This is a genomic window from Methylobacterium sp. DB0501 (assembly GCF_011043735.1).
Classification (GTDB): Bacteria; Pseudomonadota; Alphaproteobacteria; order Rhizobiales; family Beijerinckiaceae; genus Methylobacterium; species Methylobacterium alsaeris.
Window position 1 is genome coordinate 1 of record NZ_JAAKGV010000025.1, and the last position, 55,932, is coordinate 55,932.

Consider the following 55,932-nt stretch of genomic DNA (forward strand, 5'->3'; position numbering starts at 1 on the left):
CCGTGAAGCTGGCAGCCAAGCGATTGGCCAGCGGCGAATGGTTGATCGTCATGACCAACACCGCCAAACCCAAACGTGCGCTCCAGCTCTATCGGCGACGCTGGGGGATCGAATGCTTGTTTGGCGATGCCAAGGCCCGCGGCCTCAACCTGGAAGATACCCACCTGACCGATCCGGCCAAGATCGAATTGCTGGTAGTCATCCTGACGCTGGCGATGACCTGGGTCTACAAAACCGCGACCGCCACGATGGGGTTGCGCTCCATCCCCCGAAAGGCCCATGCCCCCGAAAGGCCCATGCCCCCGAAAGGCCCATGGCCGGCGCCCGAAATCCTGGTTCCGCACCGGCCTCGACGCCCTGCGCAACGCCTTCATCTATGCCCCACACGACGCCGCGACATGGTGGGCCCAGAGCTGTCCAAAACGCCGATGCGCCACCTGAGTCGTGTACCGTGGCGTTACACTCGGGCGGTGCTCTAGGTCTTCGATTTTGCCGCATTTTCTGCGACGAACCGGTCTCCACTCCGTGGAGAAACGCTCTAGTGATCCCATGTCCGGACGTCATCCTCCGGACATGGGATCGAAGGCCGGGGACGCCGCGTTGGAACGGAATCAGGGCGGCCCGCCCGGGTCGGGCTGGAGCACGGCCAGCTCGTCCATCAGGGTCGCCCGCGCGCAAGCGCTGAAGGCCGCCACGAGGCGGCCCTGCGACCGCAGCGGTGAAAAGACCAGGGCGAAGACCACCGGCAGGGCGGGAGCGAAGCGGCGGATCTCGATAGGCGAGACCATCGCCTCCTCGTAGGCCGCCAGGGGGTTCATCAGGCCGACGCCGAGGCCCGCCGCCACCAGGGCGCAGGCCGCCGAGCCGAGCCCGGCCTCCACTGCGACGGAGCGCCGGATCCCGGCCGCCTCGAACACCGCATCGATCTGCATCCGCAGCGGATTGCCGACCGGCGCGTCGATGAAGGGCTCGCCGGCGAGATCGGCCGGGCCGAGGACGGACTTGCGCGCCAGCCGATGGCCCCGGGGCAGCACCACCACACAATCCCGGCTCAAGACCGGATCGGCCTGCACGCTCGCCTGCGTGCCGTACAGCATGGTCAGCCCGGCATCGCAGAAGCCTTCGGCGATCCACTTGTACACCGTGCCCTCGTCGCCGGCATGGAGCGAGACCATCACCCCCGGATGCTCGCGCTTGAACCGGACGACGGAGCGGGCGAGCAGCCCGCCGGCCAGGCGCGGCATGGCCGCGACGCTCAGGCGACCGGCCCCGAAGAGACGGATGTCGGCCGCCGCGGCTTCGAGGCTGGCCAGCCCGACGCAGGCCCGCTCGACCTCGTGGTGGAAGCGCCCCGCCTCGACGGTGGGGGAGAGCCGGCTGCCGTTGCGATCGAACAGCGTCAGCCCGGTGATCGCCTCAAGCTGGGCGATCAGCCGGCTGACCTGCGGCTGCGACGTGTGCAGCCGGCGCGCCGCCTCGGTCATAGATCCCGCCAGCATCACCGTGCGGAACGCCTCCACGTGACGGAAGCTCATGCGTCGCGGCGCCATATCAGATCCGTATCGGCCAGTGTCGAATCGGAATTAGCAGCCGGCATAGCTTTCGGCCATGTTTCCTGACGCAGCGTCTCGGTCAGCGTATTCTCCAAGTACGCCATCCCGCACGCATGATCGATCGGGCCAAGAAGGGGACATGGGGTGACGATCAAGCCGATGCTCGCATGGTTCTGTGCCCTCGTCGTCTCGGCGGGCGCAACGGCCGTCCACGCCGACGACGGGGGTCGCCTGGACAGAATCAGGAAGACCGGGACGATCAAGATCGGATTCCCGGACGCCTCGCCGCCTTTCGCCTTCCTGGACAATGACGGCAAGCCGATCGGCTACAGCCTCGAGATCTGCGAGCACGTCGCTCAGACGATCAAGGCGGCGCTCGGGCTCGCCACGATCCAGGTCCGCCACGTCCCGGTCCAGTCGGCCACCCGGATCCCGCTGATCAGCAACGGCACGATCGACCTCGAATGCGGCACGGCGACGAACCTGCCGGAGCGGCACAAGCTGGTGTCGTTCGCACCCACCACCTTCGTGGCGCAGATCGTCCTCGTCGCCCGCAAGGGCACGGACGTGGACGTCAACGACCTGTCGTCGTTCCGCGGCAAGGCGATCTCGGCCCAGGCCGGCGGGCAGACCCAGCGCTACGTCGTGCAGGCCAGCGCCCGGGACAACCTCGACATCCGGGTGATGGCCGCCAAGGACACGGCCGAGGCCTTCCTGCTCCTGTCGAGCGGCCGCGCCCAGGGCACCGCCAACGACGACGCCATGGCCTACACGACGGTCGCCAACGCCCCGGACGGCGACAGCTACAAGATCGGCACCAAGGGACTGGAATTCGCGCCCTACGGCATCCTCGAGCCCAAGGACGATCCGGCCTTCAAGAAGGTCGTGGACGACGCCGTCATCGGGCTGATGAAGGATGGGACCGTCGCCCGGCTCTACACCAAGTACTTCGAGAGCCCGATCCCGCCGCGGCAGATCAACCTGAAACTGCCGATGAGCGACGTGCTGAAGCGCACCCTCGCGCGGCCGACCGATTCCGGCGACCCGGCCGACTATCAATGAGCACGGGGGAGATGGCGACGATGCAGGGCGACCGGGGCCGCACCGGCGGCCCGCATCCGGACCGGCCGGGCGCCGGGCCGGCGGAGACCTGGATCGATCTGCGCAGCGACACCCTGACCCGGCCGACGCCGGCCATGTATGCGCGGATCGCTGCGGCTCCCCTCGGCGATGACGGTCTCGGCCACGACCCGACGGCCGAGGCCCTGGAGGAGGCCGGCGCCGCGCTCCTCGGCAAGGAGGCGGCCCTCTACCTGCCGAGCTGCACCATGGCGAACCTGGTCGCGACCCTGTGCCAGGCCGGGCGCCAGGAGCAGGTCGTCCTGGAAGCGCAGTCGCACATGTACACGGCGGAGCGCGGCGCCGCGACCTTCACCGGCACCTTCCCGCTCGGCATCGCCGGCACGGACGGGGCGATGGATCTCCAGCGCCTCGCCGACGCCCTGTGGCCCGGTGGGTCGAGCCTCAGGACCGGGCTGATCGGCCTGGAGACGACCCACAACAATGCCGGGGGCACGGTGCCGCCGCTCGATCACATGCGGGCAGTGCGGACGATGGCCCTGGCGGCCGGGATCCCGGTTCATCTCGACGGTGCCCGGCTGCTCAACGCCGCCGTTCACCTCGGCGTCCCTGCCGCCGCGCTTGCCGCGGAGGTCGACACGGTGTCCCTTTGCCTGTCGAAGGGCCTGAGCGCCCCGATGGGCGCCCTGCTCGCCGGGCCGGCCGTGCTGGTCGCCGAGGCCCGGCGCCTGCGCAGGATGCTGGGCGGCACCCAGCGGCAGGTCGGCATCGCCGCCGCCGCCGGCCTGGAAGCCCTGGCGACGATGGGGGATCGTCTCCACGAGGACCACGCCCGGGCCAGCCGGCTCAGCGCCGGGCTGAACGGGCTGGGAGAGATGCTGAGCGCCTCGATCCCGCAGACCAACATCGTGCAGGTCGATCTGTCGCGAAGCAGGATCGACAGCGCGGCATGGCTCGGAATGTTGGCGGCGCGGGGGGTCCTGGCCAGACCCCTCGGGCCGTGGAAGCTCCGCCTCGTCACCCATCGCCACATCGACGACGGTGCCGTGGAAGCCGCGATCCGGGCCTTCGGATCCTGCCTGGAGCCGGGGTGAGGCGAGGGCGGGACGCAAATGCCCCTCAACGCAGCAGAGCCTCGACCCCTTCCCAGATCCCCCCGACCACATCCCCCGCCGGCACGGCCCGCGCCAGCCCCGCCGATTGCCCGGCCCAGGCCTGCATGCGGGCGAGATCGCCGTCCTTCGCCGCCGCCTCGCGCAGGCCCTGCGTCAGGCCGCGCTGGACCGGGTAAGGGGCGGGGGACGGGGCATCGGGGCTTGCCGCCGCCGCGACGTACTCGGTCGCGAGGCTGCGGCCGGCGCGGCCGCTGAAGGCGCGGGTGAGGCGGGTCCCCTCGGGGCGGGCGCGGCCGAGGGCGTCGCCCCAAGCCAGCGGGATGCCGGCCTCGGGACAGCGCAGGAAGCCGGTGCCGACCTGCACGGCGCTGGCGCCGAGCAGCAGCGCGGCGGCGGCCCCGCGGGCGTCGGCGATGCCGCCGGTGGCGACGACCGGGATCCGCACCGCATCGACGACCGCCGGCAGCAGCGCCATCAGCCCGACCGCCTCGGCCTCCGCTCGGTCGGCCCGGAAGCAGCCGCAATGGCCGCCGGCCTCGGCGCCCTGCGCCACCACCGCGTCGGCCCCGGCGGCCTCGGCGGCCAGCGCCTCCACTACCGTCGTGACGGTGGCCCACCAGGCGATGCCGCGGTCTTTGAGCCGCGCGACGATCTCCGGCGGGTAGAGCCCCATGATCGAGGACGCGATCCGGGGCCGCGCCTCGATCAGCGCCGCGACCTGGGCGGCGAAGTCGGGCGGTGTCGCGTCGCCGGCCTCGCTCGGCACCGCCGGGCCGAACCGGCCGAGGAAGGCGCGCAAGCGCGCCTCGTGGCCGGGCTCGCGGGCGGGGGCGGGATCGGGGATCCACAGGTTGATCTGGAAGGGGCCCGCCGCCCGCACCGAATCGGCCCAGGCCAGGATCGCCGCCGGCGGCATGAGCAGCGCCCCGCAGGCCCCGAGCCCGCCTTCCCGCATCACCGCGACCGAGAGCGCCGGCGGGCAGGCCCCGGCCATCGGCGCGAGCAGCAGCGGCCGGCCCAGGCCGTATGCTGCGGCGAAGGCCCCGGCGCGGGCGAGGGCGGGGTGGCGGGCGGACATCGCGGAGTCTCTTCGTCATGCGGGCGGTCGAGCCGACATGAATCACCCTCCCTCCCGTCCGCGCAAGCGCCCGCGGCACAGGCAAGCGCCCGCGGCACAGGCAAGCGCCCGCGGCACAGGCAAGCGCCCGCGGCACAGGCAAGCGCCCGCGGCACAGGCAAGCGCCCGCGGCACAGGCAAGCGCCCGCGGCACAGGCAAGCGCCCGCGGCACAGGCAAGCGCCCGCGGCACAGGCAAGCGCCCGCGGCACAGGCAAGCGCCCGCGGCACAGGCAAGCGCCCGCGGCACAGGCAAGCGCCCGCGGCACAGGCAAGCGCCCGCGGCACGGCACGGCCGCATGCGTCGCAGGGCGGCTCGATTGACTTCGCACCCGCACAACGCCATATGGCGGATTGCAGCGTCAGCGGCCGATCACGGTCCGCTCGAGAGGGCTGCGTGACGGATTTCGCCGCGGCACCTGCGCGGCAGGCCCGGCCCTCTCTTAATCGCTCGTCCCTTGGATCGCTCCATCACGCGGGCGGTCTCCTGACATCGGATCGCGATGAAGGCCGTGCGTGGCGCGTGCCTTGCGGCGATCCCGCTGCCAAAATTCAAGAAGATTCCCTTGACTCAGTTCACCGATTTCGGCCTCGCGGCGCCGATCCTGAAGGCGCTCGCCCAGGCCGGCTACGTCACGCCGACCCCGATCCAGGCGCAGGCGATCCCGCCGGCCATGCAGGGCAAGGACCTGTGCGGCATCGCCCAGACCGGCACCGGCAAGACCGCCTCCTTCGCGCTGCCGATCCTCCACCGCCTCGCCACCGACGCGGCCAAGCCGGCGCCGCGCCGCAGCTGCCGCGTGCTGGTGCTCGCGCCGACCCGCGAGCTCGCCAGCCAGATCGCCGACAGCTTCAAGGATTACGGCCAGTTCCTGAAGCTCACCACCACGGTGGTGTTCGGCGGCGTCACCATCGGCCGCCAGGAGCGGGCGCTGGCCAACGGCGTCGACGTGCTGGTCGCCACCCCGGGCCGCCTCCTCGACCTGATCGACCGCCGCTCGCTCACCCTCGACGGCGTCGAGTACCTCGTCCTCGACGAGGCCGACCAGATGCTCGACCTCGGCTTCATCCACGCCCTCAAGCGCATCGTGAAGCTGCTGCCGGCCCAGCGCCAGAGCCTGTTCTTCTCGGCCACCATGCCGAAGAACATCGCCGGCCTCGCCGACCAGTACCTGAAGAACCCGGTCCAGGTCGCGGTGACCCCGGTCGCCACCACCGCCGAGCGGGTCGACCAGAAGGTCGTCTTCGTGCCGACCGGCTCGAAGCAGTCGCTGCTCGCCACGATCCTGCGCGACGAGACGATCGACCGGGTGCTGGTCTTCACCCGCACCAAGCACGGCGCCGACCGGGTCGTGCGCGGCCTTGAGCGCGACGGCATCGGCTCGGCGGCGATCCACGGCAACAAGTCGCAACCGCAGCGCGAGCGGGCGCTCGCCGCCTTCCGCGCCGGCACCTGCCGGGTGCTGGTGGCGACCGACATCGCCGCCCGCGGCATCGACGTCGACGGCGTGTCGCACGTGGTCAATTTCGACCTGCCGAACGTGCCGGAGGCCTATGTCCACCGCATCGGCCGCACCGCGCGCGCCGGCAAGGACGGGCTGGCGATCTCGTTCTGCAACGACGAGGAGAAGGCCTATCTGCGCGACATCGAGCGCCTGACCCGCCAGAAGGTGCCTCTGATGGCGATCCCGGAGGGCTTCGTGCCCCCGAGCCGCGAGGAGGCCGCCCAAGCCGTGGCCGAGGCAGAGCGCGACCGGCGCCAGCCCGGTTCGGGTCCGCGCGGCCAGCGTCCCGGCGGCGGCCGTCCGGGCCAGCAGCCCGGCGGGCGCCAGGGCCAGCCGCGCCACGGCGCCGGTCGGCCGCAGGAGCACCGTGAGCCCCGCGCCCACGAACCTCGCGCCCATGACGGACGCGGCGGGCATGAGGGCCGCCAGGGCCGCCCGCAGGGCCAGGGTCAAGCCCGCCCGCAGGGCCAGGGTCCGGGCCGGCCGCAGGGCCAAGGCCAGGGCCGTCCCCAGGGCGGCCAGCGCGCCGACGGCAACCGTCAGCAGCGCCCGGCGGGTGGCGGCGGCAACCGCGACGGCCGCGCGATCGGCTGGCTCGACCGCGCCCCGCGCTGATCGGCCCGATCCGCGCTGACGATTGAGACGCCCGCGCTCCGGACAGGAGCGCGGGCGTCTCGCGTTTCGGATCCGCCCATCATGACCGGACGGATTGTCACGAGAGAAGGCTCTCCCAGTCCTGACGGCCGTGCAGCACGCGCACGATCAGGATATCGTCCCGCTCGACGGCATAGACGATGAGATGCGCACCATAAGGGTGGAGACGAACCGGCGGACGTAGTTCTCGCCTCTCACCAGCCATCCGCGGATGGACGGCAAGAAGAGCGAAGGTGCCGGAACGGCCCGGCGTCGTAGGCTTCCGCCCGAGCCTGGCCGAAATTTAGGACACCGTAAACGAAGAGGTCGGAGATGTCGTCATCGGCCCGCCGGGTCTTCCTGTAGGTCATGGCCTCTTGTCATCATGGGGTCTTGGTCGCAGCCGCGAGCTTCGCCCGACCGAGATGGCGAATTTCGTCGGGCGTACGGCCGCTGACGCCGCTGCGGAATCCCTCGTCGATCAAGCCCTGCAACTCACCGAGCTTGCCCGCGCGCTCCTGATCGCGCCGAATCAGGTCGCGCACATAGTCACTGGCATTGCTGTACCGGCCCGTACGAGCCTGCGCCTCCACCCAATCCTTCATCGGATCAGGAGGCGAGATGTTCATCGCCGCCATCGCGGCCTCCTCGCCCGGCGCTCGATGGCAGAGACTGCCAATCGTCGCAGGGGACGTCGAGTCCCGGTCAGGCACGCACGATATCGCGGAGAACGGCGTTGCCGCCCTCTCGCGTCACACCATCTCTTGCTTGGGTTTTTCACGCAGGAGACCGCGATGCGCTTCGAACTCTATCGCGACGGCAAGGGCGAATGGCGCTGGCGCCTGCGGGCCGAGAACGGCGAGGTGGTGGCCGATTCGGGCGAGGGCTACGTCCGCCGCGAGGATTGCGAGCACGGCATCGCCCTCGTGAAGGGCGCGACCAACGCTCGCGTCGTCGACATGACGCTCAAGATGGCCTGACGGCGCCGCGCGACCTTACGCCGCCTCGGACCCGAGCGTCCGGACATCGGCACTTTTACATCCGGCTCGATCTGATCGAGCCGACGAACCGTCCGTTCGCTCCGCTCGGGATCCGAACTCCGTTCCGCCATCACGGTTTGGGCGTGGTGCGTATCCGTGAACCGCCTCCGTCGATCGTCTGTCATAGGGACGGGAACGGATCGACGATAGCAACGTGTCGTTAATCATCGACCAGCGTTTGGGGCGCCGGTCCGGCGCGAGCCGCCTACGAGGCGCGCAACGGTTTCCCGCTCCCGTGCGTTTCAGCCGTCCATGCCTCCGTCCGGCGGCATGCCCGCACGAACGAGGGACCGACGACGTGCTGAAGACCGTGATGCTGGCCGCTGGCCTGATCCTGGGGGGCGTTGCCGCCATACCGCAGGGTGCCACCGCCGCTCCCATGACCGAGACTGCCGCCGCACCCGACGTGTCCGCGGTTCCGACCGCCTGGGCCCAGTACGGCTATTACGGCCGCCACCGCCACTGGGGACCGCGCCACGGCTATTACGGCCATCGTCGCCATTTCGGGCCGCGCTACGGCTTCGGCGGCCCGCGCCACTGGGGTGGGCGGCACTGGGGCCACCACCGCGGCTGGGGCCACGGCCCGCGCGGCTATTACCGCGGCTTCTGACGCCGATCAGGACCGGCCGCCCCGGATGGGGCGGCCGTGCCATAGTCTCGCCTCATCTATGACCTTGGCTGTACAAGCTTGGCCGTTCCGGCGGCCGGGCTTGGCTCATGGTGGGTCCGCACGATCGGCGGGTCCGCCCCACAACCAAGGGGAACCGGAATGCTGCACACTCTCGCGGAGCGCCGCCGGCGCATCGAAGCCCAGCTCCAGGAACACGAGCGGGTCCTGGCCGAGATCCGCTCCTCGGCGGGCCTGGGCGCCAACAGCCGCGCCCTCCAGCTCCAGCATGCCCGCCTGATCTCGCAGGCGCGCACCGAACTCGCGTCGCTCGACGCCGAGGAGGCCAGCCTCTAGCGGCCGGCGAAACTCCGGTCCCGCGGCGTCACGCGGGACCCTCGAGGGCAGCGAGCGCCGCGTCGTAGAAGGCGACGACGTCCTCCGGATAAATCCGCGCCGACGGCGCCGCCAGCTCGGCCCGCGACCACCATCGATGCTCCGCGACGACCTCGACCTCGTCGGGCGTCCAGCCGTCGCGGGAGAGGGGATCGGTCCCGGCCCGCACCGCGAAGAAGCGCTCCCGCGCGCCGACCCACTCGCCGTCCATCAACTGCATGCTGAACAGACGCTCGCCGATCTCGGGGGCGGCCGCGGGGCAGGTGAGGCCGGTCTCCTCCCGCAACTCCCGGATCGCCGCCTCCAAAAAGCTCTCGCCCGGCTCGACGGCCCCGCCCGGCATCGCCCAATGCTCGCTGCCGGCGAGGGCTCCGGAGCGGAAGACGAAGCGGAACAGCAGCAGCAGGCCCTCGCCGTCGAGGACGATGAGCCGGGAAGCGGGGCGCTCGCGCATGCGTCCGCTAATGGTAGGGATCAGCCGCGTCGCGCAGGCCGTCGCCGAGGAAGTTGAAGGCCAGCACCACGATCACGACCGGCAGGATCGGCGCCAGCAGCCATGGATGGAGTTGCACCGCCGCGAGGTTCTGCGCCTCGTTCAGGAGCACGCCCCAGCTCGTCACCGGCGGGCGCAGGCCGAGGCCTAAGAACGACAGGGCGGTCTCGCCGAGGATCATCGAGGGGATCGACAGGGTCGCCGAGGCGATCAGGTGGCTCATGAAGTTCGGGATCAGGTGACGGGCGATGATCCGGCTCTTCGAGGCCCCCATCAGCTCGGCGGCGCGGACGTAATCCTCCTCCCGGAGCGCCAGGAGCTTCGAGCGCACCGCCCGGGCGAGGCCCGGCCAGTCGAGGAGGCCGAGGATCAGCGTGATGCCGAAGAAGACCAGGATCGGGCTCCAGTTCGGCGGCAGGGCCGCCGAGAGCGCGAGCCAGAGCGGCAATTCGGGCAGCGAGCGCAGGATCTCGATCACGCGCTGGATCACGTTGTCGACCCAGCCGCCGAGATAGCCGGCGAGCCCGCCGAAGAACAACCCGAGGGCGAAGGAGACCGCGATGCCGACGAGGCCGACGGTGAGCGAGATCCGCGTGCCCGAGACGATCCGCGAGAGGAGATCGCGCCCGAGCCGGTCGGTGCCGAGCAGGAACATCGTCCCGTTCTCCGGCGGGCAGACCAGGTGCCAGTCGGTGTCGACGAGGCCCCAGAAGGCGTAACCTTCGCCGCGGCAGAAGAAGCGCAGGGGCTGCACCTTCGAGCGGTCGACCGTGTAGTCGCGGTGGAAGGTCTCGATGTTGAAGGTGAAGTGGTAGGGATGAGTGTAGGGCCCGACGAAGCGGCCCTCGTGGAACAGGTGGATCGATTGCGGCGGCGCGTACAGGTAGTCGCCGTGGCGCTTGGCCGGATTGTAGGGCGCGATCACCTCGACGAACGGGATCAGCGCGTAGAAGGCGATCAGAATCAGCCCCGCCGCCACCGCGACCCGGTGCTTGCGGAACTTCCACCAGGTGAGGCGCCAGGACGAGGCGCGGTCGACGGCGCTGCCCTCCGCCCCGACCGGCTCGGTGCGGCCGGGATCGAACGGCGCGGCGTCGACGAAGTGGTGCGGCCGGTCGCGCAACTCCAGGCTCATCGGCCACTTCCCCCGAGACGGATGCGCGGATCGAGCCAGGCGAGCAGCAGATCGGAGATCAGCATGCCGATCACCGTTAGCATCGCCACGAACATCAGGATAAAGCCGGCCAGGAACTGGTCCTGGCTCTTGAGGGCGGCGAGCAGGATCGGCCCGACGGTCGGCAGGCTGAGCACCAGCGACACCAGCACCGAGCCCGAGATGAGGTGGGGCAGGAGGTTGCCGATATCGGCGATGAACGGGTTCAGGGACATCCGGAACGGGTATTTCAGCAAGGCCCGGGTCGGCGGCAGGCCCTTGGCGCGGGCGGTAACGACGTATTGCTTGCCCAGTTCGTCGAGGAGGTTGGCGCGCATCCGCCGGATCATCGCGGCGGTGCCGCCCAGCCCGATCACCAGGGTCGGGACGACGAGGTGGGCGAGCAGCGAGCGCACCTTCTCCCAGGTCCAGGGCAGACCCGAATAGGCACTGTCGTAGAGCCCGCCGATCGACACCCCGAACCAGCGGTTGGCGTAGAACAGCATCACCAGCGCCAGCAGGAAGGACGGGGTGGCAAGGCCGATATAGCCGATGAAGGTCGCGATGTAGTCGCCGATCGAGTATTGGCGCGTCGCCGAGTAGATGGCGATCGGGATCGACAGCAGATGGACGAAGATCACCACCGCGAGGTTGACGACCAGGGTCAGCCACAGCGCGTCGCCGACCACCTCGCGCACCGGGCGGTCGTACTCGAACGACCAGCCCCAATTGCCCTGGATCAGGCCGTTGAAGGCGCCTTCGGGATTGGGCCATAACCCGATCCACCGCAGGTACTGCTCCCAGACCGGACGGTCGAGGCCGTATTGCTGCATCAGGAATTGCGCCTTGGCGACCGAGGCCGCCTCGCCCTGCGAGCGCAATTCCGCGATCTGGTTGGTGAGGAAGTCACCCGGCGGCAGCTTGATGATGACGAAGACCAGGGCGGAGATGATGAGCAGCGTGACCGCCATGGTGAGGACGCGGCGGGCGAGGTAGCGGATCACCGCGACGCCTCCTTCGGGTTCGGGCCCCAGAAGAACTGGTCCATGCGGTAGATCCCGATCAAGGCCGTCGGCTTCCAGCTGTAGATCTGCTTGTCCGGCACATTGAGAAGGCGGGTCTTGGCCACGACAGGCTGGAGCGCGCCCGAGACGGTGCCGATCACCCACTGGTTCTCGGCGCGGTTCTGCAGCATCTCGCCCCAGATCTTCGCCTGCACGGCATTGTCGGCGGTGGCCATCCAGCGGGCGTTGAGGTCGATCAGCACCTTCGCTTCGGGCATGTCGCAGGGCTCGCCCTCCTTGCCCCGCGTCTCGACGTACTGTCCCCATTTCGGCCAGGCATAGGTGTCCTGGTGGACCGGAGCGAGCTCGTCGGGCGACATCTCGGCCGTCGGCATCGCGAGGTCGAGGCCTTGGGCGGCCACCATCACGGCGGCCCCCGAATAGGCGCGGTTGCGCAGGACCGTGCGGTCCTGCGGCTTGACGAACAGCTTGACGCCGACCTCGCGCCAGAACTCGGAGACGAGGGTGAGGCCGTCGGTGAGCATGCTGCTCTCGCCGTCGGTCTCGACCACGATCTCGAGCTCGCGCCCATCGGGCAGGAGGCGGATGCCGGCGCCGTTGCGTTGCGTCAGCCCGATCTCGTCGAGGAGGCGGGAGGCCTCGGCCGGATCGTAGCCGGCATAGAGCGTGCGGTATTCCGGCTTGTAGAGCGGGCTCTTCTCGACGACCGTGTCGTTGCCCTCGGTGCCCAGCCCGAACAGCAGGGCGTTGTTGAGGGTGCGCCGGTCGATGGCGAGCGACAGGGCGCGGCGGTAGCGCAGGTCGCGGTTGAGCTTGCGCCAGACCGGGTCGGTCACCGTGAGGTTCGGGTAGAGCGCCAGTTCCGAGCCGCGGGCGGTGGGCCAGAGATGGGTGCGGTAGCCCTTGGCGCGCTCGCCCTCGCGCAGGATCGGGATGTCCTCCATGTTGAGGCCGCGGAACAGCAGGTCGGCCTCGCCGGCATTGGCCTTGGCGGCGAGGAGCCCGCCCGCCGCCACGTCCATCAGGACCTTGTCGATGTAGGGCAGCTGCTGCCCGTTGGCGTCGACCCGATGGTAATAGGGGTTGCGCGCGAAGACGAAGCGGGCCGCCGGTGCGGTGTTCGTCACGCGCCAGGGCTGGAGCGTCGGCAGGTCCGGGTTGGTCTGCTCGAACATCGCGTCGAGCCGGTTGTGGAGCGCCGCCCAGCCCTTGACCTTGGCCTGCTTCACCAGCGGCTCGATCTCGGCCTTCGGGGTGTAGCGCGGATTGAACTTCTTCAGGTAATGGGCCGGCCGGTAGATGAACGGATCGCGCGGGGAGGCGAGTTCTGGCAGGAAACGGGGATTCGGCTTGTCCCAGGTGAAGCGGACGTGGAGCGGGTCCAGCACCTCGAAGCGGGGCGGCTGCCCGTCGACCATCATGAATTCCGGCGGGCCGGACGGGCTCAGGTCCTTGTTGAGGGCGACGTCCTCCCACCAGTAGCGGATATCCTCCGCCGTGAAGGGCTGGCCGTCGGACCAGCGATGGCCCTCGCGCAAGGTGAAAGTGTAGATGCGGTCGCCGTCCGCCTCGAACTTTTCGAGAATATCGGCTTTGAGCGCCAAGCTCTCGTCGTAGCCGACGAGGCGGGTGTAGCTGTAGGTCGAGATGTAGCGGATGTCGCGCGCCTTCGCGACCAGCGTGACGATGTCGCCGCCGGGCTTGCCGATCTGGCGGCCGTGGGCGGTGGACTCGACGACCAGGGGTTGCTTGGGCAGGCGGTCGGAGGGGGATTCGGCGAGGGCAGGGGAGACGAGCAGCGGAAGCAGAATGGACAGAACGGCGCCGCGCCACCAACCCTCCCCCGACGGAACTCGGGCTTGCCCGAGTTCCGCATCCACGAACCCGAGTCGGGAAAGCCCGACTTGGGACGGGAGAGGGGCCGCCGCGTCCGGATAGGACCGGAACGTTCTGAAGACCGCTCTCCGGATCGGCGTCGCGCTGCCCCTCTCCCGCCCCGCATCCGCGGGGCACCCCGCCCCGCAGAGCGGGGAGGGTGCAACAGCCGTCGCGGGTGTGAAACGGCTTCCGAGCCAGGTCATGTCCCGTCCCTCCCGTGCAGGCGCACCCAGGTGAGGCGGGTGGGCGAGTAGCCGGTCGCGGCGTGCAGGTCGTCGAAGGCGTGGGTGGCGGCGATGACCGCGCGGGCGGCCGACGCCTCCGGGTCGTCGGGCCGATAGACGAATTCTCGGCCGTTGCGGCGCCAGCGCACCGGCTCGCCGGAGCGGGGCGCGGTCAGCATCGCGATGGTCGGGAAGGCGGGACCGCCATGGGCGTGGAGGCGGTGGGCCGCCGCGTCGTCGTCGAAGACCAGCCGCGTCAGGCCGCGCTCGCGGGCCTCCAGCACCCGGCGGGCCTGGCTGATATGGTCGTCGAAGAAGCCCACCGCCCGGTCCGGGTCGAGCGGCGGCAGCCGCGCCGCCGACCAATCGCCGGCGTGGTAATGGGCGCGCGGGTCGCGGTAGCGCAGGCCGGACAGGTCGGGATCGAAGCAGAAGATCTCGGCCTGCGGGCAGGCCTGGCGCATCACCCAGGTCGTCAGGCCGCGGAACACCCCCGATTCGACGATGACCGCCGGGTTGAGTGCCCGCATCAGCACGTAGAGCTGGAGCGCGCCGTTGAAGCCGTTGCCGCCGCGCTTCTGCGCCACGGGGGCCGAGGCGATCAGGTCCCAGAAGGTCGCGACCGTGGGCGCGGCGCCACCGGGCAGCGACAGGCCGGAGGCGGCGAGGTCGCGGTCGAGGCGTTCCGCCGCCGCCGCCATCAGCGCCTCGGTCTCGGGGCCGGAGAGGGGCCGGTGAGTCCAGTCCGACACCGCCGGGACGAGATCGTAGCCGAGCCGGTCGAACAGGCGGCCGAGGAAGCGGCGGCGCAGCCGCTCGAGGAGGGGGTGGGGACGGAGGGCGGCGCCGTGGGACATCGTCAACTCATGGGAAGGTCAGGCGGCCCGGCCCATGGCCGGGCGCGAGACCCGGACGCGATGGCCGGGCTCGATCTCGGTCATGGCGCCTGCCGCGCCGGGGTCAAGACGGAACGGTTCGGGCCAGCTCGCCGGGTCGGAGAAGCGGTCGCTCATCAGGAGCTTCAGGTCGAGGGGGTGGTCGAGGTCGGGCTCGGGCACGGCGGCGAGCAGCGCCCGCGTGTAGGGATGGGCCGGGTTGCGGAACAGGGCCTCCTTCGGCGCCTCCTCGACGATGTAGCCCCGGCACATCACCGCGATCGTGTCGGCGATGTAGTCGACCACCGCGAGGTTGTGGGACACGAACAGGTAGGAGACGCCGAGGCTCGCCTGCAGGTCCTTCAGCAGGTTGAGCACCTGGGCCTGGACCGACACGTCGAGCGCCGAGACCGGCTCGTCGCAGAGCAGGACGCGAGGCTTGAGGGCGAGCGCCCGGGCGATGCCGAGGCGCTGGCGCTGGCCGCCCGAGAAAGCATGGGGATAGCGCCGCAGGGACGACTGATCGAGCCCGACCATGTCGAGGAGTTCCTTGGCGCGCTCGTAGCGCTCGTCGGCAGTGCCGACGCCGTGGATGCGCAGGGGCTCGGTCAAGAGCTCGTAGACCGTCATCCGCGGGTTGAGCGACGAGAACGGGTCCTGGAACACGAACTGCACCGCGCGGCGGAAATCCTTCAGTTCCCGGTCCTTGAGGGCGAAGACGTCGCGGGGCCCGCGTCCCGAGCCGTCGTCGAAGGTCACGGTGCCGGCATCGGGCCGCAGCGCCCGCATCACGACCTTCGAGAGCGTGGTCTTGCCGCAGCCCGATTCGCCGACGAGGCCGAGCGTCCGGCCCGGATGCAGGCTGAGCGACACGCCGTTGACGGCGTTGATGGTCCGGGTCTTCCCCTTGAACCAGCCCGAGCGCAGCGTGAAGGACTTGCGCACCCCCTCGATGGCCAGGAGCGGCCCGGCTGGATCGGGCCGGTGCGGCTCGCTGGCCTTGCGGGCCAGCACCGCGCTCCTCACCTCGCGGATCGGGGTCAGGCGCTCGCCGGGCTCCATGTGGAAGCGCGGCACCGCCCGCATCAACGCCTTGAGGTAGGGGTGGCCGGGCCGGCGGAAGATGTCCTCGCGCGAGCCCGCCTCCATCACCCGGCCGCGATACATCACCACCACGTCGTCGGCCATGTTGGCCACCACGCCGAGATCGTGGGTGATGAGCAGCATCGCCATGCCGGTCTCGGCCTGGAGGTCGCGCATCAGCTCCAGGATCTGGGCCTGGGTGGTGACGTCGAGCGCCGTCGTGGGCTCGTCGGCGATGAGGAGGGCGGGCTTGGTGATCAGCGCCATCGCGATCATCGCGCGCTGGCGCAGGCCCCCCGACAATTCGAACGGGTAGGTGACCAGCGCCCGCTTCGGATCCGGGAAGCCGACGCGCTCGAACACCTCGATCGCCCGGGCCTTCGCGGCGTCGGCCGAGACGTCGGCGTGGAGGCGCAGCGCCTCGGTGACCTGATCGCCCACGGTGTGGAGCGGCGACAGCGAGGTCATCGGCTCCTGGAAGATCATCGCGATCCGGCCGCCGCGCAGGGACTGCATCCGGGCGGAATCGGCCTTCAGCGCCGCGATGTCGGTGACGCCGCGGGGATTGGCGGGATCCGCGAGGCGGATATGGCCGCCGGTGATCCGCGCGACCTTGGGCAGGATCTGGAGGATCGCCTGCGCGGTGACCGACTTGCCCGAGCCCGACTCGCCGACGAGGGCGACGGTGCGGCCCGCCGGCACGTCGAGGGACAGGCCGTCGACCGCGCGGAACGAGCCGGCATCGGTCGAGAAATCGACCGTCAGGTCGCGGATCGACAGGAGCGGTGCCGTCATCCTGATGCCGTGCTGTCCTCTCGGGGCGGAGGCGTCCCCGGATCACCGCGGAAGATAGGGCTCGGTTGTGACATGGGCGACGCCGCGGGCGCAAACAAAGCGGCAGCGCGGGATATTCGCACAGGCCGGCCTGTCGTCGCATGATCGCCGAGAGCGTCGAGGAGGCGGGCGCAGAACGACCAGGTCGCCTCGTCCTGGACGAGGTGATGGGTGAGGAGCCCGACAGGCCCACCCGCCGCGACCGCCCGGGCCGCCCTGGCGACGATCCCGTCCGGCTCGGCGAGCCCGCCGCCGGCGCGCCAGGCGATCGGATCGACCGCGGCGTGGGCCTGGATCAGGCCAGATACAGGCGCGACCGGCGCGGCCGCCGAGAGGCCGCGAAACCCGAGAGCCGGCAGGCTCTCCGGCAGGCCGGGGGCGAGGCGGTTCCAGGGCGGCACCAGGACCGGCAGCAGGCGCGGGCCGAGGCGGGCGCGAGCGAGCGCCAGGGCCTCCGCCGCGTCGGTGCGGAGCGCGGCGAGGGCGCGATGCGGGCCGAACTCGGCCTTCCTGGCGTCCGGCGGGGCGTGGTTGGCGTGGGCGAGCCCGTGGACCAGGAGGTCGACGTCCCCCTCGTCGGCGAGGCGCGCCGCCAGCGACGGCTCGGCCCGGGCCGGCACGGCGGCCACGGCGACCGGCCAGCCGGAGCGGTTCGACAGGGCGAGCAGGCGGTCGAGGGCGGGGGTATGGGCGGCGGCGTCGTCGTCGCGCCACCAGAGTTCGATGGCGCGGCCCGCCTCGGCGGCGCGGGCGAGGGCGTCGGTGAGGGGGGCGAGGTCGAGGGACGGGTGGAGGTTAGGCACCTTCCCCTCCCTGCGACTTGCAACGATGTCGGGCAAGCCCGAGATCGCCTGGGGAGGGGAGGCGACTCTTCTCGAGCGGTAATAAATCCCTCCCGGGCCCCGCCAGCATCGCCTCGACGATCGCCACGCTGCGCCGCGCCCCGTCGCGGGCGATGGCGTGGGCGGCGCCCGGCGCCGGAGCGGCGAGGACCGCCGCAGCCAGGCTCTCCGCCGTCAGCGCGCCCTCCGGCAGCACCCGGGCGAGGCCGTGGGCGGCCAGGGTGTCGGCGCGCAGGCGCTGCTCGGTCTCGTGGCCGGCCTCGAAGGGGACCAGCACGGCCGGGCAGCCGCTCTGGAGGAGGTCGAGCACCGTGTTGTAGCCGGCCTGGCTCACCGACAGGGCGGCGCCGGCGAGAAGCGCGCGGAAATCCGGCCGGGCCCGCTCGACGAGGGCGTTGCCGGGGGCCGTCCCGGCCAGGCGTGCGAAGGCGGCCTCCGGTACGGCGCGGCCGACGAGGATGCGCCAGGACAGGCCGGGGGTCAGCGCCGCCGCCGCGACCGCCGCCTCCTGCAAGGGCAGCCCGGCGGCGCTGGAGCCGCCCGAGACCACGATGCCGGCGCGGGAGTCCTTCGGCGGGGGCGCCGCCCCGGCCTCGTCGACGTAGCCGGTATAGCGCAGGCGCGCCGCCACCCCGGCCCCGACCGGCCAGGACGCGTCGAGGGGCAGGAAGGCGGGATCGCCGTGGACCAGCACCGCGTCGTAATCCGCAAGGCGCGCCTCGGTGGCTGAGACCCGCTCCGGGCGGCTCGGTGTCGCCAGGATGTCGCGGATCGAGGCCAGCAGCGGCGGGCGGGGCGAGGCGGCCCGGACCGCCCCGGCCAGGGCCTCGAATTCCGGCGTCAGGACCCGGCGGCCGAAGGGCCAGAGCTCGGTGATCACCGCATCCGGCGCGGCCCCGGCGACGGCGGCGAGCAGGGCGTCTCGGCGGGCCGCCAGGCGCGCCTCCGTCACCGGCGTGCCCTCCGGATCGAGGAGCGCCGTGAAGGCGGTGCCGGTGATGCGGACCGGCGGCAGCTGCACCAGGCGGATGCCGTCGAGGCGCGCGAGCGCCGCCGGCATGCCGCCCGAGACCAGGGTGACCGCATGGCCCGCCGCCGCGAAGGCGCGCGCCAGGGCCGCCGCCCGGGTGAGGTGCCCGGCCCCGAGGAGATGCGTCACGGCGATCAGGATCCGGCTCATCCGCGGCCCCCGGCGAGGAGGGGGCCGAGCGCCGCCCGCAGGACCGCGGTGGCGCCGTCGAGGCCGCGCTCGGTGCGGGCGAAGGCGAGCGCCCGGCCCCGCATCGCCGCGATGGTTTCGGGCGCAGCCGCGAGGCCGCGGATCGCGGCTTCCATCGCGGCAGCGTCGCCGGGCGGCGTGACCCGGCCGGTCGACCCGTCCCGCACCACGTCCGGCACGCCGCCATAGCCGCCGGCGACCACCGGGCAGCCATGGGCCTGCGCTTCCAGCAGCGCCATGCCGTAGGCTTCGTTCACCGCGGGCCAGACCAGGAGGTCGGCGGCGCCGTAGAGCGCCGAGAGTGCGGCGGACGAAACGGCGCCGTGGCGGCGCACCCGCGGGCCGAACAGCGCCAGCATCCCATCGACCTCGGCCGCCGCCGGGCCGTCGCCCGCGATGTCGAGGCGCCAGGACAGGTCGCCGAGACGCGTCAGCACGTCGGCCAGGAGACGGTAGGAGGCGAGCTTGTCGCCCTCGCGCATCATCGCCACGGTGAGGAGGCGCAGCGGGCCGGGCGCGCGCCCGCCCTCGACCACAGGCCAATCCTCGGGATCGAGGAAGGGCGGCAGGTCGGCGAGCACCTGGCCCGCCGGCCGCGCCGCCTCCAGGGCCGGCCGGTCGCGGCGGTTCATCACCAGGACCAGGGCGGCGGCATCGAGCGCCGCCTCGGCGCCGGCGTGACCCAGCGCGTGGGGCCCGAGGGCGCGCCGGGCCGACCGCGAGCCCTCCGCCACGACGTAGGGAATGCCCAGGGCGGCCGCGACCGCCGGGCCGATCCAGTCCGGCGCCTTGTAGTAGACGTGGTAGGTGAACCAGAGCGCCGGCGGATCGGCGCGGTACGTCGCGATCAGCCGCCCGGCCTCGTCCCGCGACGCCGCCCGCAGGGCCGGATGCCCCGCCCCGTCGGGGTCGCGGGTGCGCAAGCGACAGGCGACCTCCGGGACGAAGCCCGCCGCCGCGAGCGCCCGCAGGAGCAGCCGCGCCATCGTGCGCTCGCCGGAGGGGACCGGATGGTCCGGGCTTTTCAGCGGAGCGTAGAAGGCGACGCGGCTCATCGCGGTGCAGGCTCCGGCCGGGCCGCCTCCGTCAGCAGGCGCGCCACCGTGTCGAACCCGGCCTCGGCGCCGAACTCCGCCCGCAGGCGGGCCAGGGCCGCCGCGCCGAGACAGGCGCGCTCGGCGGGATCGCGGGCGAGCAGGTTGAGGGCGTTCGAGAGCGCGGCCCAATCCCCCGGCGGCACCAGCCAGCCCTCCCGGCGGTCGCGCAGGAATTCCGGGATGCCGGCGAAGTCGGTGGCCACCACCGCGAGCCCTTGCGAGGCCGCCTCCATGATGACGTTGGGTAGCCCGTCGCGGTCGCCGGACGGGGCGCGCTTCGAGGGCAGCACGAACAGGTCGGCCTCGCGCAGGAGTGCCACCACCTCGGGCTGGGGCTTCGCGCCGAGGAAGACCACCCGCTGCGACAGGCCGAGCGCCGCAGCCTTGGCCCGCAGCGCCGCCAGCTCCTCGCCGCCGCCGACATGCGCGAGGCGCCAGTGCAGGTCCGGCGGCAGCGCCGCGAGGGCGTCGAGGAGGTCGTCGAAGCCCTTCTTCGCCACCGCCCGGCCGACCGTGACGATCCGCAGCGGATCGGCCGGGTCCGCCCCGTCGCGGGCCGGGCGGGCCTCCGGGGGTGGGGGAAACCGCGACAGGTCGAGGCCGTGATAGACGAGCGACACCCGCCCCGGATCCTCCGAGACCTCGCGCAGGCGCGCCGCGCCGGCGGCGGTGCAGGTCACCGCGAAGGCCAGGCGCGCATCGTCGAGCTTCTCGGCCAGTTCCCAGTCCGGCGTGGTCCAGATGTCCTTGGCGTGGGCCGAGGCGCTCCAGCTCCGCCCGGTGAGCAAGGCGGCGTAGCGTGCCACCGAGGCCGGGGTGTGCAGGTAGTGGACGTGGATATGGTCCGTGTCGGCGGGCAATTCGCGGGCGAGCACCAGGGCCTGGCCGAGGCGCCGGCCGCGATTGGGGGTGAGGTCGCGGGCAAGGTCGCGGCGGGCGAGCTTGAGCAGGGACCACAGCCCCGGCCGGCGCAGGGACGAGAGCGCCCCGCGCAAGACCCGCCAGGGCGCCTGATGGAGGTATTCGGGCAGGTAGGCGATCGGCGCACGGATCTGCCGATGCATCGGGTGCACGGCCCCGTCATGCGGCCGGCGCAGCGACCAGATCGCGAGGCTCAGGCCGCGGGCCTCGAGGCCGAGCAGTTCCTGCGCGATAAAGGTCTCGGACAGGCGCGGATAGCCCTTGACGAGGACGGCGATGCGGAGCGGGGGCATACGGGAGGGTGCTTACTCGGCGGCCACGCAGGCGGCGGCATCGGGGGCGGCCAGTCGCCGGATCGCCGGCAGGCCGTCGAGGAGCCCGGGGATCGGCCGGGCCGAGGGCGGCGGCCGGTGCGGCAGCGCGGCGAGGGCCGCGGCCATGCGGGCGGTCTCGTCGGTATCCGCGCCGTCCTCCGCCCCGGGTTCGATCACCCCGACGAGGCCGAGCCGGGCGGCGGCCCGGGCGCGGATCAGCTGCTCGCGCCGGGGCCGCACCCGCGGCAGGATCAGGGCCGGGCGGTCGAAGGACAGGATCTCGCAGAAGGTGTTGTAGCCCCCCATCGCCACCACGCCGGCGGCGCGGCGCATCAGCCGCTCCAGCCGCGCGTCGAAATCGAGGGAGGCGAGGCGCGGATGGGCGGCGATGCGGGCGCTCAGGTCGGCCTGCTCGGCCGCCGGGAAGAACGGCCCGAACACCACCAGCGCCCGGTGCTCCAGGGTCTGTGCCTCGTAGGCGCGCACCACCGCCTCGACGAGATCGACCCCGTCGCCCCCGCCACCCGGCGTGACGAGAAGGAACGGCTCCTCCGCCGCGTCGTCCTCGGCCGGAGCGGAGGGCGCCTCGCGCCGCAGGTAGCCGGTATAGGTCAGGCGCTCGGCGACGCCGGCCGGCAGCGCCAGCCCGGCGAGGGGCGCGTAGATCGCTTCCAGGCCGTAGACCCAGAGCGAATCGTAGAGCGGCAGCACCGCGAGCGCGCCCTTGCGCTCCCATTCGGGCGCCAGCAGCGCCGGATCGTCGAGGACGTCGCGCAGGCCGAGCACCAGCCGGCAGCCGCGGGCCTTGAGCCGGTGGAGCGTCGGCAACACCTCGCCGTGGAAGCCGGCCGGCTCCTTGTCGACCAGGAACAGGTCGGGGTCGAAGCGCTCGGCGACGTGGCGGATCAGGGCGGTGCGGGTCGCCACCACCTCGTCGAGGTGATGGCCGGCACCGAGGCTCCGATACTCGCCGCTGGCGAGCTTGGTCACGCCCGGCAGGCGCCGGCAGGTCACCCCGGGGGCGAAGCGGAAGGCGTGGCTCACCGGCGAGCCGGACAGGATCACCACCCGCCGCTCCGGCACCTCCGCCACCAGGGCGTGGGCGATCGCCCGTGCCCGGCGCAGGTGGCCGAGCCCGAACGTGTCGTGCGAGTAGATCAGCACCCGCTGCGGAGGAGCGCCGGGCCCGGGGGCGAGGACCCTCATCCTGCGGACCCGGTGGCCCGGGCGGACCGGACGGCTTGCGGACGGAAGGCCCGTGCGGACACGGCGGGCCGGAAACGGCTCAACGGTATCGGCATCGGGCGACGGACCTCCCGGGCGCGGGAGCCCAGACTAGCGCATCCGCCCCCCGCCCGGCTACCCGGCCGCTTGCAGTTATGGCCAAGCTTGTGGCGCCGGCGCCTCATTCGCAGGGCCTGCGGCGCTTGCGGGCGAGGCCTGCGGCGCTTGCGGGCGAGGCCTGCGGCGCTTGCGGGAGAAGCCTGCGGCGCGTGCGGGAGAAGCCTGCGGCGCGTGCGGGAGAAGCCTGCGGCGCTTGCGGGCCGGGGTGGCGGCGCTTTTGCTAGGAGCGGCGCTCCGCCCGGCCGGCGATCCGGCCGGGCGACCAGAACCGTCGAAGAGACCCCGATGCCCGAATGCCTCGTCTTCCGCGTGCCGACCCGGCACCCCGCCGATGTCTTGGGGCTCGATGCCCTGATCGAGTCCGGAACGGTCGCGCCGGACGAGATCGTCGCGGTGTTCGGCAAGACCGAGGGCAATGGCTGCGTCAACGACTTCACTCGGCCGCTGGCCGTGATGGCGCTGGAGAACGCCCTCGCGGCCCGGCTCGGACTTTCCCCGGCGGAGGTCGGCGCGCGGGTCGCCCTGGTGATGTCCGGGGGCACCGAGGGCGGGCTGTCGCCCCACCTGCTGATCCTCGCCCGGCGCGAGGGCCCGGCGGCCGAGGGGCGGGCGCTGGCGGTCGGCACCGCCTTCACGGACGATTTCCTCCCCGAGGAGATCGGCCGCATGGCGCAGGTGCGGGCCACGGAGGCGGCGGTCGCCCGCGCCATGGCGGCGGCCGGGCTGACCGACGTCGCCGACGTGCACTTCGTCCAGGTGAAGTGCCCGCTCCTCACCAGCGCCCGCATCCAGGAGGCCGCCGCCCGGGGGGCGCGCGTCGCCACCCACGACACCTACGCGTCGATGGGCCTCTCGCGCGGCGCCTCGGCGCTCGGCATCGGGCTGGCGCTGGCCGAGATCGACGGATCCGCCCTCGACGACACGGTGATCGGTGCCCGCACCGATCTCTATTCCGGCCGCGCCAGCGCCTCGGCGGGGATCGAGCTGATGCGCAACGAGGTCATCGTGCTCGGCAACGCCCCGGGCTGGAGCGGCCCCTTGCGCATCGCCCACCGGGTGATGCGCGACGGCATCGACTTTTCGGCGATCCAGGGGGCGCTCGCCGATCTCGGATTCCCCGTCGCCGGCCAGCTCCCGCCGGAGGCCGCCGCGCGCGTCGTCGCCCTGCTCGCCAAGGCCGAGCCCTCGGGCAACGGCCTGATCCGCGGCCGGCGCCACATCATGAACGACGACAGCGACATCAACGCCACCCGCCACGCCCGCGCCTTGGTCGGCGGCGTCGCCGCGGCGGCGATCGGGCGGACGGACCTGTTCGTCTCGGGCGGGGCGGAGCACCAGGGACCGGATGGGGGCGGGCCGGTGGCGGTGATCGCGGCGATGGAGGGATGAGCCCGTCTGATTGGGAAGACCGGCCTCAATCCCTCCCTCGTCGTCCCGGGGCCGCGCGGCGGACCCGGGATCCATGACCGCTGAAGGTACCGGACGAAGCGGAACGCTGTTCGCCCCTTCCCGAAGCCTCTGCGATTATGGATCCCGGGATCTCGGCTGCGCCGAGCCCGAGCGTGCTGCGGTGAGTTGTCTACGTTGCTATCAAGAAAATCCGATAATCCAATTAGATATTTTTCGAAATTGTGGTGATAATAATAAAAATTTTCATTTGCAGAAATTGATTCAACCCGGCGGGATCACATCGATCTGGATCCCACTATAATAAGCTGCCAGATTCGCAATGTCGGCATCCGACAGATCCTGCGCCGCCACCGACATCACCTCGTTCTTGCGCGTTCCGTTCCGGAACTCGGTCAGCGCCTTGATGAGGTAGGGCTCGACCTGACCGGCGAGGTTCGGCGCGTCCGGCAGCTTCGAGAGGCCGTCGAGGCCGTGGCAGGCCTGGCAGCCGACCGCCTTGGCCCGGCCGGCCCTGGCGTCCCCGGCGGCAGCCGGCATCGTGGCGGCCGGCATTGTTGCGGCGAGGAGCAGCAGGAGGGCGAGGGAGCGGGTCATGGGCGTCTCCTGGAGGGGAGGGGGCGGCCACAGGCCGCCCCGCACCGAAGAAACCTACTTCTCGTAGGAGATGCGGTAGATCGCGCCGGCCGTGTCGTCGGAGACGAGCAGCGAGCCGTCGGGCAGGGTCGCGACGTCGACCGGGCGGCCGAGATACTCGCCGCCCTCGGTCAGCCAGCCCTCGGCGAAGGGCTCGGGCTTGCCGGCGGTACCGTCCTTGTTGAGCGGAACGAACATCACCCGGGCGCCGATCGGCGTGGTGCGGTTCCACGAGCCGTGCTCGGCGGTGAAGATGCCGCCGCGATACTTCTCGGGGAAGGACTTGCCCTTGTAGACGATCATGCCGAGATCGGCGGCGTGGGGCGGCAGCTCGGCCTTGGGCGGCACGACGTCGGCCGGGATCTTGTCGTCCTTGTACTCGACCGTGCGGACGCCGCCGCCGCCATACCACGGGAAGCCGAAATTCTGGCCCGGCTTGGTGATCTGGTTCAGCTCGCCCGGCGGCTGGTCGTCGCCCATGCCGTCGACCTGGTTGTCGGTGAACCACAGCGTCTTGTCGTTCGCGAAGTCCATGCCGACCGAGTTGCGGATGCCGGTGGCGTAGACCTCGCGGTTCTTGCCGTCGGCATCCATGCGGATGATGCCGCCGATGCCGGTCTTGGCGTAGAGGTCGGCCTTGTCCTTCGGCGGCACGTTGTAGGGCTGGCCGAGCGAGACGTAGAGCTTGCCGTCCGGCCCGACGCGGCACATCCGGGCGGTGTGGTTGTAGCTCTCCTCCGCCGGGGGAATCAGCTCGCCCTGCTTGACCACGACGACCGCCGGGCCGTCCGTGCCCTCGTAGAAGAACTCGGCCGCCGGGAAGGCGAGGATCCGGTTCTGCTCCACCACCGTCAGCACGCCGTCGCGGGAGAAGCAGACGCCGTTCGGGATCTTGAAGTCGACGCCGGGGGCATAGACCTTAACCTCGTCGGCGACGCGGTCCTTGTCGCGATCGGTGACCGTGTACATCTTGGACTTGCGGGTGCCAACGAAGACGACGCCGGCATTGGGGCCGACCGCCATGGCGCGGGCATCCGGCACCACGGCGTAGAGCTCGATCTTGAAGCCGTCCGGCACCTTGATCTTCTGCAGGGTCCGGTTGATCGCATCGGCACGGCGGCCGGTCTGCGGGATCGGGGCCGGCTCGGCGACGCCGGTCTGCTTGAAGCTGCCGAGCTTCTCGAGGTTGTCGACCTTGGCCTTGGTGTCGCCGGCGGTCGTGTCCTGCGCGAAGGCGTCGCTCGCCAGGGAAAGGCCCGCGAAGGACACGCCGGCGGCGAGGGCCGCCATCAGGAAGGGCTTCATCAGGGTCTCCTCCGGGTGTCGGCCGCTTCGGGCGTGGCCGACCTTCTTGCCCGCCATGTATGCCGCCAGGCTCTGTCAGCGGCAAGCGGCGCAAGGGCCTATCCCATTCGAGGGGTGGGGACGATTCGCGCCGGGCGCGCCGTCAGGCGCGAAGGACCGGTGGGAGCGTCCGATCGAAGCCCGTGACGGCCTCGTACGCTGCGGCGAGGCCGAGCAGGCCGGCCTCGTCCTGGTTCGGCGCGATCAACTGGAGGCCCATCGGCAGGCCGCCCGCGTTGAGGCCGGCCGGCAGGCTGATCACCGGGCAGCCGGAGAGCGTGCCGGGCACCACCACCTCCATCCAGCGGTGATAGCTGTCCATCGGACGACCGTCGATGCGGCGCGGCCATGTCTCGCGAGCGTCGAACGGGAAGACCTGCGCGGCCGGCAGGGCCAGCACGTCGAAGCGCTCGAACAGCCCGCGCACGCAATGATACCAAGCGGTGCGGGTGACGCTGGCGGCATGCAGGTCGAAGGCCGAGAGCGTCATGCCCTGTTCGACCTCCCAGACCGCTTCCGGCTTCATCTGCGCGCGCTTCCCGGGATCGCGCCAGTGGGCCGCGAGGCCGGCGCCGGTGATTCCCTGGCGCAACGTCACCCAGGCGCGCCAGATCGCCTCCGGATCGAAGGCGGGCCGCACCGGCTCGACCGCGGCGCCGTGGTCGGAGAAGACCCTGAGGCCGGCCTCGCACAGATCGAGCACGCCGGGCTCGAAGGCGAGGTGCCCGCCGAAATCGCCGATCCAGCCGATCCGCAGGCCCTTCAGCGCCCGCGGCCGGATCGCCGCGAAGGCGGCGGGATCCTGGCGGATCGCGTTCGGGGTGCGCGCGTCGTAGCCGGCCTGGACCGAGAGGAGGAGGCCGAGATCGGCGGTGCAGCGCGCCATCGGCCCGACGACGCCGAGCTGGGGCAGGAAGACCTCGTCGGTGTTGCCCGGCACCCGGCCGGCGGCGGGGCGCAGGCCCAGGACGTTGTTCCAGGCGGCGGGGTTGCGCAGGGAGCCGCCATGGTCGCTGCCGTCGGCGAGCGGCACCATGCGCAGGGCCAGAGCCACCCCGGCGCCTCCGCTCGAGCCGCCGCCGGATTTCGCCGGGTCGTAGGCGTTGCGCGTCACGCCGAAGACCGGGTTGGTGCTGTGCGAGCCGAGGCCGAATTCCGGCACGTTGGTCTTGCCGATCACGATCGCGCCCGCTCGCTTGAGGCGCGCGACGTGGATCGCGTCGGTCTCCGGCACGGTGTCGCGGAAGAGCGGAGACCCCTGCGTGTTCGGGATGCCGGCGGCGGCCGAGAGGTCCTTCACCGCATGGGGCAGACCGTGGAGCGGCCCGCGCGGGCCGGTCGCCGCCAGTTCCCGGTCGGCGGCCTCGGCCTCGGCGAGCAGGGCGTCGGGGTCGCGCAGCGAGACGATCGCGGTCACCGCCGGGTTGTGGCGGGCGATCTGGTCGAGATGGGCCTGCATCACCTCCCGGGCCGAGACGGCCCGGTCGCGGATCGCCCGCGCGAGGTCGGTCGCGCGCATCATGACGAGATCGGAAGCGGGCATGGCTCGGTCCTGAATCGGTCGGTCCTGGGGGATGGGTCTCGCGGCAGCGGAGCACGCGGGCGGGCGGCGGGGCAAGCGCGTGGGGCGCAAGGGTCGCGGTCGTCGACCTCCGACTGTCGATCCTCCGTCGCCAGTGCCCATCCGGCGAGCAGATCGCCGGCGGCGACGTATCTTTGAGCGCCACCGCGTGATCGGTTTCCGTCCTTTCTGCTGCGATGCGAGGCGCCGTGCTGTAGGGTAAGGCAGGGATGCCCGCGCCAGACGGGCACCCGGAGGATGCGGACCCAAGAAGGAGACAGCCATGGACGACGTCGCACGGGCGCAGGGTACGCCGCTGCCGCGGGCCGAGAGCACCGCCTGGTGGGCCGCGATGCCCCTCGATCTCTGGGGCGTGGTGCTGGCGGTGATCGCCGCGGGCGGGCTGAAGCTCGTCGGGATCCTGCCGTAAGCCGTCCACGCCGCCGTCGCATTCTCGCCAAAGCCACGGATCAGCCTGCCCGGCAAGACTTTCGCAACGAACCGGCGGCACGATCCCTGCCTGGCTCCATTGCGGAGCGGTCGCGCGCAGGAGGACGGTTCCATGCTGATGGCTTTCGTCGGACGCCTCACCCAGCGTTGGCGGGACCTCGTCGCCGAGATCATGGATCCCTACCGCCCCGAACTCCATTACATGCGCGGCCCCGGCCCGCGCTGGCGCGAGCGGCATCCGGAACGCTGACGGTCTACCGGCGGCGGCTCGTTCGTCGCCGCCCGCTCCCCGAGCGGGACGAGACCGGCATGGATCGCCGGCGATCGGCGTCTCCCGGTCGAGGCGATGTCGGCGACGCAGCCCGACCCACCGCGCCGTTCGGGTCCGGGCCCCGCTCTCGCGGCCCCGGCATGACGCGAAGGGCAGGCATCGGCGGAATACGGCGACGCTCGAGGCGGGCGACCGTCAACCTCGCGACGGGACACCCTCGCCCGGCGCAGCCTGGGCCGGACCGCCCGTCCGGCGGTCCGGCGATCGCCCTCAGCCCGAGACCGGCACCGCCTCCGCCAGGGTCGTCGGCCGGTCGGAGAGCCGGCTCGCCACCCCGAGCCCGATCAGCGCCGAGGCCGCGATGATGACGCCGGGGGCCGCCGCCCAGCCGGTGGCGCCGATCAGCGCATTGGCGGCGAGGGGGCCGAGGCCGCTCAGGAGCGTGAAGCCGACGTTGAGCGACAGCGCGACGCCGCTGAACCGCACCCGGGTCGGGAAGAGACCGGCGAGCAGGAAGGCGAAGCTGCCGTTGGCCCCGGCCACCGCCATGGTGAGGAGCGGCAGCACCAGGAACAGGTCGGCATCGCCCCGCGCCAGCACCTGGTAGGCCGGGATCACGCCGAGCAGGATGACGAGGGCCGAGACCTGCATCAGGCGCCGCGGCGGCACGCGGTCGGCGAAGAACGAAGCGAGAAGCAGCGAGGCCGACATCGCGAACAGGGCGACGTTCATCGCCATCGCCACGGTCTTGGGCGGGTACTTGAGCACCTGGATTAGGTAGGCCGGCATGTGGGCGAACAGGATGCCGTTGAAGCCCGCCGTGAGCGCCACGATGCCGATGCCGAGGAGCACCTGGCGACGGTGATGGCGGAGTACCTCACCGATCGGGCTGCGGGCGGCGCGGTGCTGCAGGCGCAGGAATTCCGGCGTCTCCTCGAGCGAACGCCGCAGCACGAAGCTGACGAGCCCGACGACCCCACCGAACAGGAAGGCGATGCGCCAGCCGTACTCGGCCATGGCGGAGGGCGGCAGCCACGATTGCAGGCCGAGATTGACGAGGGCCGCGAGCAGCACGCCGCCGTTGACGAGGCAGAAGACGATGCCGCAGGCCAGCCCCGGACGGCGCGATGCCGTCTCGACCACGAAGGTGATGGCGCCGGGCAGCTCGCCGCCGATGCACAGCCCCTGCACGAAGCGCAACAGCACGAGGAGCAGGGTCGCCCACACGCCCCAGGAGGCGTAAGCCGGCACCAGTCCCATGCCGAGGGTGCAGGCCGACATGGTGAAGACGGTGACGACGAACACGGTCTTGCGGCCGTAGCGGTCGCCGAAATGGCTCAGCACCAGCCCACCGAGAGGCCGGGCGAGGTAACCGACCGCGAACACCGCCAGCGACAGGGTCAGGGCCGCGACCGGGTCGCTCGCCGGGAAGAAGGCGGCGGCGATGTCCTTGGCGAAGATCCCGTAGACGATGAAGTCGTAGTACTCGAGCCCGCCGCCCAGGCTCGCGAGCAGCGTCATCTTCCATTGGCGGCGGGTGAGATCGCTCCCGCTGCTCACATCCGGTGTCATCGTGGTGTCCTCCGGGGCGTTCTTGTCCTTGTGCCCCGGAGCGCCCCTTACTGCGGTTCCGCCCGCCCCGCCATATCGCGCCGGCTACATCACCGCACCGATCTGCCAGGGCACGAACTCGGCGTCGCCGTAGCCGAAGCCCTCCGACTTGGTGCGCTCGCCCGACGCCACGCGCAGGATGGTCTCGAAGATCTGGCGGCCCTTCTCCTCGATCGAGACGCCGTCGAGCACGTCGCCGCAATCGATGTCCATGTCGTCCTGCATCCGCCGGTACATCTCGCTGTTGGTGGCGAGCTTGATCGACGGGGTCGGCTTGCAGCCATAGGCCGAGCCGCGGCCGGTGGTGAAGCAGAGCACGTTGGCGCCACCCGCGACCTGCCCGGTGGCCGCCACCGGATCGAAGCCGGGGGTGTCCATGTAGACGAAGCCCTTCGCCGTCACCGGCTCGGCGTAGCGGTAGACGCCTTGAAGCGTCGTGGTGCCGCCCTTGGCGGTGGCGCCGAGCGACTTCTCCAAGATGGTGGTGAGGCCGCCGGCCTTGTTGCCGGGGGAGGGGTTGTTGTTCATCTCGCCGCCGTTGCGGGCGGTGTAGGCCTCCCACCAGTGGATCATCTCGACGAGCTTGTGGCCGATCTCCGGGGTGGCGGCCCGCGCCGTCAGCAGGTGCTCGGCGCCGTAGATCTCCGGCGTCTCGGACAGGATCGCGGTGCCGCCCTCGGCGACCAGCCGGTCGACCGCGGCGCCGAGCGCCGGGTTCGCCGTGATGCCCGAATAGCCGTCCGAGCCGCCGCATTGCAGGGCCAGCATCAGCTCGGAGGCCGGCACGGTCTCGCGCTTCGCCTTCGCCACGGCGGGCAGCATCTCGCGGAGCGCCGCGACACCGGCCTCGATGGTGCGGCGCGTGCCGCCGCTGTCCTGGATGGTGAAGCTGCGGAAGGTCTCGCTCTCCTCGATGCCGTAGGCGCGCTTCCAGCGGTCGATCTGCAGGCCCTCGCAGCCGAGGCCCACCATGATGACGCCGCCCATGTTCGGGTTGGCGGCGTAGCCCCAGAGCGTGCGCTTGAGGATGTCGGCGCCCTCGCCCTGGATGTCGTAGCCGCAGCCGGTGCCGTGGGTGAGCGGGATGACGCCGTCGATGCCCGGGAACTCGTCGAGGAGACCGGAGCGGCGCGCTTCCTCGGCGATGAAGCGGGCGACCGTGGCCGAGCAGTTCACCGAGGTCAGCACGCCGACATAGTTGCGGGTGCCGACCTTGCCGTCGGCCCGCCGGTAGCCTTCGAAGGTGGCGCGCTCAGGCTCGGGCACCATGGCGACGGGCTTCGCTTCCTCGCAGAAGCGGTAGTCGCGGGCGAAGTCGCCCTTGGCGTCCCCTAAGCCCACATTGTGCTCGTGCACCCACTCGCCCGGCGCGATGGCGCGGCTGGCAAAGCCGATGATCTGGCCGAACTTGCGGATCGGCGCGCCCTCGGGAATCGCCACGACCGCGAATTTGTGGCCCCGCGGCACGCGGGCCGTGGCGGTCACGCCCTCGACGGCGGCGCCGGGCACGATCGGATCCACCGCCACCACGACGTTGTCCTCGTGGCTGAGGCGCACGATGCGGGGGTTGGTGGGGTGGAGCGGGGTGGGGGCGGACATGGGTCGGACCTTTGGAGGAATTTCAAAGAACCATACGGCCGGACGGGTCGGTAAGGCTATCGTCCGGCTTCCAGAGCAGCGACCGCTTGCGACGTCACGGTACACGACACATCAGGTTGCACAGTGCAGGCGCGGTGGCCGTCGTTCCCGCATCCGCGCAGCCTCCTGTGTGTCGCGCACCGTATTGCGAGGTGATCGGGCGCCGCTCTAATGCGCCAAGGCCTCCGCCTTGGCCCGCCCGCCGAGATATGCGGCGCGGATGTCGTCGTTGGCCCACAAATCCTGCGGCGCGCCGCTGAGCACGAGCTGGCCGGTCTCCAGCACGTAGCCGCGATCGGCGACCGAGAGGCCCATCCGGGCGTTCTGCTCGACGAGGAGCACGGTGGTGCCGCGCCGGCGCACCTCGGCGATGATCGCGAACACCGCCTGCACGATCACCGGGGCGAGGCCGAGCGACGGCTCGTCGAGGAGCAGGATGCGGGGCTTGGCCATCAGCCCGCGGGCGAGCGCCACCATCTGGAGCTGGCCGCCCGACAGCGTCCAGCCGAGCGCGTCGCCGAAGCGGCGGATGTCCGGGAAGAGCTCGAACATCCCCTCCGCCTCGTCGCGGATCTGGCGCGTGGACAAGCCCTTCCGATTCGAGGCGCCGAGCATGATGTTCTCGCGGACCGTGAGGCCGGGGAAGACCCGGCGCCCCTCCGGCACATGCGCCACGCCGCGGCGCACGATCTCCTCGGGGTTGAGACCCAGAAGGGACTGCCCCTCGAACAGAACCTCGCCGCCGGCGGGCTTCACGAGCCCCGAGACGGTCTTGAGCGTCGTCGACTTGCCGGCGCCGTTGGAGCCGAGCAGGGTCACGACCTCGCCGGCCTCGACCGAGAACGAGATGCCGCGCACGGCCTCGATCTCGCCGTAGCGGACGGTCAGGTCGCGGATTTCCAGGAGTGCCATCGTGTGTCTCTCCTGTCAGGCGGTGGCGAGGTCGGTCTTGAGGCCGACATTCGACCCCTCGGTGCTCTCCTGGCCGAGATAGGCCTCGATCACCGCCGGCTCGCGCAGCACCGTGGCCGTCACCCCGTCGGCGATGCGCCGGCCGAAATTCAGCACCGTGATGTGGCTCGCCACGTCGCTCACCAGCGTCATGTCGTGGTCGATGATCAGGATGGTCAGGCCCTTGGCGGCCATCCGGCGCAGGAGCACGGTGAGCGCGTTCTTCTCGGTCGAGTTGAGGCCCGCCGCCGGCTCGTCGAGGAGGAGCAGGACCGGGTTGCCGGCGAGCGCCCGGGCGATCTCGACGAGGCGCTGGTGCCCGTAGGAGAAGGACGAGATCGGCTCGTCGGCCCGCGCCTCCAGCCCGACGAAGGCGAGCGCCGCCCGCGCCCGCGCCTCCAGCGAGGCACGGTCATGGGCGACGATCGCGTTGCCCGGCCGCTCGGCGCCGATCACCACGTTCTCGAGCGCGCTCATCGAGCGAAAGAGGCGAATGTTCTGGAACGTCCGCCCGAGGCCCGCCGCCGCGCGCTGGTGCGGCGGAAAGCGGGTGATGTCCTGCCCGTTGAGCCGCACCCGGCCGCCGGTCGGGGTGTAGAGGCCCGACAGCACGTTGAGGGTCGTGGTCTTGCCGGAGCCGTTCGGCCCGATCAGGGCATGGATGCCGCCGCGGGTCACCGTGAAGCTGACCTCGTCGACGGCCTTCAGGCCGCCGAAATGCTTCGACAGCCCCTCGACCTCGAGTACCGGCGCGGCCGAGGCCGCGGCTTGCGTGAGCGTCAGGTCCTGCGCCCGGGGAGCGGCGGCCCTGCGCGGCCGCAGGCGCTTCACCTGATCGCCGAGGAAGCCCCAGATGCCCTCCGGCATGAACACCACGATCAGGATCACGGCGAGGCCGTAGATCGCGAGGTAGAGGCCCGGGATCTCCTTCAGGAAACGCAGCCATTCGGGGATCAGGATCAGCAGCCCGGTGCCGATCACCGCGCCGACCGGCGACCCGACGCCGCCGAGGAGCGCCATGGTAAGGAACACCACCGACTCGGCGAAGGAGAACTGGTCCGGGCTGATATAGGTGAAGCTGCCGGCAAACAGCCCGCCGCCGAGGCCCGCGAGCAGGGCGCCGATGGCGAAGGCCATGACCTTGGTGCGATAGATGTCGATGCCGGTGACGCCCGCCGCCAGCTCGTTGTCGCGCACCGCCCGCATGGCGCGGCCGAGCCGGGTCTTGGGCATCCGCCAGACCGCGTAGGCCACCGCCGCCAGCACGAAGACGCAGAGCGCGAGGTAGCTCTGGCCGTCGGTGAACAGGCCGGGGCGCTTGATGTTCGGCACGCCGTCCGGCCCGTGGGTGACCGGAATCCAGTTGATCATGATCAGCGTCAGGATCTGCTGGAACGAGATCGTCACCATGGCGAGGTAGTGGCCGCCCAGGCGGAGCGTCGAGGCGCCCAGGACCGCGCCGAGGATGAGGGCGAGCACGAGGCCGATCGGCAGGCAGAGCCAGAAGCTGATCCCGAGATCGACGGTGCCGAGGCCGACCGCGTAGGCGCCGATGCCGAAGAAGGCAGCCTGCGCGAGGTTGATCTGCCCGCACAGGCCCAGCACGACGGTCAGCCCGATGACCGCGATGGCGTAGGTCGCGGCCTGCATCAGGATGTTGAGCACGTAGCCGCTGAACGGCGTCGTGGCGGCGAGGAACACCGCGACCGCCACGAGGGCCGCGTAGGCGAGGGTGCCGACGGGAAAGCGGCGGGCGGGGGAGACGGACACCGGGTCCGCCGCGACGGGGCGAGGGGAGCCGGTCATGCTTTCTCCGCGATGCGTTCGCCGAAGATGCCCTGCGGGCGGAAGGCCAGGAAGGCGACGAGGACGATGAAGGCGAAGGCGTCCTTGTAGGGCACCGAGATGTAGGCGGCGCCGAAGGTCTCGATGATGCCGAGCGCCAGGCCGCCGATGATCGCGCCGGTCACGTCGCCGAAGCCGCCGATGATGGTGGCGGCGAAGGCCTTGAGCGCGATCGTGGCGCCCATCTGGATCGACACGAACAGGACCGGCGCGACCAGGATGCCGGCGATGCCCCCCAGCACGGCGCTGTAGACGAAGGTCAGCATGATCATCCCGGCGACGGGAATGCCGAGGAGCGCCGCCATCTCCTTGTCCTGGGAGGTGGCCTGGAGCTTCTTGCCGAGCAGGGTGTGCTCGAAGAACCAGTACTGGAACGCCACCAGCACCGCGGTGACGGCGATGATCAGCAGGTACTGGGTGTCGAGGTAGACCGGCCCGATCAGGAACCCTTGCGTCTCGAAGACCGGCGGCAGCACCTGCGGCTGCGGCCCGTAGAGGGCGAGCGTGGTGTTGGCCAGGAAGATCGAGGCGCCGATGGTCGAGATGATCACCGGCAGGTAGGTGCGGTGGCGCAAGGGATAATAGACGCCGAGATTGAACAGCGCGCCCAAAGCCGCCATGCCGCCGATGGCGAGCAGGAAGGACAGCCAGTACGGCCATTGCAGGTCGACGGCGAAGACCACCATCAGGAAGGCGGCGACCATCGAGAACTCGCCTTGCGCGAAGTTCACCACGTTGGTGGCGCGGAAGATCAGCACGAAGCCGAGCGCCACGAGCGCGTAGACGGCGCCGATGCCGATTCCCGTGAACAGAAGCTGGAGGATGAGGTCCATGCGGGCCCGCCCCGATCGGATGAAAAGGGTCGTGCCGCCGCGACATGCACGGCGGCCGAGACGGCGTCGGGACGGCTCGGGCCGTCCCGGTCGGGTCTTTCCGAAGGTCAGCCCTTGTAGAAGTCGATGCGCTTGTCGAAGACGATGTTGCCCTTGTCGTTGCGCACCACGTTGTAGCCGTGCAGGCCGTCGCCGTTCTGGTCGAAGTTGTAGGTGCCCTCGGCGCCCTCGTGGCCGCGGATGGCGAGCAGGGCCTCGCGGATCGCCTTCGGGTCGGTCTTGCCGGCGGCATTGATCGCCTTCGCCAGCACCGTCACGGCATCGAAGGTCCAGGAGGACTGGTTGTCGGGAGCGAGCTTCATCACCGCCCGGTAGGCCTTGCCGAAGTTGCGCGCCGCGTCGCTCGATTCCTCAGCGTAATCCGCCACGCCGTAGGTGTTGTAGAGCGAGGGGCCGGCGAGCTTGAGCGCCGTGACGTTGACGATCGAGGCCGAGCCGACCCACGGCGCCTGCACGCCGAGCTGGCGCAGCTGGCGGGCGAAGATGCCGAGGTCGTTCTCGAAGGTGAAGTAGGAGCCGATCACGTCGGCGCCGGACTGGCGGATCGCCAGCACCACCGGCGTGAAATCCTGGCTCTGGTTGGTGTAGCCCTGGTCGAGCGCCACCGTGGCGCCGGCCTTGCCCAACGCGTCCGTCAGCGCCTTGGCGCCGCTGGTGCCGAAGGCGTCGGTCGAGTGGATGATCGCCCACTTCTTCTTGGCCAGCGTGCTCACGCCGTACTCGGCGATGACGCGGGCCGAGAAGCTGTCGTTCGGGCGGAAGCGGAACAGCCAGGGGTTCCCGAGCTGGGTCAGCACCGGATCGGTGCCGCCGAAGGCCACGGGCTTTCCGGTCTTCAGGATGTCCGGTGCCATGGCGTGGTTCTGGGTCGAGCGGATCGAGCCGAGGAACGCCACGAGGTCGGGCTGCGACGCGAGCTTCGAGAAGGCCAGAACGGCGCCCGGATTGGTGGTCTGGTCGTCCTCGGTGACGATCTCCATCGGCTTGCCCAGCACGCCGCCGGCCTTGTTGACGGCCTCCAGCGCGATCTTGGCGCCGTTGAGGGCGAAGCGGCCGGCATCGGCGCCGGGCCCCGTCACCGGCAGAACCATGCCGATGCGCATCGTGCCGCCCTGGGCGCTCGCGGGGCGGATGATCGACGGCGCGACGACGCCGGCAGCCGCGACCGTGGCCGCACTCTTCAGGAAAACGCGGCGCGTCGTCCTCATCGTCATGTTCCTCCCAGGGGAAATGACCGGTGCTTCGAGGCCCGGCCTTGGGCAGGATGAGACACCGGCAGCGCTGCCATGTCCATCCCCCCGTCCATTCCCCGAGGATTAAAAATGCCCAGGCAGATCTGCACCGGACGGCCTCGACCGCGGGCGTCGGCGCGGCCATTCTCCGCCGCGCCAGAATGCGGCCGCACGACCGGCGGCCCGAACCAAGAAGCCGGGAGGATTTTCATGCAGATCTCAGCCAGCGGCCTGACCGCCTACGTGCGGGACATCTTCTCGCGCGCGGGCTGCTCGGAGGCCGAGGCCGAGCGGATCGGCCGCTACCTCGTCGCCGCCAACCTGACCGGGCACGACAGCCACGGCGTCATCCGTGTGCCGCGCTACGTCGCCTGGCTGCAGGAGGGCGAGGTCGAGGCCGACAAGACCCCGGAGATCGTGACCGACGGCCCGGCCTTCGCACTGGTCGACGCCCATTACGGCTTCGGCCAGACCGCCGGCCCCTTCGCGACCGAACTCGGGATCCGCAAGGCCCGGGAGAACGGCGTCGCCATCGTGGCCCTGCGGCATGCCGGCCATCTCGGCCGTATCGGCGAGTGGGCCGAGCAGGCGGCGGCGGCCGGCCTCGTCTCGGTGCATTTCGTCAACGTGGCGGGGAGCCTGCTCGTCGCGCCGTTCGGCTCGGTGGACCGGCGGTTCTCGACCGCGCCCTTCGCGGCCGGCTTCCCCGTCCAGGGTGCCGAGCCGGTGATCCTCGACTTCGCCACCTCGGCGGTGGCCGAGGGCAAGGTGCTGGTCGCCTCCCAAGGCGGCAAGACGCTGCCCGAGGGCGTGCTGATCGAGCCCGATGGGCGCCTGTCGAGCGATCCTTCGACGCTGTACGGCCCCCTCGACGGCCCGGAGCGCGACAACCTCAAGGGTGCAGGCGCCATCCGGGCCTTTGGCGAGCACAAGGGCTCGGGGCTGGCCCTGATGTGCGAGCTGCTCGCCGGCGCGCTCACCGGGTCCGGCACCGCCGGGCCGGGGTCGCGGCGGTTCTGCAACGGGATGCTGTCGCTCTACATGACGCCGGAGGCCTTCGGCTCCGAGGATGCGATGGTGCGCGAGACCCGCGCCTATCTCGACTTCTTCAAGGGCGCGCGGCCGGTGCCGGGCGGCGAGGTGCTGCTCCCGGGCGAGCCAGAGCGGCGGACCCGGGCCCAGCGCCTGGCGGAGGGCGTGCCGCTGCCCGATCCGGTCTGGGAGACCCTGCTGGCGGCGGGACGGCCGTTCGGCTTGGATGGGGAGGCGTATCGGGCGTAATTGAACGGATCGGACGGCCCTCACTCGGCCGTCCGATCCTCGATCGCGAGGCCGGGCACGCGGCTGACCCCTCCGACGTTCCCGGTCACGAGCGTGAGGTTGGCCGCGAGGACGTTCGCGGCGATCCAGACATCATCGTTGCCGATCAGCTGACGTTGTCGTCCGAGCGCGGCCCGGAGTTCACCGTAGCGGCGGCCGGTTTCCTCGGGCTCGGCGATCGCGATCGGAACGACGGCGACCAGTCGGGACGAGGACTGCGAATGCATTGTCTCGATCCGCGCTCTTCTCCGCGCCAAAGCACAGCTCTCCGTACGTCACCGGCGACATGACGGCTTGGCCGATGCGGAGCGCATTCAATCGAGCGACGACCGAGCGCGGCCGCCTGCGCCGGAGCGCGATGATGGCGTCGGTATCGATCAGGTAGCGAGGCGTCACAGGCCCTCGCGCTCCTGCGGCCGGCCATCCTGCAGATCGGCCGGCATATCGGCGGGCATGCTGCCGATGATGTCGAGGAGCACGGAGAGATTGGCCGAACGCTTGCGCAGGACGACTTCGTCGCCACGGCAAAAAATCTCGACCTCGCCGCCGTCGAAGCGGAATTCCTGCGGCAGCCCGACGGTTTGGCTCCCGCCGGACATGAAGAGCTTCGCGACGGTCATGATGAGTCCGTATGTACACATACATCAATGGCCCGATCGCCCCAGCGGCGGTCGGCCCGTAGAAAACCACGAGACACAGGCCCCCACTCCCGTACAATCCCCCCGTCCGGCGCGAAGACCGGACGGGAGGAGACGAGTGATGAACCGACGTGACGTCCTCGCGGGCGCCGCCGCCCTCACGGCGACCACGGTCGCGGCGCGGGCCGACCGGCTGCCCCTCGGCGACCTGCCGGGCACCCGCTATCCCGACCCGCGGGTCGAGGCGCTGGACAAGCGCTTCCGCTACAAGGTCGGCAACGCCGCCATCGAACGCATCGCCACCGGCTTCCGCTGGGCCGAAGGCCCGGTCTACTTCCGGGACGGCGGCTACCTGTTGTGGAGCGACATCCCGAACAACCGGATCATGCGCTGGCTCGAGAACGGCCATGTCAGCGTCTACCGGGCCAATTCCAATTACTCGAACGGCAACACCCGCGACCGCCAGGGCCGGCTCCTCACCTGCGAGCACGACACCCGCCGGGTCACCCGCACCGAGCCGGACGGCAAGATCACGGTGCTGATCGACAAGTTCGACGGCAAGCCGCTCAACGCCCCCAACGACGTCGTGGTGGCCTCCGACAACGCGGTCTGGTTCACCGATCCGGGCTACGGCATCGACGGGTTCTACGAGGGCCACAAGGACAAGGCCGAGCTGCCGACCCGGGTCTACCGCCTCGATCCGTCGAGCGGCCAGGCAAAGGTGGTGGCGGAAGGCATCGATCGGCCGAACGGGCTCGCTTTCTCGCCCGACGAGAAGATCCTCTACGTCGTCGATAGCGGCCTGACCCATGGCGGGCGCTCGAACATCCGCGCCTTCAACGTCGAGGGCGACCGCCTCACCGGCGACCGGGTCTTCGCGGAGGGCTTCGCGCCGGGCTTCACCGACGGGGTGCGCACCGACGTCGACGGCAACGTCTGGTGCTCGATGGGCTGGGCCGACCCGAAGGAGGACGGGGTACGCTGCTACACGCCGTCCGGCGACCTCATCGGCAAGATCCACCTGCCGGAGACCTGCGCCAACCTGTGCTTCGGCGGGCCGAAGAAGAACCGTCTGTTCATGGCGGCGAGCACGTCGATCTACGCGGTGTATGTGGAGACGCAGGGGGCGATGGTGCCGTAGCGTCGAGAGGGCTCATCGGCCGCCGCGCCTGAACCCTCCCCCTGTGCGGGGGAGGGTGGCGAGCGGAGCGAGCCGCGAGAGGGGAGCTACGCGTCCGGAGAGATCGCGGCCGTCCTGACGGGCGGCCTATCCGGCATCGTCGCGCTGCCCCTCTCCCGCCCGGCCTCCGCCGCCCGACCCTCCCCCCGCAGAGGGGGGAGGGTCGGGCGCGCGGCGCCCGACGGTCTAATCCCGATCGACCAGCTAGAAATTCACCCGATCCCCGCCCTTCAGCGCCAGGATCTCGCGCGCTTCGTCCGGGCTGGCGATCTCCAGCCCCAGCCCCTCGATGATCTGGCGGGCCTTCGCGACCTGCTGGGCGTTCGACTCAGCCATCTTGCCGGGGCCGATCCACAGCGAATCCTCCAGGCCGACCCGGACGTTGCCGCCGAGGGCGATCGCCTGGGCGGCGATGGGGAGCTGGTTGCGACCCGCACCCAGCACCGACCAGCGGTAATCGTCGCCGAACAGCCGGTCGGCGGTGCGCTTCATGTGCTGGACGTCCTCCGGATGCGGGCCGATGCCGCCGAGGATGCCGAACACGCTCTGGACGAAGAAGGGCGGCTTGATCACGCCGCGATCGGCGAAGTGCGCCAGCGTGTAGAGATGGCCGATATCGTAGCACTCGACCTCGAACCGGGTGCCGTTCTCGGCGCAGGTGGTCAGGATGTGCTCGATGTCCGCAAAGGTGTTCCTGAAGATCCGGTCGCGCGATCCCGCGAGATAGGGCTCCTCCCAGTCGTGCTGGAAGGTCTTGAATCGCTCCAGCATCGGGTAGAGGCCGAAATTCATCGATCCCATGTTGAGCGAGGCGACTTCCGGCTTGAAATGCGCCGCGGGCCCGAGGCGCTCGTCGATGCCCATGGTCGGCGCACCGCCGGTGGTGAGGTTCACCACGCAGTTCGAGCGCTGCTTGATCACCTTGAGGAACGGCTCGAAGGCCTGGGGCGACTGGTCGGGCTTGCCGGTCTTCGGGTCGCGGGCATGCAGGTGGACGATCGCCGCCCCGGCCTCCGCCGCGCCGATCGCGGCCTCGGCGATCTCGTCCGGCGTCACCGGCAGGTGCGGCGACATCGACGGGGTGTGGATCGCGCCGGTGACGGCGCAGGTGATGACGACTTTCCGCTTGGCCATGGGTGTGTCCTCCCGAGTTTCTAGGATTGGGCGCGCTTGTGCGCCATCAGCGCGGCGAGGCGCGCGTCGCGGCGGCGGCTGCGCTCCGCCGGCGGGGCGGGGTCGGGGCCGCCGCCCCAGGCGGCGACGATGCGGGCGGCGCTCTCCGGCGACCAGACCGAGGCCGGGGCCGGATCGGCGGCGAGGCGGCCGTAGAAGCCGCCGTAGCGGGCGGCGTAGTCGGCGACACCGCCCGGCGCGTTGAGGTCGATGGTGGCGAAGGGCCCCAGGAACGACCAGCGCAACCCCAGGCCCTCGGCCACGGTCCGGTCGAGGTCGGCGGGGCTGACCACGCCCTCGGCGACGAGGCGGAACGCCTCCGACAGGAGCGCGCCCTGCAGGCGGTTGAGCACGAAGCCCTCGACCTCGCGGTTCACCGTCACCGGCGCCTGGCCGGCGGCCTCGTAGAGGGCGCGGGCGCGCTCCACCACCGCCGGATCGGTCCAGGGCGCGCCGCAGAGCTCCACCACCGGCACCAGGTGCGGCGGGTTCACCGGATGGCCGACGAGGCAGCGGGCGCGGCCCGCGAGGTTTTCCGTGAACAGCGAGGCGACGATGGCCGAGGTCGAGGAGGCGAGGATCGTCTCCGGCCCGCTCACGGCGTCGAGTTCGGAAAACAGCGCGCGCTTCGCCTCCACGGTCTCGGGGCCGTTCTCCTGCACGAGGTCGGCCCCGGCCACCGCCTCCGCCAGGGTGGCGCAGGTGCGGATCCGTGCGAGCGCCGCCGGCGCATCCGCCACGAGGCCGTGGCCCTCGAGCTGGCGCAGCGCCTCGGCGATGTGGCCCGGCGCGGCGGCCAGGGCCCCGGGATGGAGATCGGTGAGGCGGACGGAGAAGCCGGCCCGGGCGAAGACCACGGCCCAGGACCGGCCGATCAGCCCGGCCCCGACAACCGCGACGGTCGGCATCGTGGAAGAATCCTCCGGGCGCGTCACGGCGCGGCCGATCGCCGGTGCGGCGCGGAGGGGAAGCCTTGTCTCATGGTGCGTGTCCTGCCCGGTCTCGCGTCACGGTCGTTGGGGTTGCCGTGATCTGTGATCACACTTAGGCTCGCACCAAACCGCGCGCCTGTCGAGATGCCGAAGAGGCATCAGCAGGCCCTGGCAAGCAGCGGGACATGTGGGGAGGCGGCGTTGGGGAGCATCGCCCGGATCGGCCGCGTGGCGCATGCCACCCTGGGCGCGCAGGCCTACGAGTCGTTGCGCGACCTCTTGATCGCCGGCGAGCTGGCGCCGGGGGAGCGGCTGTCGCTGCGCACCCTCGCCGAGCGGCTCGGCACCTCGGTGATGCCGGCGCGGGAGGCGGTGTCGCGCCTCGTCGCCGACGAGGCGCTGGAGGTGCTGCCGAACCGCGCCGTGCGCGTCCCCGTCCTCACCCTCGGCACCTTCCGCGAGCTGACCCGGGTGCGCATCGCCGTCGAGGGCTTCGCGGCGGCAGAGGCGGCGCGGGCCGTGGGGCCCGGCGATCTCGGGGCGATCCGCGCCCACGACGCGGCGTTCCGCAGTGAGGTCCTGGCGCCCGAACCCGACCTGGAGCAGGCGATGCGGGCGAATCGCGACCTGCATTTCGCGGTCTACCGGGCCGCCGGACTGCCCGCCCTCGTCGCCATCGTCGAGGGCTTGTGGCTGCGCATCGGCCCGGTGCTCAACCTCGACCTGCGCTCCTCGCGCCGGCGCCTCGCCGAGGGCGGCGCGCAGGTGCACCACGCCCGCCTGGTGGCGGCGCTCGCCGCCGGCGACCCGGAGGGTGCCCGTGCGGCGCTCGCCGCCGACATCGCCGGCAGCGCGGACTTCATCGAGACCACCGGGCGCCTCACGCCCTGAACGGGCGCCCCGGGAGAACGGAGAACCCACATGGATATGGGATTGAGCGGCCTGAAGGTGCTGGTCACCGCGGGGGCCGGCGGCATCGGCCTCGAAGTGGCGCAGGCCTTCGTGGAGGAGGGCGCGCGAGTCCATGTCTGCGACGTCGACCGCGAGGCCCTGGCAGCCCTGCCGGCCGGGATCACCGGCACCCATGCCGACGTCGCCTCGCGCGAGGACGTCGCCCGGCTGTTCGCCGAGGCGCAAGGCGCGCTCGGCGGGCTCGATTGCCTGGTCAACAATGCCGGCATCGCCGGGCCGACCGGCCGCGTCGAGGACATCAACCCGGAGGACTGGGACCGCACCCTCGACATCTGCATCACCGGGCAGTTCAACTGCGTGCGTTTGGCGGTGCCGCTGCTGCGCCGAAGCGCCAACCCGTCGATCGTGAACCTGTCCTCGGTGGCCGGTCGCTTCGGCTTCCCGCTGCGCACGCCCTACGCGGCGGCGAAATGGGCGGTGGTCGGCTTCACCAAGTCGCTGTCGCGGGAACTCGGGGCCGACGGCATCCGGGTCAACGCGGTCCTGCCCGGCATCGTCGCCGGCGACCGCCAGCGCCGGGTGCTGGAGGCGAAGGCCCAGCAGCGCGGGATCAGCTATGCCGAGATTGAGGCGGCGGCCTTCGCGGCGGCCTCGATCAAGGATTACGTCACCGCCCGCCAGCTCGCCGACCAGATCCTGTTCCTGGCCTCCCCGCGGGGCAAGACCATCTCGGGCCAGGCGCTGGCGGTGGATGGCGACCTGCAGATGCTGACGTAGTCGCGGCCCCCTCTGCACGACGCCGGCAGACCCGGTGCCGCCGGGCTGCCGCTCCGTCGTAGGCCCCTCCCTGTCCCGGACGGCGGCAACGAAGCGGACGGAGATCCGGGTCCGCATGGGAAATCGCGAGGCGCCTGCACGTCCGAACCGTGCAAAGCCGCGTCGCGGCACGTTTCCCCTCAATCCCGGGTCTCCTTGCGCTGACGCTTCGGTCGTCCGGGAAAGGGGAGCTGGATTTCGACGGCCGCGGGCCCGTCGCTACCGTATCTCTCAGTCTTGTATCGTGTCGCCGCGGGCGATTCCGCGCTCGCGACGGCCTCGATCCCTCAGGGTCGGTGTCCGCTCGACAAACCCATGTCGAGCCCTGTGCTTACGGCAGCCACCGCGCCAGGAATCCCCCCACCGCCAGGGCGAACACCGCCCACGGCCCGAGCACCAGCCAGATCGGATGCGGGCCGGTCTCGTCCCTCGTCTTCACGTCGTCCAGGATCATCGCGGCCCCCGCCGATTCGTCGCTGACGGCAGGAAGCCCCGCGATTATGGTTGGACGGGGGAAGCTTGACCGCTGTGGCTTGCGTCAGGCTGGGCGATCCTTCGGAGCCCGCGCCGCCACGGGGCGCGGACGCGCCGCGTCGAGGGCGTAGAGCGCCAGTCCCGCCCAGATCAGCCCGAAGACCATCGCCCGGGACGGCGGCAGCGATTCGCCGTAGGCGAGCACGCTCAAGGCGAGCAGGCCCGAGGGCGAGATGTATTGCAGCAGGCCGATCGTCGAGAGCTTGAGGCGGGAGGCGGCGGCGGCGAACCACATCAGCGGCACCGCGGTGGTGATGCCGGTGAGCATCAGCAGCAGCCACTGCGCGGTGCCCTGGCCGGGCGGGGTGGGGGCGACCGCGAGGTAGACGAGCGCCAGCGGCAGGAGTGCGATCGTCTCGGCGCCGAGACCGAGGATCGGGTCGATCGGCACCAGCTTGCGGATCAGGCCGTAGATCGCGAAGCTGATCGCCAGCGCGAGGGCGACCCACGGCAGGCTGCCGGCCGCCACCACCGCAGCGACGACGCCGAGGGCGGCGAGCGCCACCGCGGCGAGCTGGAGCGGGCGCAGGGATTCGCGCAGCACCAGGGCGCCGAGGGCGACGTTGACCAGCGGGTTGATGAAGTAGCCGAGGCTCGCATCCAGCATCCGCCCGTTCTGGACCGCCCACAGGTACAGCGACCAGTTGCCCGCGATGAGGAGCGCGGAGAGCAGCAGGAAGGCGTGGCGGCGCTCCAGCCGGATCCGGGGTCCGCGGCGCAGCAGGCGCAGGGCCGCGAGCAGCACGGCGATGAACAGGCTCGACCAGACGATGCGGTGGGCGAGGATGCCCCAGGCCGGCACCCCGTCGAGCAGGCGGAAATGCACCGGGACGACGAGGCCCCAGCTCAGGAAGGCGCCGAGCGCGTACAACAGACCCACGGATGTTTCCCCCGGGCGGCACGCGCCCGCGGTTTGTGTGCCGCAGGCGCCCGGGCCCGGCTACGGTCCGGGGCGGGGGGCCGTCCCCCGCCCGGCGCGGGGCTCCCGGGGTCGGGCCCGCCGGTCAGGCCCGGAGGAAGCGCTCCAGGATGGCGAGCGTCGCCTGCGGATTCTCCTCGGCGACGAAATGGCCGGACGGGACGATCTCGAAGGTGGAGTCCGCCGGCGCGAAGGTGCCGGTCCAGGCCTGCCGCACCGGGTCGAGGCCGGACCTGCCGACGAAGCGGTCGGCGACCAGCACCAGGACCGGGCCGGCGAGGCGGCGCCCCGCAGCGAGGTCGGCCTCGTCGGCGGCACGGTCGGGGCCGGCCCCGGCGCGGTAATCCTCGCAACTCGCGTGGATCCGCTCGGGCACGTTCCAGCTCTGGCGGTAGAGGTCGAGGGCGCCGGGGGCGAAGGCATCGAGGGTGCCGTCGCCGGTCCAAAGCCGCAGGAGGTCCTCGTAATAGGGGATCGGGGCCTTGCCGATCTCCCGCTCGGGAACCGGAGCGGGTTGCGCCAGGAAGCGCCAATGCGGGTAGGCGCCGGGCTCCCGGTCCATCGTCCGCCATTGCGAGACCGTGGGCAGGATATCGAGGAGGGCGAGGCGGTCGATCCGGCCCGGCTCGTCGAGGGCGAGGCGGTAGCCGACCCGGGCGCCGCGGTCGTGGCCGACGAGGCCGAAGCGGACATGGCCGAGCCGCTCCATCACGGCCACCACCTCCCGGCCCATCCGGCGCTTGGAGTAATCCTCGTGGGCGGGATCGCCGGGGGGGGCCGCCGACCAGCCGTAGCCCTTGAGGTCGAGGCAGATCACCCGGTGGGTGCGGGCCAGCGCCGGGGCGATCCGGTGCCAGCAGGCATGGGTCTGGGGAAAGCCGTGCAGCAGCACGAGGGGCGGGGCGTCCTCCCGGCCGCCGGCCCGGGCGAAGAAGCGCCCGTCGGGCAGGTCGATCCAGTGCGAGGTGAAGCCGGGAAACAGGTCGGCGGGCATCGGGCGCTCCCCAGGGACTTTTTCGTCAGACCCCGGGGTAACGCACGAATACGGCTCAGGTCTCCCGCGCCACCGCGCGCCAGCCGATGTCGCGGCGGCAGAAGCCCTCCGGCCAATCGATCCGGTCGAGGGCGGCATAGGCGCGTGCCTGCGCCTCCCGCACGTCGCGCCCCAACGCCGTGACGGCCAGCACCCGGCCGCCATCGGCGACCAGCCGCTCGCCGTCGCGCCTGGTACCGGCCTGGAATACCAGGGCGCCGGCGCCTTCCGCCTCGGACAGCCCGCGGATCTCCGAGCCCCTGGCGACGGTGCCGGGATAGCCGGGCGCGGCCATGATCACGGTCAGGGCCACCGCGTCGCGCCAATCCGGCGTCATGCCCGAGAGGTCGCCGTCGGCAGCGGCCGTGAGCAACGGCACCAGATCCGAGGCGAGGCGCGGCATCAGCACCTCGCATTCGGGGTCGCCGAAGCGGGTGTTGTACTCGATCAGCATCGGCCCATCGGCGGTCAGCATCAGACCGGCATAGAGGATGCCGGAGAACGGCGTGCCCCGCGCCCGCATCCCGTCGAGGGTCGGGCGGATGATCCGCTCCATCACCTCGGACTCCAGCGCGGGGGTCAGGACCGGGGCGGGGGAATAGGCCCCCATGCCGCCGGTATTCGGCCCCCTGTCGCCGTCATGGACGCGCTTGTGGTCCTGCGCGGTGCCGAGCAGCACGGCGCGGGTGCCGTCGCAGAGGGCGAACAGGCTCGCCTCCTCGCCGACCATGCACTCCTCGATCACCACCTCGGCCCCGGCGGCGCCCATCCCGCCGCCGAGCATGGTCTCCACCGCGGCCTCCGCCTGCTCCAGCGTCTCGGCCACCACCACGCCCTTGCCGGCGGCGAGCCCGTCGGCCTTGACGACGACCGGGATCCGGCCGGCGCGCAGGTAGGCGAGCGCCGGCGCGACCTCGCGGAAGCGCGCGAATCCGGCGGTCGGGATCGAGAATTCCCGGCACAGCTCCTTGGTGAAGGCCTTCGAGCCTTCGAGCTGGGCCGCCGCGGCATTCGGCCCGAAGGCCCGGATGCCGGCCGCGCCGAGGGCATCGACGAGGCCCGCCACCAGGGGCGCCTCGGGGCCGACCACCACGAAATCGACGCCCTCGCGCCGGCAGGCGGCGATCACGGCCGCATGGTCGGCCACGTCGAGGGCGAGGTTCGTGCCGTGGGCGGCGGTGCCCGGATTGCCGGGGGCGATCAGCAGGCGCCGGCAGAGCGGGCTCTGGGCGAGCTTCCAGGCCAGCGCGTGCTCGCGCCCGCCGGAGCCGATCAGCAGGAGGGTGAGGGGGTGCTGGTCGCGCATCGCCGGTCCCGACAAGGATCTTCAGTCTCGCGCGACGTTTAGGGAAGGCCGATCCTGGCGGCAACCGGAGTGATGCGCGGGGGTCACGGGGTGCCGCAAGTCTCGGGCTCAAGCGGCGGGGCGCCCTTCCGCGGCCCGGGCCGAGCCGCTAGCCTCGTGCGCGATGTCGGCCTCCGCTTTCTCCGCCCCGATCGCCAACGTGCCCGAATGGTCGGTCACCGAACTGGCGACCGCCCTCAAGCGCACCCTCGAGGATGCGTTCGGGCATGTGCGCCTCAAGGGCGAGATCTCGGGCTATCGCGGCCCGCACGGCTCCGGCCACGCCTATTTCAGCCTCAAGGACGGCGGCGCCAAGATCGACGCCGTGATCTGGAAGGGCACGATGCTGCGGCTGCGCCACAAGCCCAAGGAGGGCCTGGAGGTCGTGGTCACCGGGCGGATCACGACCTACCCGGGCAAGTCCGCGTACCAGATCGTGGTCGATTCGCTCGAACCCGCCGGGGCCGGCGCCTGGATGGCGCTCCTGGAGGAGCGTCGGCGGCTGCTCGCGGCCGAGGGGCTGTTCGATTCAGGCCGCAAGCGGCCGGTGCCGTACCTGCCGACGGTCGTCGGCGTCGTCACCTCGCCGACCGGCGCGGTGATCCGCGACATCCTGCATCGGCTGGCCGACCGGTTCCCGCGCCCCGTCCTGGTCTGGCCGGTGCGGGTGCAGGGGGAGGGCGCGGCCGAGGAGATCGCGGCGGCGATCCGCGGCTTCAACGCGTTGGAGCCCGGCGGCGCGATCCCGCGGCCGGACGTGCTGATCGTCGCCCGCGGCGGCGGCTCGATCGAGGATCTGTGGTGCTTCAACGAGGAGATCGTGGTCCGGGCCGCCGCCGCGAGCGCGATCCCGCTGATCTCCGCCGTCGGCCACGAGACCGACGTCACGCTGATCGACCACGCCGCCGACCGGCGCGCCCCGACCCCGACCGGGGCCGCCGAGATGGCGGTGCCGGTGCTGCACGAGTTGCTGGCCGACCTCGACTCGTTGAGCCGCCGCCATGCCGGCGCGCTCCTGCGCCTCGTCGAGCAGCGACGGGGCGAGTTGCGCGGCCTCGCTCGCGCCCTGCCGGGACCCGAGGCGCTGCTGGCCCAGAAGCGCCAGCGTCTCGACCTGGCGGAGGCGCGCCTCGCCCCGGCGCTCGCCGCCAATGCCCGGGACGCGCAAGGCCGCCTCAACCGGGCGCTCCAGGGACTCGCCCGCAACCCGCCTACCTTGCGCCTCGCCCGCGCCCGCGAGCGCCTGGCGGCGATCGACCACCGGCCGCGCCACGCCCTGGAGCGGGTGCTGGCGGTGCAGGGCGAGCGGCTGAACGGGGTTTCGCGGCGGCTCGACCGAGCGCCGGGCCGGGGGCTGGAGCGCCTCGCCGGACGGTTGTCGCGGGCGACCGCCCTGTTCTCCAGCCTCAACTACCGGTCGGTGCTGGCCCGCGGCTACGCGCTGGTGCTCGACGGCGCGGGCAGACCGGTGGGCTCGGCGGACGGCGCGCGGGTGGCCGGGCGGCTGACGGTCGAGTTCGCCGACGGGCGGGTGGCGGCCACGGTCGAGGGCACACCCGCGCCCGACACGCCGCCCGAGCCGGCGCGTCCGGCCCCGCGCCGGGCGGCCAAGCGCAAGGAGCCGGCGGCGGACACGAAAAAGGCGCCGGTCGCGGGTGCTCAGCAGGGATCGTTGTTCGAGAGCTGACCCGCTTCGAACCCTCCCCCGTCTGCGGGGGAGGATGCCCTGCCAAGCGGGGCGGGAGAAGGGACGCCGTTTCCGAAGATGTCGCAACCGTAGTGGCGGGCGCCGTCTCGATCAGCGTCGCGCCGCCCCTCTCCCGGCTCACTTCGTTCGCCACCCACCCCCGCAGAGGGGGGAGGGCTTAATCGCGCTCTTTTTCAGAGCACAGGTCTTATACCATCGGCCCAGGATGCCGACGCGGCGGGCCGATGGCCCATCTCGAGCTTTCGATGCCAAGCCAAAGGCTTGACAAGCATTCGAGAACGAAACCAAGGGTCGTTTTCAACAACCATTGGTATCAATACTCGTCGTCATCCTCGTCCTGCTCGCCCTTGCGCATCGGCTTGAGGCGGGCGAAGACCGAATCGGCATCCACGCGCTCGTCGCGGCCGGGGCGGCGATCCTCGTCGCGGTCCTCGGGCTCGGGCAGGACCGAGAGCTCGGGCGGCATCAGGGTGGCGCCGCCCTCGGCGGACTCGACCAGCGGGCGGTCCTTGGCGGCGCGCTGGACCTCGAAATCGAGGTCGATCTGCGAGCACAGGCCGAGGGTCACCGGGTCCATCGGCTGCAGCGAGCCGGAATTCCAGTGGGTGCGCTCGCGGATCTGCTGGATCGTCGACTTGGTGGTGCCGACGAGGCGCATCACCTGCGCGTCCTTCAGCTCCGGGTGGTTGCGCAGCAGCCACAGGATGGCGTTCGGCCGGTCCTGGCGGCGCGACAGGGGAGTGTAGCGCGGGCCCTTGGTGCGCTTGACCTCGGGCAGCTTCACCTTCGACACCGCGACCTTCATGCGGTGGTTCGGGTTGACTTGCGCCCGCTCGATCTCCTCGCGGGTGAGCTGGCCGGTCGAGACCGGGTCCAGGCCCTTGATGCCGGCCGCCACCTCGCCGTCCGCGATGCCCTTCACCTCGAGGGGGTGCAGCTTGCAGAAATCGGCGATCTGATCGAAGGACAGCGACGTGTTCTCGACGAGCCAGACGGCCGTCGCCTTCGGCATCAACGGTCCCTGGGACATTCCACACCTCCTCGGGGCGCTCCCGCGGGAGCGCGAAGCCGCCCATCCGGGAAGCGGCCAGTCAAACACGGGCCCCTCGGCGGCGACAGGGCGCCCGTGGCGGAACCGGGAGGTCCCGCCGGCGTCCCGGGATATCAGGACGGCCTGTCTCACGCTGTGAGGGAATCGTCCGTTATATAGGCGCGTCGCCGGCCCGGCGCAAACCGCTTTCGCAGGCCGAAGCTCCCGGGTCGAAAGAAGATGTCGTTGCTTGAAGCGCGAAAAGCCCGTCGGCGGGAACCGGCGGGCGGAATTCGGTCGACGGGTCGCCGATCAGACGAACAGGCTCGAGACGCTCGACTCCTCGGCCGTGCGCCCGATCGCCTCGCCGAGGAGCGGCGCGATGGTGACGACCCGGATGTTGCGGGCGAGCTTGACCGCGGCGGTCGGCTGGATCGAGTCGGTGATCACCAGTTCCTTGAGCTTCGAGGAGGCGATGCGCGACACCGCGCCCCCCGAGAGCACGCCGTGGGTGATGTAGGCCGAGACGTCCTTGGCGCCCTTGGCGAGCAGGGCTTCGGCGGCGTTGACGAGGGTGCCGCCGGAATCGACGATGTCGTCGACGAGGATGCAGGAGCGGCCCTCGACCTCGCCGATGATGTTCATCACCTCCGACTCGCCGGGCCGGTCGCGGCGCTTGTCGACGATGGCGAGCGGCGCGTCGATGCGCTTGGCGAGGGCGCGGGCGCGGACCACGCCGCCGACGTCGGGCGACACCACCATCATGTCGGCGGGGTCCATCCGCTCCTTGATGTCGCGCACCATCACGGGGGCGGCGAACAGGTTGTCGGTCGGGATGTCGAAGAAGCCCTGGATCTGGCCGGCATGCAGGTCGAGGGTCATCACCCGGTCGGCGCCGGCCTCGGTGATGAGGTTGGCCACCAGCTTGGCCGAGATCGGGGTCCGGCCCGAGGTGCGCCGGTCCTGCCGGGCATAGCCGAAATAGGGAATCACGGCGGTGATCCGCCGCGCCGAGGAGCGCCGCGCGGCGTCGATCATGATGAGCAGTTCCATCAGGTGATCGTTGGCCGGGAACGACGTCGACTGGACGATGTACACATCCTCGCCGCGCACGTTCTCCTGGAGCTCGACGAAGATCTCCATGTCGGCGAAGCGGCGCACCGAGCAGACCGCCAGCGGCTTCTCGAGATAGGCCGCGATCGCCTCGGCCAGCGGGCGGCTCGCATTGCCGGCGACGATCTTGATCGAGGATTTCATCGTGCTTCCATCGTGGCCCGCGCCGCGAGCCCCGGCGCTGCCGCGCGATCAGCGACCGCGCGCCGGGGGGAGGGAGGATCGCATCGAGCTTGGCGCGATTGCGGGCCCCTCGCGCGACGATGCTCTGGTGTGACGGGCGAGGCTCTTACCAGTGCCGGGATACCGTCACAATGCTTTCATGCGCGCAAGGCCGCGCAAGCCTCCGGCTTTCACCCGCACGGTGACTGCAACGTTACGGCCGCGCACTGCGTCTCAGGGCTGCAGCAGCCGGTGGAGATGCACGATGAAGTAGCGGGTCTGGGCGCTGTCGACGGTCTGTTGCGCCTTGGCCTTCCAGGCCATGGCGGCGCTGGCATAGTCGGGGAAGATGCCGACCACGTCGAGCTTCGAGAGGTCGCGGAAGGTGACGCTGTCGAGGTCGGTCAGCTCGCCCCCGAACACCAGGTGGAGGAGCTGCTTCGGCTCCTGGGAGTTCGCCGGCGTGGTGTTGCCCGGGTTGCTCATGCGCATCGTCTCCGCGTGCCGCCATGATGCCGCTCCGCGGTCTCCGGCGGGACGGCGCCTGCCCGGCGGGCAGGCGCCGAGCGGCGTCGCAAACGCCGGGCGCCGCGTCAAGCCGGATCATGGTGCGGTGCACCCGCGACCATGACCCGGCCCGCGGCCGTCAGGCGGCGTCGAGGGTGGGATAGTCGATGTAGCCCTCGGGGCCCTGGCTGTACCAGGTCTTGTAATTGTCCTTGGCGAGGGCCGCGCCCTTGGCGATCCGCTCCGGCAGGTCCGGGTTGGCGATGAAGGTCCGGCCGAAGGCGATCGCGTCGGCGCGGCCCTCGTCGAGGGCGGCCTGTCCCTTCGGGCCGTCATAGTCGGAGTTCAGCACCAGGGGCCCGCGGAACGCGGCCTTGATCGCCGGCGCCACGGCCGGGCGGGCGGCCTTGCCGAAGGTGCCGTTCGGGCCCGGCTCGCGCAGCTCGAGGAAGGCGACGCCGATCCCCGACAGCGCGGCGGCGGCGGCCGGGAACAGCGCCTCGGGCTCGGGATCGTCGACACCCTGGATCGGCTCGTTCGGCGACAGGCGCACGCCGGTGCGGTCGGCCCCGACGGTGTCGGACACCGCGCGGGCGACCTCGGACAGGAGACGGATGCGGTTCTCGACGGAGCCGCCGTAGCGGTCCTGGCGCAGGTTGCTGCCCGAGCGGAGGAACTGGTCGATGAGGTAGCCGTTCGCGGCGTGGATCTGCACCCCGTCGAACCCGGCCTCGATCGCGTTGCGGGCGGCCTTGGCGTAATCCTCCAGGAGCCGCGGGATCTCGTCCTCGCGCAGCGCCCGCGCCTCGGCATAGGGCTTCTTGCCCTCGTAGGTGTGGGCCTGGTCGGGTGCCGTGGTGGCCGAGGCCGAGACGGGGGCCTGGCCGCCGAGGAAGTCGGGATGGACCACCCGGCCCATGTGCCAGAGCTGCGCGACGATGCGCCCGCCGGCGCCGTGCACCGCGGCGACCACCGGCTTCCAGGCCTCGACCTGCTCTGCCGACCACAGGCCCGGGGCGAAGGGCCAGCCGGTGCCTTCCTGCGAGATGCCGGTGGCCTCGCTGATGATCAGGCCGGCGCCGGCGCGCTGGCGGTAATACTCGGCCATGATCGGGGTCGGCACGTGGGTGCGCGAGGCGCGGCCGCGGGTCAGCGGCGCCATCAGGATGCGGTTCGGCGCCACGATGGCACCGAGCTGGATCGGGTCGAACAGGGAAGGCACTGAGATGAATCTCCGGATCGAGCCCGGCTTCAAGGGCCGGGCGATGCGGGGGTGATGTGGGCGCTGCAGCGCAGCAGACCAGGGCCGGAGCCGGCAGCCCGGATCGCGATGTGCGCTGCCTCACCTCGCAACGAGGATCGGGCCTCGGGCGCGCTCACGACTTGTCCATCTTCTCCTTGGCGTCCGACACCGCCTTCATGCAGCCGGCCTCGTCGCCCTTCTTGTCGAGCTCCCGGGCGCGGTTGAGGCTGGCGCGCGCCTCCATCACGCCGGTGCCGCCGCCGCTGGCCTTGGCGACGTCGGCGGTGGCCTGCGTCTCGGCGGAACCGGGGGCGGGGCCCTTCGGGAGGGCGGAGGGGCTGGTGCCCTTCTCGGTCGCGGCCTCGGCCTGCGCCTCCCGCCGGGAGGCCACCTCCTTGCCGCCGCTCGAGGCCGCGATGGTCTCGCGGCCCTTCTCGGTCAGGCGCGGCTCGAGCGACGAGATCTCGGTGCTGCAGGCGCCGGCGACGGCCGGGCCGGCGAGACATGCGATCATTCCGGCGGCGAGGATGAGCTTCATGGCGTTCTCTCCCATCGTTGAGCGTGGCAGGCGCCAAACCTTCGTCGTGAGCTTTGGCGTCGCGAGCCTTGGTCGCGAACACCGGCCCGGGGGCGGGGGTTCCGGCGAGGCGGGCCAGAAAAAAGGACCGCCCCCGGGCGGGGAGGCGGTCCTTCCTGTCTCGAAGGTCCGCGGGGCCCGGACCGGCCCCGCGGATCCCGTCACGCGCTCAGCTTGTCGCGCATCGGCAGCTGGCGGATGCGCCGGCCGGTCGCCGCGAAGATCGCGTTGGCGATGGCGGGCGCCACCGGCGGCACGCCGGGCTCGCCGACGCCGCCGAGGGGCTTGTCCCAGCCGCCGCCCTGCACGAGGTGCACGTTGATGATCTTGGGCGCCTCGTTGATCCGGGTCAGCTCGTAGGTGTCGTAGTTGTCCTGGACGGCGCGGCCGTTCTTGAAGGTGATCTGGGCGGTGAGCGCGAGGCCCATGCCCATCACCACCGCGCCTTCGAGCTGCGAGCGCACCCGCTCCGGGTTGACCTGCTGGCCGCTGTCGATCGCGATGTCGACCCGCTGGACGGTGACCTCGCCCTTCGGCCCGACCTCGACCTCGGCGACAGCCGCCGTGTAGGTCACGAAGCTGTAATGCGCCGCGATGCCGAGGCCGCGGCCCTTTTCCACCTTGCGGCCCCAGCCGGCCCCCTGCGCCACCGTCTCGATCACGTTGCGCAGGCGCCCCGTGTCGTAGGGATAGCGCGAGGGATCCTCGCCGTAGTTCCAGGCATCGCCCATCTTGACCGGATCGATGATCCGGGCCGGGCCGATCACGTCGAGGAGGTAGTCCTTCGGGTCGCGGCCGGCCATGTGGGCCAGCTCGGCGAGGAACGACTGCACCGCGAAGGCCCGCGGGATGTTCGACACCGAGCGGAACCAGCCGATGCGCACGTGGGCGTCGGCGGGCGGGTTCTCCATCCGCATGTTGGGGATGGCGAACGGCACGTTGACGAGGCCCATCCCGAGCTCGATCGGGATCTGCTCGTTGGCGCCGGCGACGAAGGTCGAGCCGATGGTCGGGGCCGCGCTGCGGTGCAGCCAGGCGATCGGCATGCCCTTGTCGTCGAGGCCGGCCTCCAGCCGCTCCATCGAGACGGTGTGATAGTAACCGTGATGGAGGTCGTCCTCGCGGGTCCAGGTCATCTTGACCGGGGCGCCGTCCACCGCCTGCGAGCAGAGCGCCGCCTCGACGAAGTAGTCGGGCTTCGACTTGCGGCCGAAGCCGCCGCCGAGCAGCGTCACGTTGACCGTGACGTTCTTCGGGTCGAGGTTGAGGCGCTTGGCGATCCGGTCGCGGGCGGCCTGGGGCGACTGCACGCAGCCCCACGCCTCGACCTTGCCGTCCTTGGCGACCCGCACGGTGGCGGCCGGCGGCTCCATCGGGGCCTGGACGAGGTGGGGGATGTAGTACTCGGCCTCGAGGCGCTTGACCGCCTTCTTCATCGCGGCGTCGACGTCACCTTCCTGGCGCACCACCTTGCCGGGCTTGCGCACGGCCTGTTCGAGGGTGGCCCGGTAGGCGTCCGAATCGTACGCAGCGTTCGGTCCGTCGTCGAAGGTGGGGTTCAGGGCCTCGCGGCCCTTGATCGCCGCCCAGGTGTTGCGGGCGATGACCGCGACGCCGCCGGTCGGCATGAACTCGTAGGGCGGGGCCGGCGGATCGATGGTCACGACCTTGACGACGCCCGGCACCTTCATGGCCGCGGCTTCGTCGAACGTCTTGACCTTGCCGCCGAAGACCGGCGGGCGGGCGACCACGGCGTAGAGCATGCCCTCGACGCGGGTATCGAGGCCGTACTGCGCCTTGCCGGTGGTGATGCCGGCATTGTCGATGAGCCCGATGCGGCCCTTGCCGATGTAGCGGAAGGCCGAGGGGTCCTTGAGCTTGACGCCCGCGCGGTCCGGCACCGGCATGCTGGCCGCCGCCTGCGCCACCTCGCCGAAGCCGATCCGGCGGCCGGTCTTGGCGTGGACGAGGGCGTGGTTCTCGGCCGAGACCTCGCCGGCCGGCACGTTCCACTGCTTGGCGGCGGCCTCGACCAGCATCGTGCGGGCGGCGGCACCGGCACGGCGCAGCGGCATGAAGAAGTGCCGCAAGCTGCGCGAGCCGTCGGTGTCCTGGTTGCCGAAGCGCTCCTCGTCGCCGTGCGCCTGGGCGACCTTGACCTTGGCCCAGTCGGCGTCGAGCTCGTCGGCGACGACGAGCGCCACCGAGGTGCGCACGCCCTGGCCCATCTCCGAGCGGGTGCAGGTCACCGTCACGGTGCCGTCGGGGGCGATCGCCACGAACAGGGTCGGGTCGTCGCGCCAGCCGTGCGGCATGCCGTCGGCGCCGAACTTCGCCGGCTCGGCGGCCGGTGCGTCCGTCGGCTTCAGCGACAGGGCGAGCACCAGGGCGCCGGCGCCGGCGAGCAGGCCGCGGCGGCTGAGCCGGCCGGGCGGGGCCTTGGCCGGAGACACGTTGGTGACGACGGAATCCGGCTCCGCGGCCGGGGCCGCGGTGACGAGAGAGGACAGGAAGGAGGAGGGATCTTGGATCACAGGCGATCTCCCTGGCCGGCCTTCGGGGTCAGCCCCGCCGCCTGCTTGATGGCGGCGCGGATGCGCGGAT

General features: G+C 71.4%; 54 protein-coding genes (1 of these 54 only partly in view). 15 read left to right on the forward strand and 39 right to left on the reverse strand.

Annotated elements, in window-relative coordinates; translation table 11 throughout:
- The coding region (locus tag G4G93_RS29010) for a transposase (protein ID WP_165089827.1) at positions 1-479 on the forward strand (479 nt) is incomplete at its 5' end.
- 132 nt (positions 480-611) lie between these two features.
- On the opposite strand, the gene G4G93_RS29015 is transcribed toward G4G93_RS29010, so the two are convergent.
- On the reverse strand, positions 612-1,535 hold the full coding sequence (locus G4G93_RS29015; protein ID WP_246737090.1) for a LysR substrate-binding domain-containing protein: 924 nt from the start codon (positions 1,533-1,535) through the stop codon (positions 612-614).
- A 162-nt stretch (positions 1,536-1,697) separates the two neighbouring features.
- Here G4G93_RS29015 and G4G93_RS29020 point away from each other — a divergent pair, with 162 nt between their 5' ends.
- Both G4G93_RS29020 and G4G93_RS29025 read left to right on the forward strand, forming a co-directional pair.
- On the forward strand, positions 1,698-2,615 hold the full coding sequence (locus G4G93_RS29020; RefSeq protein WP_312892290.1) for an amino acid ABC transporter substrate-binding protein: 918 nt from the start codon (positions 1,698-1,700) through the stop codon (positions 2,613-2,615).
- Between the two features lie 11 nt (positions 2,616-2,626).
- Positions 2,627-3,727 (forward strand): GntG family PLP-dependent aldolase, encoded by a 1,101-nt coding sequence (locus G4G93_RS29025; protein WP_312892291.1) that lies wholly within the window; start codon positions 2,627-2,629, stop codon positions 3,725-3,727.
- A gap of 25 nt (positions 3,728-3,752) precedes the next feature.
- Here G4G93_RS29025 and G4G93_RS29030 read toward each other — a convergent pair whose 3' ends face one another.
- Entirely contained in the window at positions 3,753-4,826 is a 1,074-nt protein-coding gene (locus G4G93_RS29030; RefSeq protein WP_165089832.1) for a nitronate monooxygenase family protein, read from the reverse strand.
- A gap of 604 nt (positions 4,827-5,430) precedes the next feature.
- On the opposite strand from G4G93_RS29030, the gene G4G93_RS29035 reads away from it, so the two are divergent.
- On the forward strand, positions 5,431-6,984 hold the full coding sequence (locus G4G93_RS29035) for a DEAD/DEAH box helicase (protein ID WP_165089834.1): 1,554 nt from the start codon (positions 5,431-5,433) through the stop codon (positions 6,982-6,984).
- A gap of 97 nt (positions 6,985-7,081) precedes the next feature.
- Here G4G93_RS29035 and G4G93_RS36205 read toward each other — a convergent pair whose 3' ends face one another.
- Both G4G93_RS36205 and G4G93_RS29045 read right to left on the reverse strand, forming a co-directional pair.
- Complete coding sequence (locus G4G93_RS36205; protein WP_246737091.1) at positions 7,082-7,228, reverse strand: type II toxin-antitoxin system RelE/ParE family toxin; 147 nt, start codon at positions 7,226-7,228, stop codon at positions 7,082-7,084.
- Positions 7,229-7,385: 157 nt separating this feature from the next.
- The gene (locus tag G4G93_RS29045; protein WP_165089837.1) at positions 7,386-7,640 is read right to left on the reverse strand and encodes a type II toxin-antitoxin system ParD family antitoxin; all 255 of its coding nucleotides are present in this window, start codon (positions 7,638-7,640) and stop codon (positions 7,386-7,388) included.
- A 156-nt stretch (positions 7,641-7,796) separates the two neighbouring features.
- On the opposite strand from G4G93_RS29045, the gene G4G93_RS29050 reads away from it, so the two are divergent.
- The 3 genes from G4G93_RS29050 (at position 7,797) to G4G93_RS29060 (ending at position 9,006) form a co-directional block, all read left to right on the forward strand.
- Entirely contained in the window at positions 7,797-7,982 is a 186-nt protein-coding gene (locus G4G93_RS29050; protein ID WP_048432187.1) for a YegP family protein, read from the forward strand.
- A 358-nt stretch (positions 7,983-8,340) separates the two neighbouring features.
- Positions 8,341-8,652, forward strand: a complete 312-nt coding sequence (locus G4G93_RS29055) for a DUF3300 domain-containing protein (protein WP_165089839.1) — start codon at positions 8,341-8,343, stop codon at positions 8,650-8,652.
- Between the two features lie 159 nt (positions 8,653-8,811).
- The gene (locus tag G4G93_RS29060) at positions 8,812-9,006 is read left to right on the forward strand and encodes a hypothetical protein (protein WP_165089842.1); all 195 of its coding nucleotides are present in this window, start codon (positions 8,812-8,814) and stop codon (positions 9,004-9,006) included.
- A 28-nt stretch (positions 9,007-9,034) separates the two neighbouring features.
- Here G4G93_RS29060 and G4G93_RS29065 read toward each other — a convergent pair whose 3' ends face one another.
- From G4G93_RS29065 to G4G93_RS29110, 11 genes are all read right to left on the reverse strand, one after another.
- On the reverse strand, positions 9,035-9,499 hold the full coding sequence (locus G4G93_RS29065) for an NUDIX hydrolase (protein WP_165089843.1): 465 nt from the start codon (positions 9,497-9,499) through the stop codon (positions 9,035-9,037).
- Between the two features lie 7 nt (positions 9,500-9,506).
- A complete protein-coding gene (locus G4G93_RS29070) occupies positions 9,507-10,673 on the reverse strand; it encodes an ABC transporter permease (protein ID WP_165089846.1) in 1,167 nt (388 codons plus the stop codon).
- Positions 10,670-11,695 (reverse strand): ABC transporter permease, encoded by a 1,026-nt coding sequence (locus tag G4G93_RS29075; RefSeq protein ID WP_165089848.1) that lies wholly within the window; start codon positions 11,693-11,695, stop codon positions 10,670-10,672. Before G4G93_RS29075 ends, G4G93_RS29070 begins: the two co-directional genes overlap by 4 nt.
- Positions 11,692-13,596 (reverse strand): ABC transporter substrate-binding protein, encoded by a 1,905-nt coding sequence (locus G4G93_RS29080; protein WP_165089851.1) that lies wholly within the window; start codon positions 13,594-13,596, stop codon positions 11,692-11,694. The genes G4G93_RS29075 and G4G93_RS29080 overlap by 4 nt, the downstream gene beginning before the upstream one ends.
- 197 nt (positions 13,597-13,793) lie before the next feature.
- Entirely contained in the window at positions 13,794-14,675 is an 882-nt protein-coding gene (locus G4G93_RS29085) for a hypothetical protein (RefSeq protein WP_165089857.1), read from the reverse strand.
- A gap of 18 nt (positions 14,676-14,693) precedes the next feature.
- The gene (locus tag G4G93_RS29090) at positions 14,694-16,571 is read right to left on the reverse strand and encodes an ABC transporter ATP-binding protein (RefSeq protein WP_165089860.1); all 1,878 of its coding nucleotides are present in this window, start codon (positions 16,569-16,571) and stop codon (positions 14,694-14,696) included.
- A complete protein-coding gene (locus tag G4G93_RS36210) occupies positions 16,568-17,413 on the reverse strand; it encodes a polysaccharide deacetylase (protein WP_246737092.1) in 846 nt (281 codons plus the stop codon). Before G4G93_RS36210 ends, G4G93_RS29090 begins: the two co-directional genes overlap by 4 nt.
- Positions 17,406-18,632: a glycosyltransferase family protein gene (locus G4G93_RS36215; RefSeq protein ID WP_246737093.1), complete on the reverse strand. Its 1,227-nt coding sequence runs from the start codon at positions 18,630-18,632 to the stop codon at positions 17,406-17,408. Before G4G93_RS36215 ends, G4G93_RS36210 begins: the two co-directional genes overlap by 8 nt.
- Positions 18,629-19,726, reverse strand: a complete 1,098-nt coding sequence (locus tag G4G93_RS29100) for a glycosyltransferase family 4 protein (protein ID WP_165089863.1) — start codon at positions 19,724-19,726, stop codon at positions 18,629-18,631. Before G4G93_RS29100 ends, G4G93_RS36215 begins: the two co-directional genes overlap by 4 nt.
- The gene (locus tag G4G93_RS29105) at positions 19,723-20,982 is read right to left on the reverse strand and encodes a glycosyltransferase (RefSeq protein WP_165089866.1); all 1,260 of its coding nucleotides are present in this window, start codon (positions 20,980-20,982) and stop codon (positions 19,723-19,725) included. Before G4G93_RS29105 ends, G4G93_RS29100 begins: the two co-directional genes overlap by 4 nt.
- Before the next feature lie 12 nt (positions 20,983-20,994).
- Positions 20,995-22,209, reverse strand: coding sequence for a glycosyltransferase family protein (locus tag G4G93_RS29110; RefSeq protein ID WP_165089869.1), 1,215 nt, complete (start codon positions 22,207-22,209; stop codon positions 20,995-20,997).
- Positions 22,210-22,632: 423 nt separating this feature from the next.
- Here G4G93_RS29110 and G4G93_RS29115 point away from each other — a divergent pair, with 423 nt between their 5' ends.
- Entirely contained in the window at positions 22,633-23,736 is a 1,104-nt protein-coding gene (locus G4G93_RS29115; protein ID WP_165089872.1) for a ring-opening amidohydrolase, read from the forward strand.
- A gap of 282 nt (positions 23,737-24,018) precedes the next feature.
- Here G4G93_RS29115 and G4G93_RS29120 read toward each other — a convergent pair whose 3' ends face one another.
- The 3 genes from G4G93_RS29120 to G4G93_RS29130 form a co-directional block, all read right to left on the reverse strand.
- Positions 24,019-24,351, reverse strand: coding sequence for a c-type cytochrome (locus G4G93_RS29120; RefSeq protein ID WP_165089874.1), 333 nt, complete (start codon positions 24,349-24,351; stop codon positions 24,019-24,021).
- Between the two features lie 54 nt (positions 24,352-24,405).
- Positions 24,406-25,695, reverse strand: coding sequence for a PQQ-dependent sugar dehydrogenase (locus G4G93_RS29125; protein WP_165089878.1), 1,290 nt, complete (start codon positions 25,693-25,695; stop codon positions 24,406-24,408).
- 142 nt (positions 25,696-25,837) lie between these two features.
- Entirely contained in the window at positions 25,838-27,277 is a 1,440-nt protein-coding gene (locus G4G93_RS29130) for an amidase (RefSeq protein WP_165089881.1), read from the reverse strand.
- Positions 27,278-27,578: 301 nt separating this feature from the next.
- Between G4G93_RS29130 and G4G93_RS29135 the strand changes: the two genes are divergently transcribed.
- Positions 27,579-27,725: a hypothetical protein gene (locus G4G93_RS29135; protein ID WP_165089884.1), complete on the forward strand. Its 147-nt coding sequence runs from the start codon at positions 27,579-27,581 to the stop codon at positions 27,723-27,725.
- Between the two features lie 132 nt (positions 27,726-27,857).
- Positions 27,858-27,995, forward strand: a complete 138-nt coding sequence (locus G4G93_RS35595) for a hypothetical protein (RefSeq protein WP_206290091.1) — start codon at positions 27,858-27,860, stop codon at positions 27,993-27,995.
- A gap of 291 nt (positions 27,996-28,286) precedes the next feature.
- Here the strand turns inward: G4G93_RS35595 and G4G93_RS29145 are convergent, their stop codons facing one another.
- From G4G93_RS29145 to G4G93_RS29170, 6 genes are all read right to left on the reverse strand, one after another.
- Complete coding sequence (locus G4G93_RS29145; protein WP_165089886.1) at positions 28,287-29,588, reverse strand: MFS transporter; 1,302 nt, start codon at positions 29,586-29,588, stop codon at positions 28,287-28,289.
- A gap of 84 nt (positions 29,589-29,672) precedes the next feature.
- On the reverse strand, positions 29,673-31,226 hold the full coding sequence (locus G4G93_RS29150) for a UxaA family hydrolase (protein ID WP_165089889.1): 1,554 nt from the start codon (positions 31,224-31,226) through the stop codon (positions 29,673-29,675).
- Between the two features lie 207 nt (positions 31,227-31,433).
- Positions 31,434-32,177 carry an ABC transporter ATP-binding protein gene (locus G4G93_RS29155; protein ID WP_165089891.1) on the reverse strand — a complete coding sequence of 248 codons (744 nt, stop codon included), beginning with the start codon at positions 32,175-32,177 and terminating at the stop codon, positions 31,434-31,436.
- A 15-nt stretch (positions 32,178-32,192) separates the two neighbouring features.
- On the reverse strand, positions 32,193-34,022 hold the full coding sequence (locus tag G4G93_RS29160) for an ABC transporter permease subunit (RefSeq protein ID WP_165089894.1): 1,830 nt from the start codon (positions 34,020-34,022) through the stop codon (positions 32,193-32,195).
- Positions 34,019-34,894 carry a branched-chain amino acid ABC transporter permease gene (locus G4G93_RS29165; RefSeq protein WP_165089896.1) on the reverse strand — a complete coding sequence of 292 codons (876 nt, stop codon included), beginning with the start codon at positions 34,892-34,894 and terminating at the stop codon, positions 34,019-34,021. The genes G4G93_RS29160 and G4G93_RS29165 overlap by 4 nt, the downstream gene beginning before the upstream one ends.
- 107 nt (positions 34,895-35,001) lie before the next feature.
- Positions 35,002-36,162, reverse strand: a complete 1,161-nt coding sequence (locus G4G93_RS29170; RefSeq protein ID WP_165089899.1) for an ABC transporter substrate-binding protein — start codon at positions 36,160-36,162, stop codon at positions 35,002-35,004.
- A 234-nt stretch (positions 36,163-36,396) separates the two neighbouring features.
- Between G4G93_RS29170 and G4G93_RS29175 the strand changes: the two genes are divergently transcribed.
- Positions 36,397-37,467: a malate/lactate/ureidoglycolate dehydrogenase gene (locus G4G93_RS29175; RefSeq protein WP_165089902.1), complete on the forward strand. Its 1,071-nt coding sequence runs from the start codon at positions 36,397-36,399 to the stop codon at positions 37,465-37,467.
- A gap of 20 nt (positions 37,468-37,487) precedes the next feature.
- Here G4G93_RS29175 and G4G93_RS29180 read toward each other — a convergent pair whose 3' ends face one another.
- Entirely contained in the window at positions 37,488-37,733 is a 246-nt protein-coding gene (locus G4G93_RS29180) for a type II toxin-antitoxin system VapC family toxin (RefSeq protein WP_165089904.1), read from the reverse strand.
- A gap of 165 nt (positions 37,734-37,898) precedes the next feature.
- Positions 37,899-38,126, reverse strand: coding sequence for an antitoxin (locus tag G4G93_RS29185; protein WP_165089907.1), 228 nt, complete (start codon positions 38,124-38,126; stop codon positions 37,899-37,901).
- Positions 38,127-38,265: 139 nt separating this feature from the next.
- Here G4G93_RS29185 and G4G93_RS29190 point away from each other — a divergent pair, with 139 nt between their 5' ends.
- The gene (locus G4G93_RS29190; RefSeq protein WP_165089909.1) at positions 38,266-39,285 is read left to right on the forward strand and encodes an SMP-30/gluconolactonase/LRE family protein; all 1,020 of its coding nucleotides are present in this window, start codon (positions 38,266-38,268) and stop codon (positions 39,283-39,285) included.
- A gap of 243 nt (positions 39,286-39,528) precedes the next feature.
- Here G4G93_RS29190 and G4G93_RS29195 read toward each other — a convergent pair whose 3' ends face one another.
- Both G4G93_RS29195 and G4G93_RS29200 read right to left on the reverse strand, forming a co-directional pair.
- On the reverse strand, positions 39,529-40,458 hold the full coding sequence (locus G4G93_RS29195; protein ID WP_165089912.1) for a 3-keto-5-aminohexanoate cleavage protein: 930 nt from the start codon (positions 40,456-40,458) through the stop codon (positions 39,529-39,531).
- Positions 40,459-40,478: 20 nt separating this feature from the next.
- Positions 40,479-41,405, reverse strand: coding sequence for a 3-hydroxyacyl-CoA dehydrogenase (locus G4G93_RS29200; RefSeq protein WP_165089914.1), 927 nt, complete (start codon positions 41,403-41,405; stop codon positions 40,479-40,481).
- A gap of 225 nt (positions 41,406-41,630) precedes the next feature.
- Between G4G93_RS29200 and G4G93_RS29205 the strand changes: the two genes are divergently transcribed.
- Positions 41,631-42,320, forward strand: coding sequence for a GntR family transcriptional regulator (locus tag G4G93_RS29205; RefSeq protein ID WP_246737094.1), 690 nt, complete (start codon positions 41,631-41,633; stop codon positions 42,318-42,320).
- 30 nt (positions 42,321-42,350) lie between these two features.
- Complete coding sequence (locus tag G4G93_RS29210; protein ID WP_165089919.1) at positions 42,351-43,118, forward strand: SDR family oxidoreductase; 768 nt, start codon at positions 42,351-42,353, stop codon at positions 43,116-43,118.
- A 370-nt stretch (positions 43,119-43,488) separates the two neighbouring features.
- Here G4G93_RS29210 and G4G93_RS36520 read toward each other — a convergent pair whose 3' ends face one another.
- The 4 genes from G4G93_RS36520 to purD form a co-directional block, all read right to left on the reverse strand.
- Positions 43,489-43,611 (reverse strand): hypothetical protein, encoded by a 123-nt coding sequence (locus tag G4G93_RS36520; RefSeq protein WP_281409754.1) that lies wholly within the window; start codon positions 43,609-43,611, stop codon positions 43,489-43,491.
- Positions 43,612-43,695: 84 nt separating this feature from the next.
- On the reverse strand, positions 43,696-44,571 hold the full coding sequence (gene rarD, locus G4G93_RS29215; protein ID WP_165089921.1) for an EamA family transporter RarD: 876 nt from the start codon (positions 44,569-44,571) through the stop codon (positions 43,696-43,698).
- Positions 44,572-44,695: 124 nt separating this feature from the next.
- Positions 44,696-45,604, reverse strand: a complete 909-nt coding sequence (locus tag G4G93_RS29220) for an alpha/beta fold hydrolase (protein WP_165089924.1) — start codon at positions 45,602-45,604, stop codon at positions 44,696-44,698.
- 55 nt (positions 45,605-45,659) lie between these two features.
- Positions 45,660-46,949: a phosphoribosylamine--glycine ligase gene (purD, locus tag G4G93_RS29225; RefSeq protein ID WP_165089926.1), complete on the reverse strand. Its 1,290-nt coding sequence runs from the start codon at positions 46,947-46,949 to the stop codon at positions 45,660-45,662.
- A 163-nt stretch (positions 46,950-47,112) separates the two neighbouring features.
- Between purD and xseA the strand changes: the two genes are divergently transcribed.
- On the forward strand, positions 47,113-48,675 hold the full coding sequence (xseA, locus tag G4G93_RS29230) for an exodeoxyribonuclease VII large subunit (RefSeq protein ID WP_165089928.1): 1,563 nt from the start codon (positions 47,113-47,115) through the stop codon (positions 48,673-48,675).
- A gap of 334 nt (positions 48,676-49,009) precedes the next feature.
- Here the strand turns inward: xseA and G4G93_RS29235 are convergent, their stop codons facing one another.
- The 7 genes from G4G93_RS29235 to G4G93_RS29265 form a co-directional block, all read right to left on the reverse strand.
- The gene (locus G4G93_RS29235; RefSeq protein ID WP_165089931.1) at positions 49,010-49,726 is read right to left on the reverse strand and encodes a DUF1013 domain-containing protein; all 717 of its coding nucleotides are present in this window, start codon (positions 49,724-49,726) and stop codon (positions 49,010-49,012) included.
- Between the two features lie 312 nt (positions 49,727-50,038).
- Positions 50,039-50,983, reverse strand: a complete 945-nt coding sequence (locus tag G4G93_RS29240) for a ribose-phosphate pyrophosphokinase (protein ID WP_165089933.1) — start codon at positions 50,981-50,983, stop codon at positions 50,039-50,041.
- Positions 50,984-51,235: 252 nt separating this feature from the next.
- The gene (locus G4G93_RS29245) at positions 51,236-51,487 is read right to left on the reverse strand and encodes a DUF4170 domain-containing protein (protein ID WP_165089936.1); all 252 of its coding nucleotides are present in this window, start codon (positions 51,485-51,487) and stop codon (positions 51,236-51,238) included.
- Between the two features lie 160 nt (positions 51,488-51,647).
- Positions 51,648-52,730 carry an alkene reductase gene (locus G4G93_RS29250; RefSeq protein ID WP_165089938.1) on the reverse strand — a complete coding sequence of 361 codons (1,083 nt, stop codon included), beginning with the start codon at positions 52,728-52,730 and terminating at the stop codon, positions 51,648-51,650.
- Positions 52,731-52,884: 154 nt separating this feature from the next.
- On the reverse strand, positions 52,885-53,289 hold the full coding sequence (locus G4G93_RS29255) for a hypothetical protein (RefSeq protein WP_165089941.1): 405 nt from the start codon (positions 53,287-53,289) through the stop codon (positions 52,885-52,887).
- 200 nt (positions 53,290-53,489) lie between these two features.
- Positions 53,490-55,781: a xanthine dehydrogenase family protein molybdopterin-binding subunit gene (locus tag G4G93_RS29260; protein ID WP_312892293.1), complete on the reverse strand. Its 2,292-nt coding sequence runs from the start codon at positions 55,779-55,781 to the stop codon at positions 53,490-53,492.
- A gap of 77 nt (positions 55,782-55,858) precedes the next feature.
- On the reverse strand, positions 55,859-55,932 hold the 3' portion of the coding sequence (locus tag G4G93_RS29265; RefSeq protein ID WP_165089945.1) for a (2Fe-2S)-binding protein. 406 nt of this gene lie beyond the right edge of the window; only the last 74 of its 480 coding nucleotides appear in the window; its start codon lies beyond the right edge, outside the window; it ends in the stop codon at positions 55,859-55,861.

Coding starts and splice junctions, on each gene's coding strand:
- G4G93_RS29015 (WP_246737090.1), bottom strand. CDS start 1,535: ATGAGCTTCCGTCACGTGGAGGCGTTCCGCACGGTGATGCTGGCGGGA.
- G4G93_RS29025 (WP_312892291.1), top strand. CDS start 2,627: ATGGCGACGATGCAGGGCGACCGGGGCCGCACCGGCGGCCCGCATCCG.
- G4G93_RS29030 (WP_165089832.1), bottom strand. CDS start 4,826: ATGTCCGCCCGCCACCCCGCCCTCGCCCGCGCCGGGGCCTTCGCCGCA.
- G4G93_RS36205 (WP_246737091.1), bottom strand. CDS start 7,228: ATGGCTGGTGAGAGGCGAGAACTACGTCCGCCGGTTCGTCTCCACCCT.
- G4G93_RS29045 (WP_165089837.1), bottom strand. CDS start 7,640: ATGGCGGCGATGAACATCTCGCCTCCTGATCCGATGAAGGATTGGGTG.
- G4G93_RS29050 (WP_048432187.1), top strand. CDS start 7,797: ATGCGCTTCGAACTCTATCGCGACGGCAAGGGCGAATGGCGCTGGCGC.
- G4G93_RS29060 (WP_165089842.1), top strand. CDS start 8,812: ATGCTGCACACTCTCGCGGAGCGCCGCCGGCGCATCGAAGCCCAGCTC.
- G4G93_RS29065 (WP_165089843.1), bottom strand. CDS start 9,499: ATGCGCGAGCGCCCCGCTTCCCGGCTCATCGTCCTCGACGGCGAGGGC.
- G4G93_RS29070 (WP_165089846.1), bottom strand. CDS start 10,673: ATGAGCCTGGAGTTGCGCGACCGGCCGCACCACTTCGTCGACGCCGCG.
- G4G93_RS29085 (WP_165089857.1), bottom strand. CDS start 14,675: ATGTCCCACGGCGCCGCCCTCCGTCCCCACCCCCTCCTCGAGCGGCTG.
- G4G93_RS29090 (WP_165089860.1), bottom strand. CDS start 16,571: ATGACGGCACCGCTCCTGTCGATCCGCGACCTGACGGTCGATTTCTCG.
- G4G93_RS36215 (WP_246737093.1), bottom strand. CDS start 18,632: ATGAGCCGGATCCTGATCGCCGTGACGCATCTCCTCGGGGCCGGGCAC.
- G4G93_RS29100 (WP_165089863.1), bottom strand. CDS start 19,726: ATGAGCCGCGTCGCCTTCTACGCTCCGCTGAAAAGCCCGGACCATCCG.
- G4G93_RS29105 (WP_165089866.1), bottom strand. CDS start 20,982: ATGCCCCCGCTCCGCATCGCCGTCCTCGTCAAGGGCTATCCGCGCCTG.
- G4G93_RS29110 (WP_165089869.1), bottom strand. CDS start 22,209: ATGAGGGTCCTCGCCCCCGGGCCCGGCGCTCCTCCGCAGCGGGTGCTG.
- G4G93_RS29115 (WP_165089872.1), top strand. CDS start 22,633: ATGCCCGAATGCCTCGTCTTCCGCGTGCCGACCCGGCACCCCGCCGAT.
- G4G93_RS29120 (WP_165089874.1), bottom strand. CDS start 24,351: ATGACCCGCTCCCTCGCCCTCCTGCTGCTCCTCGCCGCAACAATGCCG.
- G4G93_RS29125 (WP_165089878.1), bottom strand. CDS start 25,695: ATGAAGCCCTTCCTGATGGCGGCCCTCGCCGCCGGCGTGTCCTTCGCG.
- G4G93_RS29130 (WP_165089881.1), bottom strand. CDS start 27,277: ATGCCCGCTTCCGATCTCGTCATGATGCGCGCGACCGACCTCGCGCGG.
- G4G93_RS29135 (WP_165089884.1), top strand. CDS start 27,579: ATGGACGACGTCGCACGGGCGCAGGGTACGCCGCTGCCGCGGGCCGAG.
- G4G93_RS35595 (WP_206290091.1), top strand. CDS start 27,858: ATGCTGATGGCTTTCGTCGGACGCCTCACCCAGCGTTGGCGGGACCTC.
- G4G93_RS29145 (WP_165089886.1), bottom strand. CDS start 29,588: ATGACACCGGATGTGAGCAGCGGGAGCGATCTCACCCGCCGCCAATGG.
- G4G93_RS29150 (WP_165089889.1), bottom strand. CDS start 31,226: ATGTCCGCCCCCACCCCGCTCCACCCCACCAACCCCCGCATCGTGCGC.
- G4G93_RS29155 (WP_165089891.1), bottom strand. CDS start 32,177: ATGGCACTCCTGGAAATCCGCGACCTGACCGTCCGCTACGGCGAGATC.
- G4G93_RS29160 (WP_165089894.1), bottom strand. CDS start 34,022: ATGACCGGCTCCCCTCGCCCCGTCGCGGCGGACCCGGTGTCCGTCTCC.
- G4G93_RS29165 (WP_165089896.1), bottom strand. CDS start 34,894: ATGGACCTCATCCTCCAGCTTCTGTTCACGGGAATCGGCATCGGCGCC.
- G4G93_RS29170 (WP_165089899.1), bottom strand. CDS start 36,162: ATGAGGACGACGCGCCGCGTTTTCCTGAAGAGTGCGGCCACGGTCGCG.
- G4G93_RS29175 (WP_165089902.1), top strand. CDS start 36,397: ATGCAGATCTCAGCCAGCGGCCTGACCGCCTACGTGCGGGACATCTTC.
- G4G93_RS29180 (WP_165089904.1), bottom strand. CDS start 37,733: ATGCATTCGCAGTCCTCGTCCCGACTGGTCGCCGTCGTTCCGATCGCG.
- G4G93_RS29185 (WP_165089907.1), bottom strand. CDS start 38,126: ATGACCGTCGCGAAGCTCTTCATGTCCGGCGGGAGCCAAACCGTCGGG.
- G4G93_RS29190 (WP_165089909.1), top strand. CDS start 38,266: ATGAACCGACGTGACGTCCTCGCGGGCGCCGCCGCCCTCACGGCGACC.
- G4G93_RS29195 (WP_165089912.1), bottom strand. CDS start 40,458: ATGGCCAAGCGGAAAGTCGTCATCACCTGCGCCGTCACCGGCGCGATC.
- G4G93_RS29200 (WP_165089914.1), bottom strand. CDS start 41,405: ATGCCGACCGTCGCGGTTGTCGGGGCCGGGCTGATCGGCCGGTCCTGG.
- G4G93_RS29210 (WP_165089919.1), top strand. CDS start 42,351: ATGGATATGGGATTGAGCGGCCTGAAGGTGCTGGTCACCGCGGGGGCC.
- G4G93_RS36520 (WP_281409754.1), bottom strand. CDS start 43,611: ATGATCCTGGACGACGTGAAGACGAGGGACGAGACCGGCCCGCATCCG.
- G4G93_RS29220 (WP_165089924.1), bottom strand. CDS start 45,604: ATGCCCGCCGACCTGTTTCCCGGCTTCACCTCGCACTGGATCGACCTG.
- purD (WP_165089926.1), bottom strand. CDS start 46,949: ATGCGCGACCAGCACCCCCTCACCCTCCTGCTGATCGGCTCCGGCGGG.
- xseA (WP_165089928.1), top strand. CDS start 47,113: ATGTCGGCCTCCGCTTTCTCCGCCCCGATCGCCAACGTGCCCGAATGG.
- G4G93_RS29235 (WP_165089931.1), bottom strand. CDS start 49,726: ATGTCCCAGGGACCGTTGATGCCGAAGGCGACGGCCGTCTGGCTCGTC.
- G4G93_RS29240 (WP_165089933.1), bottom strand. CDS start 50,983: ATGAAATCCTCGATCAAGATCGTCGCCGGCAATGCGAGCCGCCCGCTG.
- G4G93_RS29245 (WP_165089936.1), bottom strand. CDS start 51,487: ATGAGCAACCCGGGCAACACCACGCCGGCGAACTCCCAGGAGCCGAAG.
- G4G93_RS29255 (WP_165089941.1), bottom strand. CDS start 53,289: ATGAAGCTCATCCTCGCCGCCGGAATGATCGCATGTCTCGCCGGCCCG.